General features: G+C 72.6%; 53 protein-coding genes and 1 pseudogene (1 of these 54 cut by a window edge). 33 read left to right on the forward strand and 21 right to left on the reverse strand.

Features of this window, described 5'->3' with window-relative positions; translation table 11 throughout:
• Positions 1 to 47: 47 nt before the first annotated feature.
• Together A4R25_RS00010 and A4R25_RS00015 are read right to left on the reverse strand one after the other, a co-directional pair.
• Positions 48 to 266: a sulfurtransferase TusA family protein gene (locus A4R25_RS00010; RefSeq protein ID WP_043329366.1), complete on the reverse strand. Its 219-nt coding sequence runs from the start codon at positions 264 to 266 to the stop codon at positions 48 to 50.
• Positions 263 to 1,414, reverse strand: coding sequence for a cysteine desulfurase family protein (locus A4R25_RS00015; protein ID WP_064445178.1), 1,152 nt, complete (start codon positions 1,412 to 1,414; stop codon positions 263 to 265). The genes A4R25_RS00010 and A4R25_RS00015 overlap by 4 nt, the downstream gene beginning before the upstream one ends.
• Before the next feature lie 171 nt (positions 1,415 to 1,585).
• On the opposite strand from A4R25_RS00015, the gene coxB reads away from it, so the two are divergent.
• Both coxB and A4R25_RS00025 read left to right on the forward strand, forming a co-directional pair.
• On the forward strand, positions 1,586 to 2,557 hold the full coding sequence (gene coxB, locus A4R25_RS00020) for a cytochrome c oxidase subunit II (RefSeq protein WP_064445179.1): 972 nt from the start codon (positions 1,586 to 1,588) through the stop codon (positions 2,555 to 2,557).
• Between the two features lie 10 nt (positions 2,558 to 2,567).
• Positions 2,568 to 2,996 carry a cytochrome c oxidase subunit 4 gene (locus A4R25_RS00025; protein ID WP_064445180.1) on the forward strand — a complete coding sequence of 143 codons (429 nt, stop codon included), beginning with the start codon at positions 2,568 to 2,570 and terminating at the stop codon, positions 2,994 to 2,996.
• Positions 2,997 to 3,550: 554 nt separating this feature from the next.
• Here A4R25_RS00025 and A4R25_RS00030 read toward each other — a convergent pair.
• The 4 genes from A4R25_RS00030 to A4R25_RS00045 form a co-directional block, all read right to left on the reverse strand.
• Positions 3,551 to 3,757, reverse strand: coding sequence for a hypothetical protein (locus A4R25_RS00030; protein WP_043329371.1), 207 nt, complete (start codon positions 3,755 to 3,757; stop codon positions 3,551 to 3,553).
• Positions 3,758 to 3,892: 135 nt separating this feature from the next.
• Positions 3,893 to 4,939, reverse strand: a complete 1,047-nt coding sequence (gene trpD / locus A4R25_RS00035; RefSeq protein WP_064445181.1) for an anthranilate phosphoribosyltransferase — start codon at positions 4,937 to 4,939, stop codon at positions 3,893 to 3,895.
• A gap of 80 nt (positions 4,940 to 5,019) precedes the next feature.
• Entirely contained in the window at positions 5,020 to 5,418 is a 399-nt protein-coding gene (locus tag A4R25_RS00040) for a chemotaxis protein CheY (RefSeq protein WP_030500140.1), read from the reverse strand.
• A gap of 102 nt (positions 5,419 to 5,520) precedes the next feature.
• Positions 5,521 to 6,474: a cytochrome c oxidase assembly protein gene (locus A4R25_RS00045; RefSeq protein WP_030500141.1), complete on the reverse strand. Its 954-nt coding sequence runs from the start codon at positions 6,472 to 6,474 to the stop codon at positions 5,521 to 5,523.
• 108 nt (positions 6,475 to 6,582) lie between these two features.
• Between A4R25_RS00045 and A4R25_RS00050 the strand changes: the two genes are divergently transcribed.
• The 5 genes from A4R25_RS00050 to A4R25_RS00070 all read left to right on the forward strand — a co-directional run bounded on the left by A4R25_RS00050 (position 6,583) and on the right by A4R25_RS00070 (position 11,751).
• On the forward strand, positions 6,583 to 7,182 hold the full coding sequence (locus tag A4R25_RS00050; RefSeq protein WP_043329376.1) for a heme-copper oxidase subunit III: 600 nt from the start codon (positions 6,583 to 6,585) through the stop codon (positions 7,180 to 7,182).
• 72 nt (positions 7,183 to 7,254) lie between these two features.
• Positions 7,255 to 8,088, forward strand: a complete 834-nt coding sequence (locus A4R25_RS00055; protein WP_030500143.1) for a cytochrome c — start codon at positions 7,255 to 7,257, stop codon at positions 8,086 to 8,088.
• 67 nt (positions 8,089 to 8,155) lie between these two features.
• The gene (locus A4R25_RS00060) at positions 8,156 to 9,244 is read left to right on the forward strand and encodes a ubiquinol-cytochrome c reductase iron-sulfur subunit (protein ID WP_030500144.1); all 1,089 of its coding nucleotides are present in this window, start codon (positions 8,156 to 8,158) and stop codon (positions 9,242 to 9,244) included.
• Positions 9,241 to 10,872: a cytochrome b N-terminal domain-containing protein gene (locus tag A4R25_RS00065; protein WP_030500145.1), complete on the forward strand. Its 1,632-nt coding sequence runs from the start codon at positions 9,241 to 9,243 to the stop codon at positions 10,870 to 10,872. The genes A4R25_RS00060 and A4R25_RS00065 overlap by 4 nt, the downstream gene beginning before the upstream one ends.
• Positions 10,873 to 11,082: 210 nt before the next feature.
• A complete protein-coding gene (locus tag A4R25_RS00070; protein ID WP_030500146.1) occupies positions 11,083 to 11,751 on the forward strand; it encodes a DUF4142 domain-containing protein in 669 nt (222 codons plus the stop codon).
• Positions 11,752 to 11,811: 60 nt separating this feature from the next.
• Here A4R25_RS00070 and A4R25_RS00075 read toward each other — a convergent pair whose 3' ends face one another.
• From A4R25_RS00075 to A4R25_RS00095, 5 genes are all read right to left on the reverse strand, one after another.
• Positions 11,812 to 12,099: an Lrp/AsnC family transcriptional regulator gene (locus A4R25_RS00075; protein ID WP_043329379.1), complete on the reverse strand. Its 288-nt coding sequence runs from the start codon at positions 12,097 to 12,099 to the stop codon at positions 11,812 to 11,814.
• Between the two features lie 52 nt (positions 12,100 to 12,151).
• Positions 12,152 to 13,027, reverse strand: coding sequence for a sugar phosphate nucleotidyltransferase (locus tag A4R25_RS00080; RefSeq protein ID WP_064445182.1), 876 nt, complete (start codon positions 13,025 to 13,027; stop codon positions 12,152 to 12,154).
• Positions 13,024 to 13,551, reverse strand: a complete 528-nt coding sequence (locus tag A4R25_RS00085) for an NUDIX hydrolase (RefSeq protein WP_064445183.1) — start codon at positions 13,549 to 13,551, stop codon at positions 13,024 to 13,026. Before A4R25_RS00085 ends, A4R25_RS00080 begins: the two co-directional genes overlap by 4 nt.
• 39 nt (positions 13,552 to 13,590) lie before the next feature.
• Positions 13,591 to 15,378 (reverse strand): bifunctional (p)ppGpp synthetase/guanosine-3',5'-bis(diphosphate) 3'-pyrophosphohydrolase, encoded by a 1,788-nt coding sequence (locus tag A4R25_RS00090; RefSeq protein WP_030500149.1) that lies wholly within the window; start codon positions 15,376 to 15,378, stop codon positions 13,591 to 13,593.
• Positions 15,379 to 15,507: 129 nt separating this feature from the next.
• Positions 15,508 to 17,265 carry a DEDD exonuclease domain-containing protein gene (locus A4R25_RS00095; protein WP_043329382.1) on the reverse strand — a complete coding sequence of 586 codons (1,758 nt, stop codon included), beginning with the start codon at positions 17,263 to 17,265 and terminating at the stop codon, positions 15,508 to 15,510.
• 127 nt (positions 17,266 to 17,392) lie between these two features.
• Between A4R25_RS00095 and A4R25_RS00100 the strand changes: the two genes are divergently transcribed.
• The 4 genes from A4R25_RS00100 to A4R25_RS00115 all read left to right on the forward strand — a co-directional run bounded on the left by A4R25_RS00100 (position 17,393) and on the right by A4R25_RS00115 (position 22,165).
• Entirely contained in the window at positions 17,393 to 18,793 is a 1,401-nt protein-coding gene (locus A4R25_RS00100; RefSeq protein WP_064445184.1) for an NYN domain-containing protein, read from the forward strand.
• A gap of 208 nt (positions 18,794 to 19,001) precedes the next feature.
• Positions 19,002 to 19,229, forward strand: a complete 228-nt coding sequence (locus A4R25_RS00105) for a hypothetical protein (RefSeq protein WP_043329386.1) — start codon at positions 19,002 to 19,004, stop codon at positions 19,227 to 19,229.
• Positions 19,230 to 19,784: 555 nt separating this feature from the next.
• Positions 19,785 to 21,044, forward strand: coding sequence for a M48 family metallopeptidase (locus A4R25_RS00110; RefSeq protein ID WP_064445185.1), 1,260 nt, complete (start codon positions 19,785 to 19,787; stop codon positions 21,042 to 21,044).
• Positions 21,041 to 22,165: a glycosyltransferase family 4 protein gene (locus A4R25_RS00115; RefSeq protein ID WP_064445186.1), complete on the forward strand. Its 1,125-nt coding sequence runs from the start codon at positions 21,041 to 21,043 to the stop codon at positions 22,163 to 22,165. The genes A4R25_RS00110 and A4R25_RS00115 overlap by 4 nt, the downstream gene beginning before the upstream one ends.
• Positions 22,166 to 22,215: 50 nt before the next feature.
• On the opposite strand, the gene A4R25_RS00120 is transcribed toward A4R25_RS00115, so the two are convergent.
• The 5 genes from A4R25_RS00120 to A4R25_RS00140 all read right to left on the reverse strand — a co-directional run bounded on the left by A4R25_RS00120 (position 22,216) and on the right by A4R25_RS00140 (position 29,153).
• A complete protein-coding gene (locus A4R25_RS00120) occupies positions 22,216 to 23,883 on the reverse strand; it encodes a bifunctional diguanylate cyclase/phosphodiesterase (protein ID WP_205797365.1) in 1,668 nt (555 codons plus the stop codon).
• Between the two features lie 76 nt (positions 23,884 to 23,959).
• Positions 23,960 to 24,772 (reverse strand): SAM-dependent methyltransferase, encoded by an 813-nt coding sequence (locus A4R25_RS00125; protein ID WP_043329389.1) that lies wholly within the window; start codon positions 24,770 to 24,772, stop codon positions 23,960 to 23,962.
• A 196-nt stretch (positions 24,773 to 24,968) separates the two neighbouring features.
• The gene (locus A4R25_RS00130) at positions 24,969 to 25,637 is read right to left on the reverse strand and encodes a response regulator transcription factor (RefSeq protein ID WP_013287678.1); all 669 of its coding nucleotides are present in this window, start codon (positions 25,635 to 25,637) and stop codon (positions 24,969 to 24,971) included.
• A 7-nt stretch (positions 25,638 to 25,644) separates the two neighbouring features.
• Positions 25,645 to 27,339, reverse strand: a complete 1,695-nt coding sequence (locus tag A4R25_RS00135; RefSeq protein WP_043329391.1) for a GAF domain-containing sensor histidine kinase — start codon at positions 27,337 to 27,339, stop codon at positions 25,645 to 25,647.
• A gap of 14 nt (positions 27,340 to 27,353) precedes the next feature.
• A complete protein-coding gene (locus tag A4R25_RS00140) occupies positions 27,354 to 29,153 on the reverse strand; it encodes a long-chain fatty acid--CoA ligase (RefSeq protein ID WP_064446408.1) in 1,800 nt (599 codons plus the stop codon).
• A gap of 166 nt (positions 29,154 to 29,319) precedes the next feature.
• Between A4R25_RS00140 and A4R25_RS00145 the strand changes: the two genes are divergently transcribed.
• From A4R25_RS00145 to A4R25_RS00170, 6 genes are all read left to right on the forward strand, one after another.
• Positions 29,320 to 29,775 carry an SRPBCC family protein gene (locus A4R25_RS00145; protein WP_043329393.1) on the forward strand — a complete coding sequence of 152 codons (456 nt, stop codon included), beginning with the start codon at positions 29,320 to 29,322 and terminating at the stop codon, positions 29,773 to 29,775.
• 38 nt (positions 29,776 to 29,813) lie between these two features.
• Positions 29,814 to 30,449 carry a hypothetical protein gene (locus A4R25_RS00150; RefSeq protein ID WP_043329396.1) on the forward strand — a complete coding sequence of 212 codons (636 nt, stop codon included), beginning with the start codon at positions 29,814 to 29,816 and terminating at the stop codon, positions 30,447 to 30,449.
• Positions 30,450 to 30,522: 73 nt separating this feature from the next.
• Entirely contained in the window at positions 30,523 to 31,470 is a 948-nt protein-coding gene (locus A4R25_RS00155) for an ROK family glucokinase (RefSeq protein WP_030500161.1), read from the forward strand.
• A 1-nt stretch (position 31,471) separates the two neighbouring features.
• The gene (locus tag A4R25_RS00160; RefSeq protein ID WP_064445187.1) at positions 31,472 to 32,170 is read left to right on the forward strand and encodes an endonuclease/exonuclease/phosphatase family protein; all 699 of its coding nucleotides are present in this window, start codon (positions 31,472 to 31,474) and stop codon (positions 32,168 to 32,170) included.
• 339 nt (positions 32,171 to 32,509) lie between these two features.
• Complete coding sequence (locus A4R25_RS00165) at positions 32,510 to 33,916, forward strand: NAD(P)/FAD-dependent oxidoreductase (RefSeq protein WP_064445188.1); 1,407 nt, start codon at positions 32,510 to 32,512, stop codon at positions 33,914 to 33,916.
• A complete protein-coding gene (locus tag A4R25_RS00170) occupies positions 33,913 to 34,737 on the forward strand; it encodes an alpha/beta hydrolase (protein ID WP_064445189.1) in 825 nt (274 codons plus the stop codon). Before A4R25_RS00165 ends, A4R25_RS00170 begins: the two co-directional genes overlap by 4 nt.
• 16 nt (positions 34,738 to 34,753) lie before the next feature.
• Here the strand turns inward: A4R25_RS00170 and A4R25_RS00175 are convergent, their stop codons facing one another.
• Together A4R25_RS00175 and A4R25_RS00180 are read right to left on the reverse strand one after the other, a co-directional pair.
• Positions 34,754 to 36,172 (reverse strand): trehalose-6-phosphate synthase, encoded by a 1,419-nt coding sequence (locus A4R25_RS00175; RefSeq protein WP_043329406.1) that lies wholly within the window; start codon positions 36,170 to 36,172, stop codon positions 34,754 to 34,756.
• A 172-nt stretch (positions 36,173 to 36,344) separates the two neighbouring features.
• Entirely contained in the window at positions 36,345 to 37,184 is an 840-nt protein-coding gene (locus A4R25_RS00180; protein WP_064445190.1) for a DUF308 domain-containing protein, read from the reverse strand.
• Positions 37,185 to 37,370: 186 nt separating this feature from the next.
• On the opposite strand from A4R25_RS00180, the gene A4R25_RS00185 reads away from it, so the two are divergent.
• A complete protein-coding gene (locus A4R25_RS00185) occupies positions 37,371 to 38,066 on the forward strand; it encodes a 1-acyl-sn-glycerol-3-phosphate acyltransferase (RefSeq protein ID WP_043329411.1) in 696 nt (231 codons plus the stop codon).
• Positions 38,067 to 38,069: 3 nt separating this feature from the next.
• On the opposite strand, the gene A4R25_RS00190 is transcribed toward A4R25_RS00185, so the two are convergent.
• The gene (locus tag A4R25_RS00190; protein WP_231915389.1) at positions 38,070 to 41,618 is read right to left on the reverse strand and encodes an AAA family ATPase; all 3,549 of its coding nucleotides are present in this window, start codon (positions 41,616 to 41,618) and stop codon (positions 38,070 to 38,072) included.
• A 59-nt stretch (positions 41,619 to 41,677) separates the two neighbouring features.
• On the opposite strand from A4R25_RS00190, the gene A4R25_RS00195 reads away from it, so the two are divergent.
• A complete protein-coding gene (locus A4R25_RS00195) occupies positions 41,678 to 41,920 on the forward strand; it encodes a hypothetical protein (protein ID WP_043329413.1) in 243 nt (80 codons plus the stop codon).
• 62 nt (positions 41,921 to 41,982) lie between these two features.
• Here A4R25_RS00195 and A4R25_RS00200 read toward each other — a convergent pair whose 3' ends face one another.
• Positions 41,983 to 42,675: a Crp/Fnr family transcriptional regulator gene (locus A4R25_RS00200; RefSeq protein ID WP_013287664.1), complete on the reverse strand. Its 693-nt coding sequence runs from the start codon at positions 42,673 to 42,675 to the stop codon at positions 41,983 to 41,985.
• Between the two features lie 248 nt (positions 42,676 to 42,923).
• Here A4R25_RS00200 and A4R25_RS00205 point away from each other — a divergent pair, with 248 nt between their 5' ends.
• The 4 genes from A4R25_RS00205 to proC all read left to right on the forward strand — a co-directional run bounded on the left by A4R25_RS00205 (position 42,924) and on the right by proC (position 46,092).
• Positions 42,924 to 43,427 (forward strand): polyadenylate-specific 3'-exoribonuclease AS, encoded by a 504-nt coding sequence (locus A4R25_RS00205; RefSeq protein WP_043329415.1) that lies wholly within the window; start codon positions 42,924 to 42,926, stop codon positions 43,425 to 43,427.
• A 56-nt stretch (positions 43,428 to 43,483) separates the two neighbouring features.
• A complete protein-coding gene (locus A4R25_RS00210) occupies positions 43,484 to 43,987 on the forward strand; it encodes a pyridoxamine 5'-phosphate oxidase family protein (protein ID WP_064445191.1) in 504 nt (167 codons plus the stop codon).
• Positions 43,988 to 44,166: 179 nt separating this feature from the next.
• Positions 44,167 to 45,195: a 6-phosphofructokinase gene (locus A4R25_RS00215; RefSeq protein ID WP_043331080.1), complete on the forward strand. Its 1,029-nt coding sequence runs from the start codon at positions 44,167 to 44,169 to the stop codon at positions 45,193 to 45,195.
• A 78-nt stretch (positions 45,196 to 45,273) separates the two neighbouring features.
• Positions 45,274 to 46,092: a pyrroline-5-carboxylate reductase gene (gene proC, locus A4R25_RS00220; RefSeq protein WP_043331082.1), complete on the forward strand. Its 819-nt coding sequence runs from the start codon at positions 45,274 to 45,276 to the stop codon at positions 46,090 to 46,092.
• A 3-nt stretch (positions 46,093 to 46,095) separates the two neighbouring features.
• Here the strand turns inward: proC and A4R25_RS00225 are convergent, their stop codons facing one another.
• Positions 46,096 to 46,818, reverse strand: coding sequence for a YoaK family protein (locus A4R25_RS00225; protein ID WP_231915390.1), 723 nt, complete (start codon positions 46,816 to 46,818; stop codon positions 46,096 to 46,098).
• A 350-nt stretch (positions 46,819 to 47,168) separates the two neighbouring features.
• On the opposite strand from A4R25_RS00225, the gene A4R25_RS00230 reads away from it, so the two are divergent.
• The 10 genes and pseudogenes from A4R25_RS00230 to A4R25_RS00275 form a co-directional block, all read left to right on the forward strand.
• Complete coding sequence (locus tag A4R25_RS00230; protein WP_064445193.1) at positions 47,169 to 47,471, forward strand: urease subunit gamma; 303 nt, start codon at positions 47,169 to 47,171, stop codon at positions 47,469 to 47,471.
• Between the two features lie 43 nt (positions 47,472 to 47,514).
• A pseudogene (locus A4R25_RS00235) lies at positions 47,515 to 47,850 on the forward strand (urease subunit beta); the annotation flags it as partial.
• Positions 47,851 to 48,034: 184 nt separating this feature from the next.
• Positions 48,035 to 49,753 (forward strand): urease subunit alpha, encoded by a 1,719-nt coding sequence (locus A4R25_RS00240; protein ID WP_043329421.1) that lies wholly within the window; start codon positions 48,035 to 48,037, stop codon positions 49,751 to 49,753.
• Between the two features lie 59 nt (positions 49,754 to 49,812).
• Entirely contained in the window at positions 49,813 to 50,376 is a 564-nt protein-coding gene (gene ureE, locus A4R25_RS00245; RefSeq protein ID WP_013475749.1) for an urease accessory protein UreE, read from the forward strand.
• 18 nt (positions 50,377 to 50,394) lie between these two features.
• A complete protein-coding gene (locus A4R25_RS00250; protein WP_223201363.1) occupies positions 50,395 to 51,072 on the forward strand; it encodes an urease accessory protein UreF in 678 nt (225 codons plus the stop codon).
• A 29-nt stretch (positions 51,073 to 51,101) separates the two neighbouring features.
• Positions 51,102 to 51,731 (forward strand): urease accessory protein UreG, encoded by a 630-nt coding sequence (gene ureG, locus A4R25_RS00255; protein ID WP_013287653.1) that lies wholly within the window; start codon positions 51,102 to 51,104, stop codon positions 51,729 to 51,731.
• Positions 51,728 to 52,651, forward strand: coding sequence for an urease accessory protein UreD (locus A4R25_RS00260; RefSeq protein WP_064445194.1), 924 nt, complete (start codon positions 51,728 to 51,730; stop codon positions 52,649 to 52,651). The genes ureG and A4R25_RS00260 overlap by 4 nt, the downstream gene beginning before the upstream one ends.
• Positions 52,652 to 52,669: 18 nt before the next feature.
• Positions 52,670 to 53,740 (forward strand): urea transporter, encoded by a 1,071-nt coding sequence (yut, locus tag A4R25_RS00265; RefSeq protein WP_064445195.1) that lies wholly within the window; start codon positions 52,670 to 52,672, stop codon positions 53,738 to 53,740.
• A complete protein-coding gene (locus A4R25_RS00270) occupies positions 53,718 to 55,358 on the forward strand; it encodes an ammonium transporter (RefSeq protein ID WP_064445196.1) in 1,641 nt (546 codons plus the stop codon). Before yut ends, A4R25_RS00270 begins: the two co-directional genes overlap by 23 nt.
• A gap of 1,109 nt (positions 55,359 to 56,467) precedes the next feature.
• Positions 56,468 to 56,653, forward strand: partial view of an NAD-dependent epimerase/dehydratase family protein gene (locus A4R25_RS00275; protein ID WP_231915391.1) — the 5' portion only. It continues 843 nt past the right edge of the window; only the first 186 of its 1,029 coding nucleotides appear in the window; the start codon lies at positions 56,468 to 56,470; its stop codon lies off the right edge, out of view.

Below are 56,653 nucleotides of genomic sequence, written 5' to 3' on the forward strand. Positions count from 1 at the left end.
AAGAAGGGTCCCTTCCTCTACCCGAGGCGTTAACAAGGGGCCCTTCCTTACACCCGGACGTCGTAGGCGGGACCGTCGTGCGCGGCGAGGAACTCGTGGCCGCGCATCCGGCACCACGCCGGGATGTCCACCGCCGCCGCCGGGTCGTCGGCCAGCACCCGCACCACCGCGCCGGCCGGCAGCCCGGGCACCAGCCGGGCGAGATTGATCACCGGCAGGGGGCAGCGCTGCCCCCGGCAGTCCAGCACCTGATCCGGCTCGCTCACAGGTCGGTCACCCCCGCCTGCGCCCGCAGGTCCGCCACGATTCCGGGCAGCTCGGCCAGGAACCGCTCCACGTCCGCCTCGGTGGTCTCCCGGTGCAGCGACACCCGCACGTTGCCGTGCGACAGCACCCCCATCGCCTCCAGCACGTGCGACGGGCGCACCGTCGACGACGTGCACGACGAGCCGGAGGACACCGCGAACCCGCGCCGGTCCAGCGCGTGCAGCAGCGCCTCGCCGTCCACGTACAGGCAGGAGAACGTCACCAGGTGCGGCAGCCGGTCGACCGGGTCGCCGACCACCTCCACGTCCGGCACCTCGGCCGCCACCCGCGCCCGGATCCGGTCCACCAGCGGGCCCAGCCGCGCCGCCTCGGCCGCCGCGTCGGCCGCCGCCGCGCGCAGGCTCGCCGCCGCCGCGACCACCGCCGGCAGGTTCACCACCCCCGGGGTACGCCCCGACTCCCGCTCGTCGGCCGGGTACGGCGACTCCCACCGGGCGCCCTTGCGCACCACGAGCAGCCCGACGCCGGGCGGCCCGCCCCACTTGTGCGCGCTGGCGCTCAGCACCGACCAGCCCGCCGGCAGTGGCGCCCGGCCGGCGAGCTGCGCCGCGTCCACGTACAGCGGCACGCCCGCCTCGGCGCACAGCTCCGCCGCGGCGGGCACCGGCTGCACCGTGCCCACCTCGTGACTGGCAGCGATCAGCGCCGCGAGGGCCACGCCGGGCGCGGCCACCGCCGACGCCCAGGCGTCCAGGTCCACCCGGCCCAGCCGGTTCACCGGTACGGACACCGCCGCGCCGCCACCGGCCGTGTGCCGCTGCGCGGCGTGCAGCACCGCCGAGTGCTCGACCGCCGAGTGCACAAGCGTCGCCCCGGCCCGCCGCCGCCCGGCCAGGCCACCGAGTACGGCGGCGTGCGCTGCCGCCGTACCGCTGGGGGTGAAGGACAGCTCGTCGGCGCGGACGCCGAGCGTCTGCGCGGCGGCCTCGCGCGCGGCGTCGAGGAGCTGGCGGGCCCGGCGGGCCGCCGAGTAGAGCCGGGCCGGGTCGGCCCAGCCGTCGTCCAGGGCGGCCAGCATCGCCTGCCGCGCGACCGGATGCAGCGGGGCCGCGGTGGCGGCGTCCAGGTAGACCGGGGAGGCGCTCATGACGTTCCACGCTATCGCCCGGTTACGCCCAAGATCCCCCCGATGGGGGTGGACAGCGACCCCAAGACGGCCTGGCCGGTCATGGTCGAGTAATCTGCGACCGTCGGTGACGCCTTTGCCGTCGGTGTCAAGGAGAACAACCGCCGCGGCGCGCTAGGGAGGCAGGACCAGGTGGTCGCAAGGAGTTCGGAGGTACGGCGCTCGGCCGTACGGGACAGCGCTTCCCCGGGGGCCGGTGGACGCCGGCGGCGTGGTGCTGGTCGAATCGCCGGGCTCGGTCTCGGCGCGGCGGCGCTGCTGGTCTCGCTCACCGGCTGTGACGTCGGCAAGGCGTTCGGCGGGTTCGGCTGGCCGCAGGGCGGCATCACGCCCGAGTCGCAGCGCATGTACGACCTGTGGATCGCGTCCTGCATCGCGGCGCTGGCCGTCGGTGTGTTCGTCTGGGGCCTGATCTTCTGGTGCGTGGTCCGCTACCGCAAGCGCGGTAACGAGCTGCCGGTGCAGACCCGCTACAACCTGCCGATGGAGTTCCTCTACACCATCGCGCCGATCCTCGTGGTCTCCGTGCTCTTCTACTACACCGCGGTCGTGCAGACCGACGTGATCAAGGAGTCGAAGAACCCGGACGTCACCGTCGAGGTCGTGGCGTTCAAGTGGAACTGGCAGTTCAACTACCGCGACGGCCAGGGCCGCGACGCCAACACCGTCGCCTCGGTGCTGGGCACCAGCGAGGTCATCCCGGTGCTGGTGCTGCCCAGCGGCCGCTCGATCCGGTTCGAGGAGACCAGCCGCGACGTCATCCACTCGTTCTGGGTGCCGGAGCTGCTGTTCAAGCGCGACGTCATGCCGGGCAACGTGCGCAACACGTTCGAGGTCTCCCGCATCGACCAGGAGGGCGCGTTCGTCGGCCGCTGCGCCGAGCTGTGCGGCAGCTACCACGCCTTCATGAACTTCGAGCTGCGGGTCGTCTCGCCGGAGAAGTACGACCAGTTCCTCGCGGCCAAGAAGGCCGGCAAGTCGACCCAGGAGGCGCTCGGCGCGATCGGTGAGCCCGAGTACGCCACCGAGACGAAGCCGTTCGACACCCGGCGCGACGTGAACAACTTCAACCCGTCCGACGCCCAGGCCGGCGCGGGAAGCTGAGAGGTCCGGCATGAAGACCGAGTGGAAGATCTTCCTCACCATCGCCACGTTCCTCCTCGGCGCGACCATCCTCTACGGCGCCTGGACGTACGCGGACAGCGACGGCCGCATCGAGTGGATCGGCACCGTGGCGCTGCTGCTCTCCTTCCTGCTCTGCGCCATGTGCGGCGGCTTCTTCTGGTTCGTCTCCCGCCGGATCGACCTGCGCCCCGAGGATCGGCCGGACGGCGAGATCGCCGACGGCGCCGGTGAGGTCGGCTTCTTCAGCCCGGGCAGCTACTGGCCGTTCGCGTTGGCGCTGGCCGCCGCGATCGCCGGCCTGGGCCTGGTGTTCTGGCAGTTCTGGCTGCTGGGACTGGGCCTGGTGACGGTCGTCTTCGCCACCTGCGGGCTGCTCTTCGAGTACTACTCCGGCACCCGCCGCACCGCCGAGCACTGACCCAAAGCGCCACGGCAGGCCCGCACCCCCTCCGGGGGAGCGGGCCTGCCGCGTTCCGCGTTCCCCCTCCGCCGTCCCCGTTGATCATGAAGTTGACGGCACCGGCGGTCCTTTTTGTCCCCGCCAACCTCATGATCACCGCCCGTGCGGCCGACCCGGCGCTCTGGGCTCTCCCGTTCCGCCGCCGGTGCGCACCACCGGCTCACGCCGGACTGTTCCATCAGCCGAGAGCGCCGTTCCAGTTGGCAGGACCACGAGAGATCTTGGAAGGAAACGGTCTCCATGACGGCCGTTTCCTTCCAAGATCTCGCCGCGCGGCTCGGCCAGGTGGGGCGAACCGCAGTCCGCTCCCCATGACGCGGTGCCGCCACCGGGTCATCGTTGGCACTCACGCCCGAGCCCACCGCGCTCCCGGCGCCGCCCCGCCCCGTTGATCAAGGAGTTTGTGTCCGCCTGCACAACCGTGGGGGACACAAACTCCTTGATCACGCGAGGCAGGCGGTTGGGCTGTCGGGCGTGGCGGGGAGGGAAAGGGCGCCGAAAGGGAGTGGGGGTCAGGCGGCCTGGGGGTGGGAGGGGCGGCGGGTGCGGCGGCCGGACAGGCGGGCCGCGCGGAAGGTGAACGTGGCGATCACCACTGCCGCGCCGCAGCGGGTGCAGATCAGCTCCGGGCAGTCGGCGCCGTGCCCGTCGCCGCAGGGCGGCGCCTCGAACAGCACGACGTCCTCGCAGGTGTCGCAGTGCAGCTCGCGGTCAGACACGGGTGGCTCCTCTCGCTCCGGGCCCGGGGCGAGGCGGTGTGGCGCCGGCCGGTGGACCGAAGACCGAAAACGGATAGACCGAAAACGGAAAATAACTCCCGTGTAGTTTGGCACGCGGGTACGACACCCTCGCCGTCAGGCGGCGCGTGCCACCTCCAGCCAGCGCTCCAGCGCGGCCGCCGCGGCGCCCGAGTCGACGGCCTCGGCGGCCCGGTCCAGGTTGGTCCGCAGCGCCTCGTGCAGATCGCCGTCGAGCGGGCCCTGGGTGGACAGCGCCACAGCGGCGTTGACCAGCACCGCGTCCCGTACCGGGCCGGTCTCGCCGGCGAGCAGGCGGCGTACCACGTCGGCGTTGTAGGCCGCGTCTCCGCCGCGCAGGTCGGCCAGGGTGGCCCGGGGTACCCCGAGCTCCGCCGCGTCCAGCAGCGCCTCCGTGACGGTGCCCTGCTGCGCCACCCAGACCCGGGTGGGCGCGCCGGTGCTGAACTCGTCCAGGCCGTCCTCGCCGCGTACCACGATCGCGGAGTCGCCCCGGGCCGCGAACACGGCCGCCATCACCGGGGCCATCCGCTTGTCGAAGCAGCCCACCGCGCCCGCGCGGGGCCGCGCCGGGTTGGTCAGCGGGCCGAGGAAGTTGAACGCGGTGGGTACGCCGATCTCGCGCCGGACCGGGCCGGTGTGCCGCATCCCGGGGTGGAAGCGGGCGGCGAAGCAGAAGCCGATGCCGGCCTCGGTGACGCAGCGGGCCACCTGCTCGGGCTCCAGGTCCAGCGGTACGCCGAGCTCCTCCAGCACGTCCGCGGTGCCGCACGAGGAGGAGGCGGCCCGGTTGCCGTGCTTGACCACGCGGACGCCGGCCCCGGCGACCACGAGCGCCGCCATGGTGGAGATGTTCACCGTGTGCGCGAGGTCACCGCCGGTGCCGACCACGTCCAGCGCGGTGTCGCGTACCTCGTCGGGCAGGAGCACCGGCACCGCGCGGGTCAGCATGGTCTCGACCAGGCCGCCCAGCTCGTCGGGGGTCTCGCCCTTGGTGCGCAGCGCCACGGCGAACCCGGCGATCTGCGCCGGTGTCGCCGAGCCGGCCATGATCTCGCCCATCGCCCACGCCGTGTCGGCGGTGGAGAGCTCCTCGCCGCGCAGCAGCGCGTTGAGCAGAAGCGGCCAGGTCCGTTCGCCCATGACGGGCCTCCCGAGCGGCGTGAGGAAAGCGGTTGGGGCTTGCCACGGCCGCGTCGCCGTGGCGCGCGAGGGCCGGGGGATCAGGCCGCGGCGTGGGTGCGGCGCAGCAGCTCCGCGACGGTGCTGCCGGCGACCACCGGGTCCAGCGGGTGGGTCAGCGTGGCGTCGACCTCGGCGTACGCGGCCAGCCAGCGGTCGGCGGCGCGGGCCAGCACCACGCAGGTCGGCGGCGCGTCGTCCCGGTCGTCCTTGATCTGGCGGGCGATGCCGATGCCGCCGCCCGGGCTCGCCTCGCCGTCGAGCAGCAGCAGGTCGATCTCGTAGTCGTCGACCAGCCGGACGCAGGCGGCGTACTCGTCGGCCTCGACGAACTCGATCTCGATGCCGGGCGCCGGGCGGGTGCCCACGGCCAGCCGCATCCGGTCGCGGACCTTCGGGTCGTCGCTGTAGAGCAGGACGGTGCAAAGACGATCGCTCATCGTGACGTGGCTCCCACCTCGTAGCTGCCCGCTGATCGTAGCGGGCGTCACGTTCGGCCTGTCCTCCGCCCGGGCGGGGGAGGGCGTACCCCGTCAGGGGCCTCAGGCGCTCGCTTCCGCGGCGCGCTCGCGGGCCTCCTGGCGGTCCAGCTCGCGGTCGAGCCGGCGGGCCTCGCGCTCGGACTGTCTGACCCACTGGACGACCAGGACGGCGAGCATGGTGACGCTGACGAACTCGCCGCCGGCCCAGAGGACGCCTCCGGCCACCACCTGGTCGTTCCAGGGGTCGGACCAGGACAGGTTGAGCGACGGGTACCAGTCGCCGCCGAACAGCGTGGTGCTCTGCATGATGGTGAGCCCGAGCACGGTGTGGAACGGCACCGAGAGCAGCATGAGCAGCGCGCGCGCCGGGTACGGCCAGCGTCCGGGCAGCGGGTCGAGGCCGAGCAGCGGCCAGAAGAAGACGCAGCCGGTGGCGATGAAGTGCGCGTGGACGAGTTCGTGCGCCCACTCGTGGCGCAGGGTGAACTCGTAGAGGTCGGTGAAGTAGAGCGCGAACGGGTTCACCACGAAGATGGTGAACGCCACGAGCGGGAAGCTGTAGATCCGCGCGATCCGGCTGTGCACGATCGCGAGCAGGCGCTTGCGCGGGCGTACCGGCAGCGTGCGCAGCGCCAGCGTGACCGGCGCGCCGAGCGCCAGGAAGATCGGCGCGATCATCGACAGCACCATGTGCTGGACCATGTGCACCGAGAGCAGGGCGGTGTCGTACGCGCCGAGCCCGGTGAGCGTGACCAGCGCGATGCCGCCGAGGCCGGGGCCGAGGAACGACACGGTACGGATGACCGGCCAGCGGTCGCCGCGCAGCCGCAGCCGGTGCACCCCGTAGAGGTACAGGCCGGCGGCGAGCACGATGCCCAGCGTGAGCCAGCTGTCCAGCCGGGTCTCGGTGAACACCCGGGCCACGGTGAACGGCGGCGGGGCGCTCTCGCCTCCCGCCGCCAGCGTCGCCGGAACGGCCGAGGTGACGGCGAGGATCTGATCGACGTGCAGCACGCTTTTCAGGGTAGGTCAGGCGAAGCGGACCACCACGATCGGGCCACGGAAGGGCCGGGTTTGGCACCCCGCTGATCGTCGGTCCCGGTCAGGGGCAATAATGACCGCGTGACTGCGGCCCCAGCCATTGACAAGAGCCGGATCCACTCCCTGACGCGACCCAACATGGTCAGCGTCGGGACGATCGTGTGGCTCTCCAGCGAACTCATGTTCTTCGCGGCGCTGTTCGCGATGTACTTCTCCATCCGCGCGGCTGCGCCGGAGCAGTGGGAGAAGCACACCGAGGTACTGAACATCCCGTACGCGACCACGTTCACGGTGATCCTGGTGCTCTCCTCGATCACCTGTCAGATCGGCGTGTTCGCGGCCGAGCGCGGCGACGTCCACGCCCTGCGCCGGTGGTTCACGATCACGTTCATCATGGGTCTGATCTTCGTACTCGGTCAGCTGAACGAGTACCGGACCCTGGTGCACGAGGGCGTGAAGATCAACGAAGACGGCTACGGGTCGATGTTCTACCTCACCACCGGATTCCACGGTCTGCACGTGACCGGCGGTCTGGTCGCCTTCATCATCTTCATGATCCGCACCACCATGGGTCGGTTCACCCCAGCCCAGGCGACCTCGGCGATCGTCGTGTCCTACTACTGGCACTTCGTGGACGTCGTGTGGATCGCGCTCTACGCCATGATCTACTGGCTCCAGTGATCTTGGCGCGTCACGAACCGCGCCGCTGCTCCGTCCCCTGAGACAAGGTCCAACCGGTTAAGGACACAGGTCATGACTTCTGACAACGACCGCCGACGCGGTCTGCTCGCGCGGCTGCGCGGGCGGCCCGTAGCGCGCAGCAGGGGCCGCCGCCGGCTGGGCGCCGCGGTCCGGCTGTTCGCCGCGCTGATGCTGGCCGGCGGTGCCTACACCGTCTTCGCCCCCGGCGTGCAGGCGCAGGACAACCCGCCGTTGACCGCCGCAGGCAACGAGGGTAAGGCGCTGTTCGACGTGAGCTGTGTGACCTGTCACGGTCGCAATGCCCAGGGCGTCGAGGGCCGTGGTCCGAGCCTGATCGGCGTCGGGTCCGCCTCGGTGGAGTTCCAGGTGAGCAGCGGTCGCATGCCGATGGCCCGGCAGGAGGCCCAGGCCATGCGCAAGCCGCCGCAGTTCACCGACGAGCAGGTGCGCCAGCTCGGGCAGTACATCCAGGAGCTCGGTGGCGGTCCGGAGGTGCCCAACGGCGACCTGCGTGAGGGCGCCAACCTGGCCACCGGTGGCGAGCTGTTCCGGATCAACTGCTCGCAGTGCCACGCCTTCGGCGGTGGCGGCGGTGCGCTGTCCTCCGGCAAGTACGCGCCGAGCCTCGCGCCGGCCAGCGACCGGCAGATCTACGCCGCGATGCTGAGCGGTCCGCAGAACATGCCGGTGTTCGGTGACAACCAGATCACGCCGCAGGAGAAGGCGGACATCATCGCCTACATCCAGGACACGCTGAAGAACGACGGCGACCCGGGCGGGTTCAACCTGGGCCGGTACGGCCCGTCGACTGAGGGCATCGCGATCTTCCTGGTCGGCATCGTCGCGCTGGTCTTCGCGAGCCTGTGGATTGCGGGCAAGTCGTGACCGGACGGATCAATGGTTCCAGTGCTGTGGCGCCGACCCCCGGCGTCACCCGTAGCGAGGTGACGGCATGAGCACCCACACCGAGCACCAGGCCCAGCGGGGCCCGGAGCCGCTCGACGTGAACGACCCCCGGCTCTCCCGGTTCGAGGTCGTTCAGGAGGGCGCCCGGCGGGACGACATCGAGATCGTCCACTACGAGCCGCAGGTGGTCCCGGGCAGCAAGGCCGAGCGCCGGCTGACCCGTACCGTCGCCCTGATGTTCCTGCTGACCGGCGTCTTCGCGACCGCCTTCCTGGTGGTCTACATCTGGTGGCCGTGGCAGTGGGAGCCGGGTCGCGGCGGCGACAAGCTCTACACGCCGCTGCTCGGCGTGACGCTGGGCCTGGCGCTGCTGGGCATCGGTTTCGGCATCCTGACCTGGGGCAAGAAGCTGCTGCCCAAGGAGGTGTCGATCCAGGACCGGCACGACCAGGTCGACGACCCGGAGGGTCGCAAGATCACCGGTGAGACGATGCTCTACCTCGCCGACGAGATGGGCGTACGCCGCCGGCCGCTGCTGGGCATCTCGCTGCTCGCCGGCCTGGCGCCGGTGGGCGCGGTGGCCGCCGCGCCGCTGATCGGTGGCCTGATCGAGCAGCCGCACAAGAACAACCAGATGTTCACCACCGGCTTCCAGCCGGGCGAGGGCGGCAAGAAGATCCGGCTGATCCGTGAGGACGGCCGTCCGATCCGCCCGGCCGACGTCAGCGTCGGCGGCCAGCTCACCGTGTTCCCGGGCATCGACGGCGGCGTCAGCAACAAGCACGCCGACTCGCCCACCCTGCTCATCCACCTGCGGGAGGACGACGCGCAGAAGTCGCGCGCCGCGAACGAGCGCAAGGGCCACGGCGACTACATGTGGGGCAACTACGTCGCGTACTCCAAGATCTGTACGCACGCCGGCTGCCCGGCCAGCCTCTACGAGCAGCAGACCAACCGCCTGCTCTGCCCCTGCCACCAGTCCCAGTTCCTCATCACCGACAACGCCAAGCCGATCTTCGGCCCGGCGAACCGGCCGCTGCCGCAGCTGCCGATCGAGGTGGACGAGGAGGGCTTCTTCGTGGCGAAGTCCGACTACACCGAGACCATCGGTCCCGACTTCTGGGAGCGGCCATGAAGCGCCGAAAGTTTGATGCCGCCGCGCTGCCGGCCAAGAGCGCGCGGGCGGTGGACGACCGCTTCCAGGTGGCCACGCCCCTGCGCAAGCTGCTGAACAAGGTCTTCCCCGACCACTGGTCGTTCCTGCTGGGCGAGATCGCGCTCTTCTCGTTCATCGTCCTGCTGCTGACCGGCGTCTTCCTGACGTTCTTCTTCGAGCCGACGATGACCGAGGTCATCTACAACGGCAGCTACGCGCCGCTGCGGGGCACCCCGATGTCGGCCGCGTACGCCTCCAGCCTGGACATCTCGTTCGATGTCCGGGGTGGCCTGATCATGCGGCAGATGCACCACTGGGCGGCCCTGCTGTTCATGGCCGCGATCGTGGTGCACATGCTGCGGGTGTTCTTCACCGGCGCGTTCCGCAAGCCGCGTGAGACCAACTGGATCATCGGTTCGCTGCTGTTCTGGGTCGGCTTCCTGGCCGGCTTCACCGGCTACTCGCTGCCGGACGACGGCCTGTCCGGCACCGGTCTGCGCATCGCCTCCGCGATCATCCTGTCGATCCCGGTGATCGGGTCCTGGGTCAGCTCGTCGATCTTCGGCGGGGAGTTCCCCGGCACCATCATCATCAGCCGCTTCTTCATCGCCCACGTGCTGCTCGTCCCGGGTCTGCTGGTGGCGCTGATCAGCGTGCACCTCGGCCTGGTGTTCAAGCAGAAGCACACCCAGTGGCCCGGCCCCGGCCGGACCAACTCCAACGTGGTCGGCGAGCGGATGTTCCCGCGCTACGCGCTCAAGCAGGGCGGCTTCTTCATGGTCGTCTTCGGCGTGATCGCGCTGATGGGCGGCCTGTTCCAGATCAACCCGATCTGGCTGTTCGGCCCGTACGAGGCGTGGGTGGTCTCGGCGGCCAGCCAGCCCGACTGGTACGTCATGTTCCTCGACGGCTCGACCCGGCTCATGCCGGGCTGGGAGATCCACATCCCGATCGGCAACGGGTACGTCATCCCACCGCTGTTCTGGCCGACGGTGGTCCTACCCGGAATCCTGGTGGGCCTGTCGACGATGTACCCGTTCCTGGAGGCGCGCCGCCTCAAGGACTACAAGCACCACAACCTGCTCCAGCGGCCCCGGGACGTTCCGGCCCGGACCGCCGTGGGCGCCATGGCGCTGGCCTTCTACATCGTGCTGACGCTCTCCGGCGCCAACGACGTCATCGCCGACAAGTTCCACATCAGCCTGAACGCGATGACCTGGGCCGGCCGGATCGGCCTGCTGATCCTGCCGCCGATCGCGTACTACATCACGTACCGGATCTGCCTGGGTCTGCAGCAGCACGACCGGGAGGTGCTGGCCCACGGCGTGGAGACCGGCATCATCAAGCGGCTGCCCGACGGCCGGTTCGTCGAGGTCCACCAGCCGCTCACCTCGGCCGAGGGGCACGACGGTCACCCGCCGGCGCTGGACTACGTCGGCTGGGTGGTGCCGAAGAAGATGAACCGGCTCGGCGCCCTCGGCCCGGCGATCCGGGGCTTCTTCTACCCGATCGAGAAGCCGGCCGAGGCGCCGGTCTCGCCGGGGCACCCGCCGGTCGAGGACCGGCCGGAGCGGGAGGAGATCGGCAGCGGCGAGAGCCGTCGCTGACCTTCCCGGTACGACTGACAGTGGCGCCCGCCGGATCATCCGGCGGGCGCCACTGCCGCTTTACGTACCTGTCGTCCGGTTGTGCCCGCCCGGCGCCCGACGTGCGGTGCACCGGTCCCCGCCGCCCCCCGACACGGACGGGTGGAATCGCAGGAATAACCCCGGTCAGCCGGGTATCCGTGCGGTCCGACGTCTCATGGGGGAGGAAAGATGCTGGGAATCAAACGCCTGGGCCTAATGGCCGCGCTGGTGGTCGTGGGGCTGGCGCCCGCCGCCGCGGCACAGGCCGCGGCGCAGCCGTCGACGCAGGACACGCAGTACCTGCAGGCGGTGCACCAGGTCAACCTGTTCGAGATCACCGCCGGTAACCTGGCCCAGCAGAAGGGTCAGAACCAGCAGGTCAAGGACCTGGGCAAGATGTTCGTCACGGACCACACCCAGCTGGACCAGACGGTGCAGTCGACCGCCCAGCAGCTCAACGTGCAGCTGCCGGCCGACCCGACCGCCGACCAGCAGAAGGTCCTCGACAAGCTGAACAACCTCAACGGGGCCGAGTTCGACAAGGCCTGGGTGACCGCGCAGCTCGCCGGCCACGTCCAGGCCATCCAGGCCACCCAGACCGAGATCTCGCAGGGCTCGGAGCAGTCGGTGGTGCAGATCGCGCAGGACGCGCTGCCGGTCCTGCAGGCGCACTACGACGCGCTGGTGGCCCTGGCCCAGACGCTGGGTGTCCCGGTTCCGCAGACCAGTGCCAGCGGCACGCCCAGCCCGGGCGGCACCACCTCGCCGGGTGGCACCGAGTCGCCGGCTCCGGGCGGCACCGAGACCGAGGAGCCCGCTCCGGGCACCACGGAGACCCCGGTGCCCAGCCAGAGCTGACGTACCGCACGGTCGACGGTGGCCGGTCCGCCCACGGGGCGGGCCGGCCACCGGCTCGTGTCAGTCGGCGCTCGCGAGCCCGATCGCGAACGCCTCCTCCAGGTCGTGCTGCGAGTACGCGCGGAACGCGATGTGCGACTCGGTGTTCAGCACGCCTGGCACCTTCGAGATGCTGCCGGCGATGACCTGCGCGATCTGCTCGAACTCCCGGACGCGGACCATGGCGATCAGGTCGACGTGCCCGGCCACCGAGTAGACCTCGCTGACGCCGGGCAGGTTGGCCAGGGTCTCGGCCACCTCGGGGATGGAGTCGGTGGCGCAGTCGATCAGCACGATCGCGGTGATCACGGGACGGTTCTCCGTTCGTCGGCGACGAGGCCCATGCTAGATCCCGCGGCCCTCACCGCGCCGCCGGGACGGTCAGGTCGTCCCCGGCCCGGATCACCCGGTGGAGGCTCTCCCCGGCCGCGACGGTCGCGCCCGGCCACACCACGGACCGGTCCAAGTCGCCGTCCACCCGCGCGCCCGCGCCCACCACCGAGCCGGTGAGCCGGCCGGTCACCGTCGCCGCCGGGTCCACCAGCCCGTCCGGTCCGGCGGCGTGCAGGTTGGCGTCCAGGTAGTCGGCCGGGGTGCCGGTGTCGTAGAACGTGCCCCGGTAGGGCACCACGGTGAGCGCGCCGGCCGCCTCCGCGGGCCGCCACACCGCCCGGACCAGGTCGCCGAACGTGGCCGGCAGGTCGCGGACCAGCCGCCAGGGCAGCAGCGAGAAACCCACGAACTCGTGGCCGTCGAACGTCCCGGGGGCGTCCGGGTCGTCGGCGGGCCGGCCGAGCAGGCGTACGCCGTGCCCGTCCCAGCCGTCCAGCAGCGCGGCGATGTCCGGCCCGGGCGGGGCCGCCGGATCGGCCAGGTACGCGTCGGCGTTGCCCACCAGCACGCCCCGGCCGGCGATCCAGTCCCGCAGCCGGCCGACGCCTCCGGCGGTGCCCAGCGGGGCGTCCGGCTCGACCGACAGGTGGGCCCGGTCGCCGACCCGCGCGACCACCTGGTCACCCAGGTAGCAGGCGTTCACCGCGACCCGTTCCGGACCGGCCAGGCCGAGCCCGGCCAGCCGGGCCAGCGCCCGGTCCAGCAGCGGGACGTTGCCGACCGGGCAGAGCGCCTTCGGCACCCGCTCGGTGAGCGGGCGCAGCCGGGTGCCCTCACCGGCGGCCAGCACCACCGCGCACACCTCGCCCCCCGGCGCCGGAGCGCCCGCGTACGGGGTGCTCACGCGGCCGGTGGGCGCTCGCCGGCGCGCGGGCCGATGCCGTAGAAGCCCAGCAGGTTCGCGGTGGCGCGGCTGAGCCGGGGCAGGTCGTCCAGCGGATGGAAGGCGGCCTCGAAGACCTCGGCCCCGTCCACCTTCAGCTCCGTGGTCGACGCCGGCACCTCCGCCTCGAAGACCACGTCCACCCAGCCCTTGGCGTGCACCACCGCGTTCGGCACCGCCGGGCGCAGCGCGTCGGGGGACAGGCGGACACCTGATTCCTCGTACAGCTCCCGGGCGGCGCCGACCACCGGGGCCTCGCCGCGTTGCAGCAGCCCGGCGGGCAGCGTCCAGCTGTAGCCGGGCGGCTGGCGCAGCAGCAGGATGCGGCCCGCGCCGGTGGCCTCCGCGTCCTTGACCAGCGTGACCGCGCCGACGACGTACTTCGGCACGGCCAGCCGCACCAGCCGCCGCCGCAGCGGGACCGGAAGCCGGTAGAAGATCTGGTAGCCGAGGGCCCGTCCGGTGGCACGCGCGCGGGGGATCATGCCGTCCAGGCTAGTGGTCCCGGCGCGGACCGGCTTCGTCTACTGCCTGTGGTCGACCAGATCGATCAACTGCTGGACCACGGTGTCCGGCTCGACGGTGCGGTCGAAGACCGCCACCAGCATCGTCTCCAGGTCGGGGTAGCCCAGTTCCTCGGACAGCCGCAGCAGCGGCAGGTCGCTGGCCAGACCCCGGTTGTGCTTGCGCAGCGCCAGCCCGATGGAGGCCCGGCCGAGGCGTACCTTGTCGGCGATCGAGATGCCCGGCTCGGTGTGCTCGGCGAACCAGCGGTTGATCTGCATCTGGGCGTGCGGCGACTTGACGAAGCCCAGCCACTCCCGGCGCGGGCCGCGCGGGGCCACGTCGGCCTCGAAGCCGCTCTCCGCGTCGCGCTCGGTGTAGATCTCCACCACGTCGCCCTCCTCCAGTTCGGAGGAGAGCGGGGCGAGCCGGCCGTTGATCCGGGCCGCCAGGCAGTGGTCGCCGCGCTCGGTGCCCAGCTCGTACGCGAGGTCGACCGGCGTGGCCCCGGCCGGCAGCACCACCTGCCGCCCGTCGGCGACGACCTGGATCTGCGCCTCCGACAGGTCGCAGCGCAGCGACTCCATGAACTGGGTCGGGTCGACGGTCTCCTGCTCCCAGTCGAGCACCCGGCGCAGCCAGGCCAGCTCGTCCGCCCGGTCGACGGCCCGGCCCGCGGCGCGGGGGAAGCGGTAGTGGGCGGCTACGCCGTACTCCGCGGAGCGGTGCATCTCGGTGGTGCGGATCAGCACCTCGACGGTGCGGTCCTGCGGGCCGCAGACGCTCGTGTGCAGGGAGCGGTAGAGGTTGTTCTTCGGGGAGGCGATGAAGTCCTTGAAGCGGCCCGGCACCGGCCGCCAGAGCCCGTGCACGGCGCCCAGCGCGGCGTAACAGTCGGTCGCCGGACCGTCCACCACGATCGCGATACGCGGCAGGTCGTACGGGGCCGTGTGACCGCCGGCGACGGTGTCCTTCCAGATCGAGTAGAGGTGGCGGGGGCGGGGGGAGACGTCGGCGTCGACCCGGTTGCGGCGCAGCGCCACCCGGGTGCGGGCCACCACGTCGGCGAGGTAGGCGTCCCAGCCGGGCCGGTCGTGCACGAAGCGGGCGAGCCGGGCGTGCTCCTCCGGCCGCAGGTGCAGCAGGACCACGTCGTCCAACTCGCGTTTGAGCGTCTGGATGCCGAGCCGGTCGCAGAGCGGGACCAGCACCTCCTGGGTCTTGCGGGCGATCCGCTCCCGGGACGCGGCCGAGCGGACGCCGAGCGTACGCATGTTGTGCAGCCGGTCGGCCAGCTTGATCACCAGCACCCGGACGTCCTTGCCGGCCGCCACGATCATCTTGCGGACGGTCTCCGCCTCGGCGGCCTTGCCGTAGAACGCCTTGTCGAACTTCGTCACGCCGTCGACCAGGTGGGCGACCTCGCGGCCGAAGTCCTCCTGGAGCGCCTGGAGCGTGTAGCGGGTGTCCTCCACCGTGTCGTGCAGCAGCGCGGCGACCAGCGTGATGGTGTCCATGCCGAGGTCGGCGCAGATCTGCGCCACCGCCAGCGGATGGGTGATGTACGGCTCGCCGCTCTTGCGGAACTGGCCGCGGTGCATGTTCTCGGCGATCGTGTAGGCGCGGCGCAACACCGAGGCGTCGGCGCTCGCGTGGATGCCGCGATGGGCCCGGACCAGCGCGGTGACCGGGTCGCCGTCGGAGGTCGGCCAGGTGAGCAGGGAACGCAGGCGGCGGGTGAGTGGCAGTTCGCCCTGGGCTGGAAGCGCGCCACCCAGGGCGGCGCCGTGTCCGGCGTCGACGTCCACCTGGGACACCTCCTCACCCCGGCCCTCGGCCGCCGGGAACCGGCGACCGGGAGCAGAGCCCGCGAATCGGGCAGGTCTGCACTCCTTTAACAGACTAAGGGAGTCGAGGTAGTCCGATCGGTCAGTTGGTCATGAGCGTTCGGTCGAGACTTTGTGGGTTCCGCCGCTCTCCGCCTTCGTCAGGAGGTCGCGGAAACGCCCCGCGCCGGCCACCGGCGAGGCCCATCCGGCGCTCGCCTCGACCAGGCGGGTCTCCGGTCGCTCCAACCAGGACAGGATCCGTTCGGTCTCCTCGGCGGTCGCGGCCGGCACCGGCCCGTGCCCGGGCAGCACCGTCTCGGCGGTGGCCCGGATCGCGTCGATCGTCGGTCGCGGATGGACACCCGGCGGGGACACCCCGGCCCCCGCCAGCCGCCCGTGCCGCACCAGCGCCAGCTCCCAGCCGCCCCGGGCCGCCGGCCGGGCGGCGGCCAGCTCGGCGATGCCGGTCAACGCGGCCAGCCGCTGCATCCGGACCGCCGCGCGCAGCACCGCGACCAGCCGCCCGCGCACCACAGCCGCCTCCTCGTAGCGCTGGGCGGCCGACAGCACCTCGATGCGGGCGAGCAGCGCGTCCACCACCACACCGGGATCGTCGCTGGTGGCGGTGCGGAACGGCGTCGCCGCCCGGTCGTCGTACTCCTCGGGGGTGATCCGGTGCTCGCAGGGCGCCGGGCAGCGACCCAGCTCGGCCAGCGCGCAGGCCGGCATGGTGGTGCGCCGGGACAGCCGGTGCGTGCACTGCCGCAGCGGCACCGCGTCGTGGAAGCCGGCGGCGGCCAGCTCCGCCGCCTGCCGGGACCGGAACGGCCCCAGGTAGGCCGTGTCGGTGGGCGCGATGTCGCGCACGATCGACAACCGGGGGTACGCCTCGTCGGTGAGCTTCAGCCACACCTGGCGCTCCGGATACTTCGACCTGCGGTTGTACGGCGGCGCGTGCGCCGCGATCAGCCGCAGCTCGCGGACCTCCGCCTCCAGCGAGTGGGCGCACTCGACCGCCTCCACCCGCTCGGCGGCGGCGAGCATCTCGGAGATCCGGGCCCGCTTCTCCGCGGCGGTGAAGTAGCTGCGCACCCGGGTGGCGATGTCGCCGGACGTGCCGACGTAGAGCGGCCGGTCGTCGGCGGCCCGGAAGATGTAGACGCCCGGCACCTTCGGCAGCCCGTCGGCGAGGTGCCGCTTGCGGCGCTGGGTGGGTGTGACCGCGCGGGCGAACTCGATCGCCTCGCCGACCGTGTCGACGCGGTGCCCGCCGAGCCGGCCGATCAGCCCGTGCAGCACGTCGACGGTGGCCTTGGCGTCGTCCAGCGCCCGGTGGGTGGGCTGGGTCGCGGTGCGGAAGTAGGCGGCGAGCGTGCCCAGCTTGCGGTTGGGCACCTCGTCGCGGGTCAGCACCCGCCGGGCCAGCGCGGCCGTGTCCAGCACCCGGGGGTTGGGCCAGCGGTAGCCGTGCTTCGCGCAGGCCGCCTTGAGGAACCCCACGTCGTACGGCGCGTTGTGGGCGACCAGCACGGCGTCGCCGACGAACTCCAGGAAGCTCGGCAGCACCTGCTCGATCGGCGGGGCGGGCAGCAGCATGGCCTGCGTGATGCCGGTGAGCACGGTGATGAACGGCGGGATCGGCACGCCCGGGTTGACCAGCGTGGCGAGCACGCCCAGCTCCTCGCCGCCGCGCACCTTCACCGCGCCGATCTCGGTGATCCCGCCGCCGTCGGGCGCGCCGCCCGTGGTCTCCAGGTCGACCACCACGAAGGTGGTCGCGTAGAGCGGCAGCGCCGGGTCCACGCCGCTGCCCGCCGCAGTGTCCAGGCCGGCCAGCGACTCCTGGACGTACTCCGCTCGTGTCACCCGCGGGACGCTAGCGGCACGGTCCGACACTTGCGTCACTGCGGCCCCAGGAGATACCACGGGGGTACGATGAGAGATCGGCTCACTCACCGGGCGGTGGGCCCGTTCGGGGTGGGAGACTTGCCTCATGCCCCTCACCGAGCCGCACGACGACCACTCCTCCGCGGAGGAGCCGGTCCTCGGCGTGCCCGGCACCGGTGAGGACGCGCCGACCCCGGTCGAGCCCGAGCCCACCCTGCCCGAACCGGTCCGGCAGCGGATCGTGACGCTCACCGCGGCCGTGCTGCCCGGCCTGCCCGCCGACGAGGTGCCGGTGCCGCTGCGGCGGGTCGCCAAGTTCGCCCCGAACCGCCGCGCCCGGCTCGGCGCGCCCGCGATCGCCGCCCAGCTCACCGCCGACCCGCTGTTCCGGCAGCGGGTCACCGCCCGGGTGCTCGCCGACGCCGGCGACCTCGGCGCGGCGGTGGTGGAGGGCACCGCCCCGGCCGCGGCCGACCCGGTCGAGGTGGCCGCGCTGGCCTACCTGGCCCGGCCCCGGGGCTGGCGGGAACTGATCGAGGCCAGCGGCGAGGCGGTACGCGCCGAGGCCGACAGCGCTGTGGTGGCCGAACTGGTCCGCGAGGCCGAGCAGCGGGCCGCCCGCGCCGAGCACGACCGGGCGGTGGCCCGGGTGGAGGCGGAGAAGCTGCGCGACGAGCTGGCCCGGGTCCGCGAGGAGCTGGGTCAGCTCCGCGAGGAGGCGCGCCAGCTCGCCCGTACCCTGCGGGAGACCCAGGCCCGCGAGCGCAAGGCCACCGAACTGCTCGCCACCGAGCGGGGCCGGGCGGCCCGCGCGGCGGCCGACGCGGACGCCGAGCTGCGCCGCGCCCGAGCCCGGCTGGCCGAGGCGGAGGCCGCCGCCGGCGTGGCCCGGGCCAGCGCCAAGGAGGCCCGGTCGGTCGACGACGCCCGGCTGTGGCTGCTGCTGGAGACGATCGGCCAGGCCGCGGTCGGGCTGCGCCGCGAGCTGGCGCTCGACCCGGTGGACAAGCTTCCGGCCGACTTCGTCGCCGACGCGTTCGCCGAGCAGCCGGGCGCCGCGCAGGCCGGCCCGTCGACGCGGGCCCGCGACACCGACGACCCGGCCCGCCTCGACCAGTTGCTCGCGCTGCCCCGGGCACACCTGGTGGTGGACGGTTACAACGTGACGAAGCGGGGCTTCGGCGAGATGTCGCTGGAGCAGCAGCGCAAACGGCTGATCACCGGGCTGGGCGGGATCGCCGCGCAGACCGGGGACGAGGTCACAGTGGTCTTCGACGGCGCCGAGCGGATCCACGGCCTGCCCCCGGCGCCGCGCGGCGTGCGGGTGCTGTTCTCCCGCAAGGGCGAGACCGCGGACGAGCTGATCCGCCGGCTGGTCCGCGCCGAGCCGGCCGGGCGGCCGGTGGTCGTGGTCTCCTCCGACCGCGAGGTCGCCGACGGGGTACGCCGGCACGGCGCGTACCCGCTGGGCGCCGACTCGCTGCTGCGGCGCCTGGCCCGCTCCTGAGCCTTCTCTCTCCCCCTTGATCGACTCCAGATCGGGGGAGTGGTGGGGTGGGGCGCGTGCTGATCGCGCCACTTCGGCGTACTGGTTCTGGTTCGCGGCGGGTGCTGCCTCGTTGTCCGGTTCTGTCGTACCGGGGCGTTAGCGTTCTGGTGACCGACGGTGGTGGTCCCTTCCCCGAGCGCCACCGGCGACCCGTCAGGAGGCGTTGATGCTGATCGACTGCGACACCTGCGGCAACCGTGGCGCCGGCTGCTCCGGCTGCCTGGTGACCGCACTGCTCGACTCCGACCCGGCCGACCTGGGCCCGGCCGAGCACCGGGCGATCGAGGTGTTCGCGCGGGCCGGGTTCGAGGTCGAGGTGCTACCACCACCCGCGCCCGCCGAGGCGCTGGCGCCGATGCCCCGCCGCCCCGGCCGTCGCCGCCGGGTCGCCTGACGCCGCCCGCCGCCCGCCGCCCGCTGCCCGCCGCTCGCTGCCCGCTGCCCGCCGCCCGCTGCCCGCCGCCCGCTGCCCGCCGCCCGCTGCCCGCCGCCCGCTGCCCGCCGCCCGCTGCCCGCCGCCCGCTGGCTTCCGCCTGCCGCTGAAGGAACGCTGCCCCGGGGTGCTCAGGCCGGCCGCCGGGATCACCCCGTCCACCGCATGTCGATCGGGCCCGGGCCGCCGTCTGCCGCGCCGGCCCACCCTGGCATGCGCTGCTCCTCGATCCCCCGAGTCTGGATCCCAGCCACATCTGACGCTCCTTCTCGTCCCCGCCCCGGCAACGGCCGCCGATCTTGGAGTTGTGGTGCCCAGGATGTCCGAGTAGCCACGTTTGTCAGCCGCCACAACTCCAAGATCGGCGCGCGGGGCGGGCTGGGGCCGCGCGGGGGCGGGGCGGGGCGGGGCCGCGGGGCGGGCACGGTCTCGCTTGCGCGGCCGGGCAATAGGATGAGCGGTCACGGCGGGAGGGGGCGGGATGACGCGGACCGGGCACGACGGCGGGGTGGAGCGGTGACCCCGCGCGCGTGGGCCCTGCTGACCCTGGCCGGCCTGGCGGTGGCGCTGCTCGTGGCGGTGGCGCTTCTGGTGCCGTGGAGCCGGCCGCCCGCGCCCCGAGCCGACCAGCTCGCGGCGCTGCGTGACCTTCCGGCCGAACAGGTGACCCGGGGCCGCGCGTTCCACGGCGCGCTGCGCCCGGCGGCCTGGTCGGCGCTGGTGGTCGGGCTGGTGGTGGCGTTGCTGCTCGGCCTGACCCCGCTGGGCGGACGCCTGGTCGAACTGGCCGGCCGGCCCTTCGGCGGGCACTGGATCGCGCAGGCGGTGCTCGGCGGGCTGGCCGTCATGTTCCTCGCCGACCTGCTCACCCTGCCGTTCGCGGCCTGGCGGCGCACCGTGCTGGTCCGCTACGGGCTGAGCACCCAGAGCTGGGGCGGCTGGGCGGTCGACCTGCTCAAGTCGTACGCGGTCAGCGCCGTGATCGGCGCGCTGGTGCTGCTCGGCTTCTACACCGTGGTCCGGCTGGCCCCGCGCTGGTGGTGGGCGTTCGGCGCGGCCGGCGCGGCGGCGCTGGTGGTGGTGCTGTCGTTCGTGCTGCCGGTGCTCGTCGAGCCGGTGTTCAACCGGTTCACCCCGATGGAGCCGGGCCCGCTGCGCAGCGAGCTGACCGCGATGGCGGCCCGGGACGGCGTACCGGTGCGCGACGTGCTCGTCGCCGACGCGTCGCGGCGCACCCGGGCGGTGAACGCGTACGTCTCCGGGCTCGGGCCGACGCGGCGGGTGGTGGTCTACGACACGCTGCTGCGCGAGGCGGAGCCGGCCGAGGTGACGAGCGTGGTCGCCCACGAGCTGGGGCACGCCAAGGACCGGGACGTGTGGACCGGCACGCTGCTCGGCGCGCTCGGCGCCGCCGCCGCGGTGGTGGCGCTCTACCTGATCGGCTCCTGGACGCCGCTGCTGCGGCTCGCCGGCGTCGACTCGATCGCCCAGCCGCGGGCGTTCCCGCTGCTGATCGCGCTGGTCACGGTCGCCGGGCTGCTCACCACGCCGGTGCAGGCGCTGGTCTCCCGCCGGATCGAGGCCCGCGCCGACGCCCACGCGCTGGCGCTCACCGGCGACCCGGCGACGTTCGAGGCGATGCAGCGCCGGCTGGCCGGGGTGAACCTGGCCGACCCCGACCCGCCGCGCTGGGAGCACCTCTGGTCGGCGACCCACCCGTCCACCGTGGAGCGGATGGCAGCCGCCCGCGCCTATGCCAGGGAGTCCGGCCGATGAGCCGCACCTTGCTGATCACCAACGACTTCCCGCCGCGCCCCGGTGGCATCCAGTCCTTCGTGCACAACCTCGCGGTGCGACAGCAGCCCGGCTCGGTGGTGGTCTACGCGTCGAGCTGGCGCGGGGCGGAGAAGTTCGACGCCGACCAGCCGTTCGAGGTGGTGCGGGAACGTACCCGGGTGCTGCTGCCCACGCCGCTGATCGCGCGGCGGGCGGCGCGGCTGGCCCGCTCGTACGACTGCGACACGGTCTGGTTCGGCGCGGCGGCCCCGCTGGGGCTGCTCGCGGCGGGCCTGCGGCGGCGGTCCGGGATCCGCCGGGTGGTGGCGTTGACCCACGGGCACGAGGTGGGATGGGCGGCGCTGCCCGGCGCCCGCTCGGCCCTGCGCCGCATCGGCCGGGGCGTGGACGTGACCACCTACCTCGGCGAGTACACCCGGACGCGGCTGGCGCGCGTGCTGGACGGGCTGACCGAGCTGCGGCGGCTCGCGCCCGGCGTGGACGTGGACACCTACCACCCGGACGTCGACGGCACGAAGGTCCGCGAACGGCTCGGGCTGGCCGACCGGCCGGTGGTGGTGTGCGTGTCGCGGCTGGTGCCCCGCAAGGGCCAGGACATGCTGATCCGCGCGCTGCCGGAGATCCGCCGCCGGGTGCCCGGCGCCGCGCTGCTGGTGGTCGGCGGCGGACCGTACCGCTCGACGCTGGAGAAGCTGGCCCGGCAGAGCGGGCTGGAACAGGACGTGGTGTTCACCGGTTCGGTGCCGTCGGCCGACCTGCCCGCCCACTACGCGGCCGGTGACGTGTACGCGATGCCCTGCCGCACCCGTAACCGGGGCCTGGACGTGGAGGGCCTCGGGATCGTCTACCTGGAGGCGGGCGCCACCGGGCTGCCGGTGGTGGCCGGCGACTCCGGGGGCGCGCCGGACGCGGTCCGCGACGGCGAGACCGGGTACGTGGTCGGCGGCCGGGACGTGGCCCAGCTCGCCGACCGGGTGGCCACGCTGCTCGCCGACCGGGACCTGGCCCGGCAGTTCGGCGCCGCCGGCCGGGCCTGGGTGGAACGGGAGTGGCGCTGGGAGACGCAGGCGCAGCGGATGGCCGCGCTGCTGGCCGGCTGACCGCCGCCCCCGCGACCCGCAAGCGGCTCCGGCACGACCGCCGAGCCGCCTCAGGAGACGGCTTCGACGTGCACGGGCACCCGGCCCAGGTGCGGCGCCGCCGGGCCGGGGCGGCCGAAGTGCCAGCCCTGCCCGGCGTCGCAGCCGATCGCGCGCAGCCGGTCCGCCTGGTCGGCCGTCTCCACGCCCTCGGCGGTGACGGTCAGGTCCAGCGCGTGCGCCAGCGACACGAGCGAGGCGAGGATCCGCTCGTCGGTGCCGCTGTCCGGCGCGCGCAGGCCGGTGACGAACTCACCGGCCACCTTCAGCTCGTCGACCGGCAGGTCCCGCAGGTACGCGAGGTTGCAGTAGCCGGTGCCGAAGTCATCGATGGCGACCCGGACCCCCAGGTCACCGAGCACCCGCAGCGCCCGCACCGGCTCGACCACGGTGCTCATCATGGTGCTCTCGGTGATCTCCAGTTGCAGCCGGCGCGGCGGCAGGCCGGTGCGGCCGAGCACGCCGCGTACCTCGGGCACCAGGTCGGCCCGGTGCAACTGGCGTACGGCGAGGTTGACGCTGACGAACGGCGCGTCGCCGTCGACCGCCGACCAGGTGCCCGCCTCGCGGCACGCCTCGGCCAGCACCCAGCTGCCGAGCGGGACGATCAGCCCGGTCTCCTCGGCCAGCGGGATGAAGCTGTCCGGCCGCAGCACGCCCAGTTCGGGGTGGCGCCAGCGGACCAGCGCCTCCATGCCGAGGACCCGCCCGTCGCGCAGGGACGTCAGCGGCTGGTAGTCGAGGTAGAACTCGCCCCGGTCCAGGGCGGCGGGGATGGCCGCGGACAGCGCGTACCGGGCCAGGTCGCGGCGGTTGCGGTCGGCGTCGAACAGCGACCAGCGGGCCCCGCCCGCGGCCTTGGCCCAGTGCAGCGTGCTGTCGGCCGCGCGCATCAGCTCCATCGGGGAGGTGCCCGCGACCGGGCGCTCCACGATGCCGATGCTCGCCGAGACGGTCAGCTCGTGGCCGTCGACCAGCGCCGGCTCGCGTACCGCGGCCAGCGCCGCCTCGGCGACCTGCACCGCGTCGTCGGTGCCGGTCGTGCGCTCGATCAGGATCACGAACTCGTCGCCGCCGAGCCGGGCCACCAGATGCTCGCCGAGCGCCTCGTGCAGCCGCTGCGCCACCGCGACCAGCAACGAGTCGCCGACCTGGTGGCCGAGGGAGTCGTTGACGACCTTGAACCGGTCCAGGTCCAGGAAGCAGACGCCGACCCGGTCGGCGCCCCGGTTGATCGCGGCGGCCAGCCGCTCGGTGAACAGCGTGCGGTTGGGCAGGCCGGTGAGCGGGTCGTGGGTGGCCTGGTGCCGGAACCGGGCCTCGCTGTCGCGCAGCGCCCGTTCCGCCTGCGCACGGGCCATCATGGCGGCCCGGCGGATGGACTCCTGCTCGTCGAGCGTGCGGTCGCGCAGCGCGCGGGCGTACCCGGTGGCGACGGTGGCGAGCAGCCGGGCCATCCGGTCCTCGACGTCGTCGACGACCAGGTCGAGGTCGCGGACCAGGCGCAGCTGGATCACCTCGACGGTGCGGCCCAGCCCTTCGGCGGAGGCGATGTGCGCCTGCACCAGCTCCGCGCCGACCTGCTGGCCGATCCGCAGGTCGAACGGCTCGGCACGCAGCGCCTGGGCCAGCCGTTCGGTGAGCCGTTGCAGCATCTCCTCCAGCTGCGACTGGGTCATCGGCAGGTAGCTGGTGCCGGACACCGCCTTGGCCCAGGCCCGGGCGAACACGCCGGGCCTGCTGCGGGCCGCGTCGTCACCCACCGAGCCGCCCGACCCCGCCCATGAACACGGCCCGCTCGGCGTTCTCGGCCTGGTCGGGGGAGTCCGGCCGCCACTGCGGCACCCACACCACACCCGGGTCGACCAGTTCGAAGCCGTCGAACAGCGCGGTCAGCTCGGCCCGGCTGCGGATCCAGAGCTGGCTGTCGGTGCGCCGGTAGACCCGCTCCGCCTCGGCCCGCTCGCCGGTGCCGTCGCGGCCCTCCTCGCTGGCCTGGGAGAGCACCAGGTGGCTGCCGGGCGCCAGTGCTCCGCGCAGCGTCCGCAGGATCTCCTCGGGGCGGTCGCTGTCCGGGATGAAGTGCAGCACCGCCACGATCATCACCGCGACCGGACGGCTGAAGTCCAGCAGCCGGGTGACCTCCGGATGGGTCAGGATCGCCTCCGGGCGGCGCAGGTCCTCCTGGAGCACGGTGGCGTGCTCGTTGCCGGCCAGGATCTCCTGGCTGTGCGCCACCGCCACCGGGTCCACGTCGACGTAGACGACGCGCGACTGCCCGTCGATCCGCTGGGCGATCTCGTGCACGTTGCCGACGGTGGGGATGCCGGAGCCGATGTCGAGGAACTGGCGGACGCCGGCCTGGGCGAGGTACTGCACGGCCCGGCGCAGGAACGCGCGGTTGGCCTGGGCCATCAGTGGCGCCTCCGGCACCGCCTCCACCATCGCGCGGGCGGCCGCCCGGTCGGCGGCGAAGTTGTGCGAGCCGCCGAGGTAGTAGTCGTACATGCGGGCGACGCTGGGGCGTTCGATGTCGATCGTCTCGGGTGCCCAGTCCGGCCGCTGCATGTCCTGCCCCTCGGGTGTCGACGGCGCGCGGTGGTCACCGCCGCGCGGATCACCCGGGTATTCTGCCCCTCCGCCGTCGTGGTGCAAAGACCGTCGTCGCTATGCGTCCGGCCGTTCACCGTACGCGGTCAGCCGCACCCACGACGCCGGAGAGGCCCGCGTCCGCGGTGGACGGGGCCTCTTCCGGCGGTATGCCTCAGAACTTGGGCGCGTCCGGTGCCTCGAGCAGGCCCAGCCGCAGCGCGGTCATCAGCGCCTGGGCCCGGTTGGCGGCGCCCAGCTTCTCGTAGAGCTTGGAGATGTGGGTCTTGGCGGTCGACTCGCTGACGAACAGCTGCTTGGCGATGCCCGCCACGCTCATGCCGTCGGCGAGCAGCCGCAGCACCTGGCCCTCACGGGGGGACAGCTGCGGGCCGGACGGGGCCAGCCGGCGCTTCATCGCCTCGGCCAGGTCGGCGGCGGTGAACGCGCTGGGGGAGGAGGCGGCGTGCCGGGCGGCGGCGACCACCTCGTCGGCCGGCGCGGTCTTCGGCACGAACGCGCTCGCGCCGGCTTCCAGGGCGCCGAAGAGCTGGTCGTCGCCGGCGTACATGGTCAGCACGACGATGCCCATCGACGCGCTGGACTTGCGCAGGGCGCGGGTGGCCTCCAGGCCGCTGCCGTCGGGCAGGCGAAGGTCCATGATCACCACGTCGGGCTGGAGCGCGCCGGCCTGGCGCACGCCCTCCGCGGCGGTGGCGGCCTCGCCCACGACCTCGAACTGACGGTCACGCTCGAACGCGTGACGAAGACCCTTACGGATGAGGTCGTGGTCGTCGACTAGGAGAACCTTGGTACGGGTGGCCGGTGTCGGACTGCTGGTCATCCTCGGGTTACTCCCCTTCTGCTGCTGCGGCGCTGCCGCGCACCTTATCGCGCCGGGGCGACGAGCCGAGCACCACGGCCACTGTCGTCCCACTGGGTCGACGTGGCCTGATCTCCAACCGGCCTCGGATACGTTCCGCCCTCTCGGCCATGATCGCAAGGCCATAGTGCCCGTCCGGGCGCTGGTCACCGATGCCGTGACCGTCATCCGACACTTCGATTCGGGTGTACGGGGGATCCACCTCGCACGTGACCCACAGATTCGACGCGCCGGCGTGCTTACGGGCGTTCGTCACCGCCTCCTGCGCGATGCGCAGCAACTCGGCCTCGGTCGCGGCCGGCAGCCGGGCGGTGGACTCGTCCAGCGACAGGTGCACCCGCAGGCCGCCGGAGGCGCCGACGGTGCGGGCGTACTCGGCGATGGCGGCGGCCAGGCCACCGTGCCGGTCCACCTCGCTGCGCAGCTCGAACAGGCTCAGCCGCAGCTCGGTGATCACCCGGGTCACCTCCTGGCGCAGCGTGCGCAGCGAGTCGGCGGTCTCGTCGGCGTCCTCGTGCACGGTGGCCAGGGCGTTGTCGATGCCGTACCCGACCATGACCAGTTCCTGGGCGACCCCGTCGTGGATCTCCCGGGCCAGCCGCTGCCGCTCCTCGTTGGTCGCCAGCGAGCGCACCTCGTCGAAGAGCAGCGCCGCCTCCAGCCGCAGCGCCGCCGGGCCGGTCAGCGCCGTCACCCGGGACACCACCGGCGGCGGGTACGCGGCGGCGGTGTCCGCCTCGATCACCACCAGGCCGACCGTGCGTACGCCCGCCACCAGCGGCACGATCAGCGCGGAGACCTCGCCGGAGTGCCGGGACCGGGCCTGCGACCGGGACGAGACGGTCGGCTGCTGGCTGGCCCAGGCGTCGGCGATGGCCGAGTCGGCGTCGAGCGTGGTCTCCCAGTCGACCCGGTCCGCGCCGATCTGGGCCAGCACCACCAGCCGGCCGCCGCCGCTGGCGGAGAGCACCGCGCCCCGGTCGGTCTTCGCCACCACCCGCAGCTCCTCCAGCAGGTGCTCGGAGATGCCGCCCGGGTCGAGCGTGGCGCCGGGCAGCTGGCGGGCGACCGTACGCAACTGGGTGAGCAGCCGGGTCGCCTCGGCGTACGGCTGGGGTTTGCCCTCGCCGCGGACCCGCATCACGCGCTGGAGCGTGCCGGCGGTGTAGAGGCCGAGACCGGCCAGGATCAGCCACTGGGCGCAGACCGCCAGGTAGCCGACCTGACCGAGCTGCGCGCCGCCGTCGACCCGGGTGAACGCGGCGCTCGCCACGAGCGTCGCCGCCGCCACCGCGAGCAGCGCGGCGCCCTCGCGGAACCGGCGGCTCAGCGCGGTCACGGTGACCGGCACCGCGAGGTACGGCAGCACCGCCGAGGCGCCCACCCCGCCGGTGACACCGGTGAGGTGGGTGTCGGCGGCGACCTGGCTGGCGGCCAGCCCGAGCACCACCACCTCGGCGAACCTGCTGATCGGGGTGAGCAGCCGGTGCTGTGGGGCGAGCACGGCGGGCAGCCCCGCGACGCCCAGCAGGGCGATCCACCAGAGCTGGGCGGCGTCGCGGGTGGCGAACAGGGTCAGGGCGGCGACCAGCGCGAGGAGGACCGCGCGGGCCGCGACCGCGAGGGGCTGCGTCTGCGGCTGGCCGGATGTGGAGGCGGGCACGTGACGGATCGTAGTCAGCGTTGGTAGATCTCCGCGATCTCCGAGGCGTACGTCTTGTGCACGACCTGCCGCTTGACCTTCAGCGACGGGGTCAGCTCACCGGTGGTCTCGGTGAAGTCCTGCGGCAGGATCCGGAACACCTTGATCGCCTCGGCCTTGGAGACCGCCTGGTTGGCCTGGTCGATCGCGCCCTGCACCTCGGCGCGCAGCGTCGCGTCCTCGCGCAGCTCGGCGATGCTCGTGGTCTCCGGGCGGCCCTGCGCGGCGAGCCACTTCGGCAGCGCCTCCTCGTCGATGGTGACGAGCGCGGCGATGAACGGCTGCCGGTCGCCGACCACCACGCACTGGCTGATCAGCGGGTGCGCCCGGACCTGGTCCTCCAGCACCGCCGGGGCGACGTTCTTGCCGCCGGCGGTCACGATGATCTCCTTCTTGCGGCCGGTGATGCTCAGGTAGCCGTCCTCGTCGAGGTGCCCGAGGTCGCCGGTGCGGAACCAGCCGTCGGCGCTGATCGCCTCGGCGGTGGCCGCCTCGTTGTGCCAGTAGCCCTGGAAGACGATGTCGCCGGCGATGAGGACCTCGCCGTCGTCCTCGATCCGGATGGTGACGCCGGGCAGCGGGCGGCCGACGGTGCCGATCCGGGTGCCGGTGGGCAGGTTCGCGGCGGCGGCCGGGGAGGTCTCGGTCAGGCCGTACCCCTCGCAGATGGTCACCCCGATGCCGCGGAAGAAGTGCCCGAGGCGCGCGCCCAGCGGCGCGCCGCCGGAGATGGCGTCGCGGCACCGGCCGCCCATCGCCGCCCGCAGCTTGCGGTAGACCAGCTTGTCGAAGAGGGCGTGCTGCGCGCGCAGGCCCAGGCCGGGACCGCCGGGCAGCTCCTGCGCCTCGCTCCAGGCGATGGCGACCTTCTCCGCCCGGTCGAAGATCTTGCCCTTCCCCTCGGACTCGGCCTTCTGCCGCGCGCCGTTGTAGACCTTCTCGAAGACCCGGGGTACGGAGAGCACGAACGTCGGCTTGACGTCCTGCAGCTCGGCGACCAGGTTCTTGGTGTCCGCGCAGTGCGCCATGGTGGCCCGGGCGTGCACCACGCCGACCTGGATGAGCCGGGCGAAGGCGTGCGCGAGCGGCAGGAACAGCAGCGTCGAGGCGCCCGGGCGGAACAGGTTCGGCAGCACCGGCACCGCGTTGGCGATGTCGGTGTAGATGTTGCGGTGGGTCAGCACGCAGCCCTTCGGCCGGCCGGTGGTGCCGCTGGTGTAGATGATCGTGGCGACGTCGCCGGCCTTGAGCATGGAACGGCGCGTCTCGACCTCGGCCGGGTCCACCGCCTCGCCGGCGGTGACCAGGTCGTCCACCGCGCCCAGCTCGATCTGCCAGACCTCGCGCAGCTCGGGCAGCCGGTCCCGGACGCCGGCGACCAGGGTGGCGTGCGCGGTGCTCTCCACCACCACGGCGACGGCGCCGGAGTCGCCGAGGATCCAGGCGGCCTGCTCGGCGCTGGAGGTCTCGTAGATCGGCACGGTGACCGCGCCGGCGGCCCAGATCGCGTAGTCGAACAGGGTCCACTCGTAGCGGGTGCGGCTCATCAGGCCGACCCGGTCGCCGGGGGAGACGCCCGCCGCGATCAGGCCCCGGGCCACCGCGACCACCTCGTCGCGGAACTGCCGGCAGGTCACCTCCTCGCGCGCCGTCCCCGCGCCGGGACGGACGAACTGCACGGTGTCCGGGGCGACCTCGGCGTTTTCCCAGACCGGGTCGGTCAGGTTGGCCGCGTCGCCGACGGTGACGATCGGCGGGACGGAGAACTCGCGCACCTGCACTCCCTCGTGCTCTACCGGCGGGGGCCGGCCTGGTCGGCTCTGTCGAAACCTACCCGCACACCCCGGGGGGTCGGCCAGGGAGGTTGGCCGACCGGCTGGTGGGAGGCCCGTCGGCGGGTGGAGCGGCGCCGGGCGGGACGCGGCCGGGTAGCCTCCCCCCATGGCGGACTCCTCCACCCAGTCGATCATCATCGGCGCGTCACCGGATCGGGTGGCGGCCGTCATCTGCGACTTCCCCAGTTACCCCGAGTGGACCGAGGCGGTACGCGAGGCCGAGGTGATCGAGGAGTACGAGGACGGCTATGCCAGCCAGGTCCGGTTCACCCTCGACGCGGGCGTGCTGGCCGACGAGTACGTGCTGGCCTACGAGTACGCCGAGGACATCTCCCGGATCGAGTGGCGCCTGGTCGCCCCGTCGAAGATGCAGCGGTCCCAGCGCGGGTCGTACGACCTGGTGGGCAACCCGGACGGGACGACCACGGTGACCTACACGCTGGAGGTGGAGCTGTCCGTGGCGATGCTCGGCATGTTCCGCCGCAAGGCCGAGAAAATGATCATGGATACGGCGTTGAAGCAGCTCAAGCGCCGGGTAGAAGCACCCGGTGCGGCGCACTGACCCGACCGTCCCGGTAGTCACGCTGGAGGAGCCGAACCATGGGCACCACTGATCCGGGTTCGGCCCGGGAAGAGGCCGAGCGCCTCGTCGCCACCCTGCTCGCCGGCGCGAAGATGGCCGCCGCCGCGCCCGGCTCCGGCGCCTGGGGTCCGCTCGGTGGGATCCTCTCCGGTGTCCTCGGTCACACCCCGCCCGGCGCCGGGCCCGCTCCGGAGACGCCCGCGCCCGCCGGTTTCGCCACCGGCTCGCCGGAATGCTGTGTCTGCCCCGTCTGTCGCGGTATCGCCGCGTTGCGCGACCCGAGTCCGGAATTCGCCGAGCGGCTCGCCACCGGCGCCGGGGACCTGGCGGCCGGCGTGGCGAGCCTGCTGCGCGCGTTCACCCCCGCCGAGCCGGAGCGAACCGCCGACGACGGCACCGCCGCGGCGGACGGATCCGGGGACCACGTGTGGCGCGAGGCGACCCGTACCGGGCATGATTCTCAGCCGGCACCCGAGCAGGACGTGTGGTCCGCCGCCACCCGGGGGGAGGGCGCGGCCGATTCGGGTGCCGCCGCCGACGCCGCCGGGCCGCCGGAGCCGGCGACGAGCCGGCCACCGGCCGGCCGTCCCGTGGTGCCCGCCTCGCGGGCGTCCGGAGAGGTGGGCGCGGACGCACCAGGCGACGGGGCCTGACCACCGGACATCCCGGGACCGTACGGCTGGTTCGGCCGGTCCCCGGGCAGCACAGCAGAGGGGAGTGGCAGCGGTGACGCTGACCATCGGAGTCGACGTCGGTGGCACGAAGGTGGCCGGCGGTGTCGTGGACGACGCCGGCACGGTACTCGTGCAGACGCGACGGGACACCCCCGCCGACGACGTGGCCAAGACCCGCGACGTCATCATCGAGGTGGTCACCGAACTGGCCGCCGGGCACGCCGTCGAGGCGGTCGGCATCGGCGCCGCCGGCTGGATCGACGCCTCCCGCTCCACCGTGCTGTTCGCCCCGAACCTGGCCTGGCGGGACGAGCCGCTGCGCACGTACGTCGGGGACGCCACCGGCCTGCCGGTGATCGTGGAGAACGACGGGAACGTGGCCGCCTGGGCGGAGTTCCGCTACGGCGCGGCCCGCGACGCCGACGACTCGATGGTCATGTTCACCATCGGCACCGGCGTCGGCGGCGGCATCGTGCTCGGCGGCGGCCTGGTCCGCGGCGCCAACGGCATCGCCGCCGAGCTGGGGCACATGCTCACCGTGCCGGACGGCCACCAGTGCGGCTGCGGCCGGCTGGGCTGCATCGAGCAGTACGCCAGCGGCAGCGCCCTGGTCCGCTTCGCCCGCGCCGCCGCCCGGCAGGAGCCGCACCGGGCCACCGCGCTGCTGGAGCTGGCCGACGGCGAGGCCGAGTCGATCACCGGCCCGATGGTGACCGCCGCGGCCAAGGGCGGCGACCCGGTCTCCACCGAGGCGTTCGCCCAGGTCGGCCGCTGGCTCGGCACCAGCCTCGCCGACATGGCGCAGATCCTCGACCCGCAGGTGCTGGTGGTGGGCGGCGGCGTGATCGACGCCGGCGACCTGCTGCTCGGCCCGACCCGCCGGTCGTTCGCCGAGGCGCTGGCCCAGCGCAGCCGCCTGCCCGTCGCCGAGGTACGCCCGGCCGAGCTGGGCAACACCGCAGGTGTGATCGGCGCCGCCGACCTGGCCCGGCGGATCTGACATGACGGACTCGGGTGTGCCGCTGCGGGTGCTGTCGTACAACGTCCACGGCCAGCGGGACGACACCGCCGCGCTGGCCGAGGTGGTCCGGGGCGCGGACCCGGACGTGGTGATCGTCCAGGAGGGACCGCGCCGGTTCCGGTGGCGGCAGAAGTGCGCCGCGCTCGCCGAGTCGTTCGGCATGGTGGTGGCGGCCGGTGGCCTGCCGTCGCTGGGCAACGTGCTGCTGACCAGCCTGCGGGTGCGGGTCACCGACACCAGCTGCCAGCGCTATCCGCTGACGCCGGGGCGGCACATGCGCGGCGCCGCGTACGCGCGCTGCCGGGTCGGCGGCGTCGACGTGCTGCTGGCCGGCTCGCACCTGTCCACCGACCCGGCCGAGCGGCCCGCGCAGGCGGCCGCGTTCAAGCGGGAGCTGGCCGCGTCCACGCTGCCCGTGGTGGCCGGCGCGGACCTCAACGAGGGCCCGGACGGGCCGGCCTGGCGGACGGTCGCCGAGGGGCTCACCGACGCGGCGCTGGCCGCCGACCGGGCCGACCGGCACACGTTCTCCTGCGCCGACCCGCGCCGCCGCATCGACGCGCTGTTCGTCGACCCCCGGATCACAGTGGTCGACTACGACGTGGTGGACACGCCGCTGACCCGTCGCGCCAGCGACCACTTCCCGGTCCTGGTGGACCTGCTGCTGCCCACCGCCTGACGGCCGCGGACCGCCGGCCGTGACGCACGGTCACGGACCCGGCGGCCGGCAGGACAACCGCTTCGCCGCCTTTGCTCTGCCGCCACATGCGCATCAGTTACCTGTCGTGATCGGCGGCCGCCTCCCGGCCGGCCGGCCGAGAGGCGTCAGGCCAGCTCCCGCCGGTGCCGCGTCCGTGGCGGCAGAGCAAAGGGCGCACGAGGTACGCCTCCGGCGCGGCCGGTCCATTCACGCTCGGTGACCGGGTCGGCGGTGACGCTGTGTCAAGCGAGTCGAGCGGGTGGGCGGCGGCGAAATCGGTGGCTGGACAACCGCTGGCATTCTCGGCAGGATTTCGCGGTGTCCTCCTCCACCGACCCCGGCCACCCCGATCCGGACTCCACGGTCGCATCGAGCCGTGCCGAACGCCCGGTCTCCGACCGGGGTGACACGGTCTGCGTCATCGGCGCCGGCGCCAGCGGCCTGACCGCCGTCAAGAACCTCCGCGAGGCCGGCTTCGGCGTGGACTGCTACGAGCGGGAGACAGGCGTCGGCGGCGCCTGGAACTGGCGGCACGACCGCAGCCCGGTGTACGCCAGCACGCACCTGATCTCGTCCCGGCCGTTCACCCAGTTCCCCGACTTCCCGATGCCGGACGACTGGCCGGACTACCCGCACCACAGCCAGCTGCTGTCCTACTTCGAGCGGTACGCCGACCACTTCGACCTGCGCCAGCACGTCTGGTTCGGCACCGAGGTGGTCCGGGTCGAGCCGGTCGAGGGGGACCGGTGGGACGTGACCACGCGCAGCACCGGCGGCTACGGCCCCGAACGCACCTCCCGGTACGCCGCCGTGGTGCTCGCCAACGGGCACAACTGGTCGCCGAAGCTGCCCCGCTACGAAGGGCTGGAGCAGTTCCGGGGCGAGGTCATGCACGCCTCGTCCTACAAGGACCCGGCGCAGCTGCGCGGCAAGCGGGTGCTGGTGGTGGGCGCCGGCAACACCGGCTGCGACATCGCGGTCGAGGCGGCCCAGCAGGCGTCGCACTGCTGGCACTCCACCCGGCGCGGCTACTGGTACGCCCCGAAGTACGTCCTCGGCCGCCCCGCCGACCAGGTCAACGACACGCTGCTGGCGCTGCGGGTGCCACTGCGGGTACGGCAGTGGCTCTACCACTGGACGCTGCGGCTGACCGTCGGCGACCTGACCCGGTTCGGCATGCCCGAGCCCGACCACCGCGTCTACGAGACGCACCCGATCGCCAACAGCCAGCTCGTCTACTACGTCGGGCACGGCGAGGTCACGCCGGTGCCCGACGTGGCCCGGTTCGACGACCGTGCGGTCGAGCTGACCGACGGCCGGCGCATCGACCCCGAGCTGGTCGTCTTCGCCACCGGCTACCTGCCGCGCTTCGAGTTCCTCAAGGGACAGGTGCTCGGCGACGAGGACGGGTCCGGGCGGCCCCGGCTGTGGCTCAACGCGTTCACCGCCGGGCATCCCACGCTCGCCGTGGTCGGCCTGGTGCAGCCGGACTCCGGCATCTTCCCCATCTCGCACTGGCAGAGCGTGCTGTTCGCCCGGCTGCTCACGCTGCGCGCCACCCGGCCGGAGCGGGCCGCCGCGTTCGAACGCAAGGTCCGCGCGGGCCTCGGCGAGCGGTACTCGGCCAAGGTCAAGGACAGCACCCGGCACTGGTTCGAGGTCGGGCACGCCGACTACCTGCGTGCGCTCCAGCGGGCGCTGCACGAGCTGGAGGGTGTCAAATGACGGTTGAGCGTGTGCGGGTGGTCCGGTCCTGGGAGTGGGCCCGGCCGGAGCGGGCCGTCCGCCGCGAGGTTCTCGCCGCCGTACCCGAGCGGGAGGAGGCGAAGCCGCCGCTGCTGTTCGTACCCGGCTTCGGTCACGGCGCGTGGGCGTTCGCCGAGCACTGGCTGGGGCACGCCGCCGGTCGCGGCTTCCCGGCGTACGCGCTGAGCCTGCGCGGGCACGGCGGCAGCGAGCCGGCGCCGGAGGCGACGCTGCGCTCGTACACCCATGACGTGACGCAGGTGGCGGCGAGCCTGCCGCGGCAGGCGGTGCTGGTGGGGCACGGCGCCGGCGCCCGGGTCGTGGCGCACGCGCTGGCCCGCTACCCGGCGCGGGCCGCGGTGCTGGTGGCGCCGGTGCTCGGCGGCTGGGCGACGTTCGGCACGGCGTTGCGGCGCAATCCGGCCGGGACCCTGCCGGCGGTCTTCGGCGCCGGGCTGCGGCTGCACCGGCGGCAGCTGTTCAGCCGGGAGCTGCCCGACGCCGACGCCCGGCGGCACCTGGCCCGGCTGGGCCGGGCCGGGCGGCGGGCGCAGTGGCAGCTGCTGACCGGCCGGGGGCCGGAGCCGGCGGTGGGCCGGCCACCGGTGCTGGTGCTGGGCAGCCCGGACGACCGGGTCGTGCCGGCGTCCGCGCTGATCCGGGCTGCCCAGCGGTACGCCTCCGCGCCGCTGCTCTTCCCCGGCATGGGGCACGACCTGATGCTCGACGCCCGCTGGCGGGAGCCGATCGACGCGATCCTGGACTGGCTGGACAAGGACCCGGCGTCCGCGGCGGGGTGAGCGCCGGGGCGCCGGCTCAGCGGGTTGCGGCGCGGCGGCCGGCGAGCGACCCGCTCTCCTCCAGCGCGCTCAGGTAGGACGCCGCCCAGGCGTGGATGTCGTTGCGCGCCAGATGGTCGCGCATCGCGCGCATCCGCGCCGACACGTCCTCCGGGCCGGCCCGCAGCGCGGCCAGCAGCCCCTGCTTGAGGCCGTCGAGGTCGTGCGGGTTGACCAGGTACGCCTGCTCCAGCTCGGAGGCGGCGCCGGCGAACTCGCTGAGCAGCAGCGCGCCGGTGCCGTCGACCCGGGCCGCCACGTACTCCTTCGCGACCAGGTTCATCCCGTCGCGCAGCGGCGTCACCGCCATCACGTCCGCGACGCGGTAGAGCGCGACCAGCTCGGCCCGGTCGAACGGCTGGGAGAGGTAGTGGATCGCCGGCTCGCCGACCCGGCCGAACTCGCCGTTGATCCGCCCGACCTGGTGCTCCACCCGGTCCCGCAGGATCTGGTACTGCGCCACCCGGTCGCGGCTGGGCACCGCCACCTGCACCAGCACGGTGTCGCGGACCTTGATGTCGCCGCTGGCGAGCAGCTCGCGGTACGCCTTGAGCCGCTGCTCGATGCCCTTCGTGTAGTCCATCCGGTCGACGCTGAGGATCACCTGCTCCGGCTGGCCCAGGTCCTGCCGCAGCCGGCGGGCCCGCTCGGCGACCTCCGGGCGGGCCGCGAGCGCGGACATCTCGGCGGTGTCGATGGCGACCGGGAAGGCGCCGATGCGCACCACCCGGCCGTCGACACCGATCCGCCGGTCGGTGGCGGGCAGGCCGAGCACCTTGGTGGCGAGCTGGGCGAAGTTGTGCGCGGCCTGGGCCCGCTGGAAGCCGATCAGGTCGGCGCCGAGCATGCCGCGCAGCAGCTCGGCGCGGCGCGGCAACTGCATGAACAGCTCCGGCGGCGGGAACGGCACGTGCAGGAAGAAGCCGATCCGCAGGTCCGGCCGCAGGTCGCGGAGCAGGCCGGGCACCAGCTGGAGGTGGTAGTCCTGCACCCAGACCAGGCCGCCGGGCTCGGCCGTCTCGGCCGCGGCCTCGGCGAAGCGCTGATTGACCCGCTGGTACGCCTCCCACCACCGGCGGTGGTACTCCGGCTGCTCGACGGCGTCGTGGTAGAGCGGCCAGAGGGTGGCGTTGGCGAAGCCCTCGTAGTGGTCGCGGAAGTCCTCGGCGCTCAACGGGACGGTGTGCATCCGGACGCCGTCCACGTCCGGCAGCGCGGGGGCGGGACCGGTGCCGCCGGCCCAGCCGACCCAGGTGGCGGGCGTCTGCCGCAGCAGCGGGTGCAGGGCGCTCACCAGGCCGCCGGGGCTGCGGCGCCACTCGAAGGCGCCGTCGGGCGCCACACTGTCGTCGATGGGGAGGCGGTTGGCCACCACCACCAGGGGGCTCTGTCGCATCGGGCATTCCGCTCAGCAGGGGACCGGCGACCCGGAAGAGACGCAAGCCGGACAGCCGGTGCGGGACGTGACGTTCAGCCTATTCCTACTGACTGTAAGTTACACGCTTGTTACGTCCCGGCCCAGGGGCGAGCGGCGTCCCGCCATCCGGGCAGAGCCGGACGGCGCGACCTCAGACGACCGCGCCGTCGTCCGGGTCGTGGTCGTCCCGGTCGCCGGGACGCAGCCGCCAGATCAGCATCACGAAACCGGCCAGGATGCCGGAGAAGCCGAGCAGCGTCACCACCGACGGGTCGACCAGCGACACCACGGTGGGGGACAGGAGCAGCAGGAAGCCGAGCACGATGCAGGCCACGCCGAGCACCGCGTACTTGGAGAAGCGGGGCAGCGGCGGCGGCGGGGGCGGGGTGTAGTGCTCCTCGTCCGACGCCTCGTCGGGCAGGTTGGCGCCGAACGTGTCCAGGCCGTCCAGCAGCGAGGGCTCGTCGTGCCGGTCCCGGCTCAGCGAGACGCCGGAGATGTCGGCCGCGTACGGCAGCCGGCGCACGTCGGTGGCGGTCGGCCCGGCCGGTTCCTCGGGGCGGCTGCCGGCGGCGGCGCCCGGCGGGGGTGGGTCGTCCACGTCCTCGGCCGCGGGCCAGGGGTGGCTGCCGGCGCTCGGCGCGGTGTGGAACCCGGCGACGATCTTCGCCCACTCGGCCTCGATGTCCGGCTCGTCGGCGCGCGGCTGCTCGCCGCCGCCCTCGTCGGCGAGCTGGGTGAGGTAGTCCCGGGCGGTGGTCAGGTGCGACCTGTCGACGTAGAGCCGGTCGACCGGGCGGGCCGGGACGGTGGTGGTGCGGGTCACCGGGTTCAGGTCGGCCGAGGGCTGGAGGTAGGCCGCGATGCCACCGGCGGCGAGCACGTCGAGCAGGTGCTCGCCGACGCGTGGATCGACGTCGCCCGCGACCGCGTACTCGGCCGCGTCGAGCCCGTTGTCCCGCCGTCCCCGACGGGGCCCGCCCCCTGACACCGGACACCCCCTTCGCCGATCCCTGCCCGTGCCCTGAATCGTGACACGTCGGCACCCGGTTCCGGGAGTGCGTTGTGGCGTGCCGCTCGTCGTTCGTACCCTCTTCCCGGACTCCTCCGGGCGCCGACGGCGCCTCCGGGGCCACGCGGCGACCCGCCCGCCGCCACCGACACGGGAAGGACGCCGGTGCTGTACTGGCTGCTGAAGTACATCATCCTCGGCCCGCTGCTGAGGCTGATCTTCCGCCCGCAGGTCGAGGGACTGGAGCACGTGCCGGACACCGGGCCGGTGATCCTCGCCAGCAACCACCTCTCCTTCTCGGATTCGATCTTCACTCCGTTGATCGTCAAGCGAAAAGTCACATTCATCGCCAAAGCCGAATACTTCACGGGTAGGGGCCTCAAGGGCTGGCTCACCAAGATGTTCTTCGTCGGCTCCGGCACCATCCCGGTCGACCGCTCCGGCGGCCGGGCCGCCCGTGCCGCCCTCGACACCCAGCTGTCGGTGCTGCGGGCCGGCGGCATCGCCGGCATCTACCCGGAGGGCACCCGGTCGCCGGACGGCCGGCTCTACCGGGGCAAGACCGGGGTGGCGCGGCTGGCGCTGGAGAGCGGCGCCCCGGTGGTCCCGATGGCCATGCTCAACTCCGACGCCATCCAGCCGACCGGCCAGATCATCCCCAACCTGGGCCGGGTGCGGATCCGGTTCGGGCCGCCGCTGGACTTCTCCCGCTACGCCGGGATGGCCGGTGACCGGTTCGTCGAACGGGCCGTCACCGACGAGATCATGTACGAGCTGATGGAGCTGTCCGGCCGCGAGTACGTCGACACGTACGCGCAGAAGGCCAAGGGCGCCGGGGCGCGCCAGCCGGTACCGGCCTGACCCTCAGCCCGCCCCGGCGATCCGCAGCAGCCCGCCCGCGGCGTGCCGGTCGGCGAACGCGCGTACCCGGGCCAGCGTCGCCGCCGCGGCCGGCGGGTCCGCCTCGGTCAACGGCCCGACCGCCAGCGCGGACGCGATCATCTGGTCGGTCACGTCGGTCATCTCCGCGTACCCCTCGGCGGCGGTGGTGAGCAGCCGGCCCGCCCGCGCGGCGTCCCCGGCCCGCCGGGCCAGCGCCGCCTCGGCCGACCCCCCGGCCGCCCGCGCCCAGCGGGTCACCCGTGGCGCGTGGGCCAGCAGGTCGCGCACCAGCTCCGCGGCGTCGCCGCCGAGCAGCGCGGCGACGTGACCGACCGCCGGCACCCACTCGGCGAACGGGATCATCTTGGTCTGCCGCCAGTCCTCGTCCAGCTCGGTGAGCAGCGCCATCGCCTCGTCCCGGCGGCCCTGCACGGCGCGGCAGAGCGCGGCGTGCGCCAGCGTGGAGCGCAGCACGCGCTGGAAGCCGCTGCGCCGGGCCGCGACGAGCGCCTGGTCCACCAGGTCCTCGCCGGCGCCCGGGCCGGCCGGGTCGTCGCCGAGCGCCCGGATCCAGCCGGACACGGCCACGATGTGCAGGTCCCACTCGTCGGTCGGGCGTCGCGTCGACCCCTCGGCCATCCGCAGCGCCGCCGTCCAGTCCCCGCTGTAGTACGACTGGGCCCACTGGTCGCTGAAGCTCACCGTCAGCGCGTGCTCGCCGGCCAGGTCCAGGGACCGCTGCTCGTCGACCAGCCGGGCCGAGCCGGTCAGGTCGCCCTCCTCCTGCAACACCCAGGCCAGGTTGTGCACCGCGCGGCGGCGGCTGGTCAGCCGCTCCACCCGGCACTCCTCGGTCACCTCGGCCAGCTCCGCGTACGCCTCCTCGGCGCCGGCCTGGTAGCGGACCACGGCGAGCGTGATGCGCGCGTTCGCCCGCGCCTCGGGCAGCCCCAGCCGCTCGGCCAGCTCGGCGGCGCTGCGCGCGGCCACGCACGCCGGCTCGGTCTCCGCGTCCAGCATGTGCGCCCGGGCCAGCTCCAGCAGCACGCCCACCTTGTCCTCGCTGTCCGGCAGCGTGGCGTGCAGCCCGATCGCCTGATCCAGGCAGCGCATCAGCTCCGAGCGGTCGGCCCGGGCGAAGGCCGCCGTGGCCAGCAGCCGCCACGCCTTCGCCGCGCCGGGCCGGTCACCGGCGTCGGCCAGCCGGCCGGCCAGCGTGGTGAGCAGCGCGGTCCCGCCGCCGTCGAGGAACCCGTCGCGGTCCCGGTAGAACGCCAGCTCGGCCTGGAACAGCTCCAGCGCCGGGTCCGGTCCGCACTCCACGCTCAGCGCGCGCTCCACGAGCGTGGCAGCGGTCTCCAGCGCGTGCAGCTCGTACGCCCGGCGGGCGGCCCGGTGCAGCGCGGACCGGGTCGCGGCGGCGTGCGGGGCCTGGTCCAGCCCGACGGTACGGGCGATCTCGTGCGCCGCCCACCTGTGGTTGGCCAGCACCTCGGCCCGGTCGTGCTGCCGGCCGTCGGCGAGCTGCTCCAGCCAGTCGGCGGTGCGCTGGTGCCGGGCGACCCGCTCGGCGCGGGGCAGCCGCTGGTAGCAGACGTCCCGGACCAGCACGTGCCGGAACCGGTACTCGGCCTGGCCGGGCATGGTCGAGACGGGCAGCTCGTAGACCAGGTCCCGGCGCTGGAGGTGGTGCAGCGCGCGCTCGACCCACTCCGTCGGGCGGCCGAGCGCCAGCGCCACCGGCGCCGCCCAGAACTGCACGCCCACCACCGAGGCGGCCTGGAGCACCGCGCGGTCGGCCGGGTCGAGCAGGTCCAGCCGGTTGGCGATGACCGCCTGCACGGTACGCGGCATCCCGGCGACCCCGGCCGGGTCGACGAGCGCGAGCCCGGCGGTCCGCTCGGCGAGCCCGCCGTCGAGCAGCATCCGCGCGTACTCCTGGGCGTAGAGCGGGTTGCCGTCGGCGAACTCGATCAGCGGCGCCCGCGCGTCCTGCGGCAGCGTGGCCTGGCCGAGCAGCAGCGAGTAGAGCGTGTCGATGTCCCCGTCGTGCATCGGCGGCACCGAGATGGACATCGCCCCGCTGATCGTGCCGGTCCAGGCCGGGTGCCGCTCGCGCAGCTCCGGCCGGGCGGTCGCGACGACGAGCAGCGGCACGTTGCGCGCCGCCGCGCCGAGCTGCTCGACGAAGGACAGCATCGCCTCGTCGGCCCAGTGCATGTCCTCGAAGACGAGCACCGTGGGGCCGGTCGCGGCCAGGGCGAGCAGGAAGCGCCGCCACGCCGCCTCGGTCTCGGCCGAGGTGAGCCGTTCGCCGGAGACGCCGACGAGCGGGCCCAGCGCCTCGGCCAGCCGTACCGCGTGCGGCTCGGCGAGGCGCCCCAGCCGCTCGCGCAGCCGGTCCCGGACGGTGGCCGGGTCGTCGGCGCCGGTCAGCCCGGCCCAGCTGCGGACGATGTCGGCGAGCGCGGCGTAGGTGACGTTCTCGCCGAACGGCGGGCACTGGCCGGTCAGCCAGGTGACCCGGGCGCCGGGCAGGCTGGCGGCGTGCCGGGCCAGCTCGCGCAGCAGCCGGCTCTTGCCCACCCCGGCCGGGCCGAAGACGGTGAGCAACTGCGAGGTGCGCTCGGTCAGCGTGCGGTGCAACGCGCTGACCAGCAGGCCCCGCTCGTGGTCCCGGTCGACCATCGGGGTCAGCTCGGCGGTCTGCCCGTCGCGCCGGGGCCGTGCCCGCACGGCCAGCCAGATCCGGCTCACCGTGGACCGGCCGCGCAACGTCACCGGCGGCTGGTCCGCGTACTCCATCTCGCGCCGGGTGGCCGCCCACGTGCTCTCGTCGACCACCACGCCGCCGACCGGGGCGAGCGCCTGCAACCGGCTGGCGGTGTTCACCACGTCGCCGGTGACGAACGCCTGGCCGCCGTCGCGCGCCGCGGCCAGGTCGACGAGGGCCTCGCCGGTGGCGATGCCGACCCGGAAACCCAGCGGCGGGTGCGGCCCGGCCGGCTGGCGGGCCAGGCTGCGCTGCAGCTCCAGCCCGGCGCGTACGCAGCGCAGCGCGTCGTTGTCGGTGGCCACCGGCGCGCCGAACAGCGCCATGACGGCGTCGCCGATGTACTTCTCCACCACGCCGCCGTACTGGTGCACCAGCCGCCGCGCGGTGGCGAAGTACGCCTGCTGCAGGCCGCGTGCCTGCTCCGGATCGGCCCGCTCGGCGTACGTGGTGAAGTCGACGATGTCGATGAAGAGCACGCTGACCTGCCGGCGGTCCTCCTGTACCGCCACCGCGTGGTCGCGCAGCGGCTGACCGCAGTTGGTGCAGAAGTTCGCGCCGGTGTCGTTGGCGTGCCCGCAGCCCGGGCAGGACGCCGCCAGCGGACGGCCGCACCCGCCGCAGAAACGGTCGTCCGGCCCGGCGGTCCGGGCGCAGTGTCCACAGGTGAGGTCGATGTCCGGCTCCGTACGCGTGAGGTCCCCAGTGTCCCGCGCGGCCGCCGCAGTCGGGTACCCGACGGGTCGGCGGGACGTCACGGCTGTTCGGCCGGGTCTAGTCTCCCCTAGCAGGAAGTCCCGTCGACAGGGAGATTGCCGTGCACGTCCGGCTGTCCGCCTCATGGACCGATCCACGGGGGACGGTGTGGGCCGTCGGCGACACGGTCGACGTGGACGCCGTAACCCTCGCCGAACTGGAGGAAAAAGGAATGGTGGAGCAGCCCGCGGGTAGCGGATCGACCGAGACCACGACCACCACGACGACCCCGCCGAAGAAGACCGACCCCTCGAAGATCGGCCCGGGCCCGAGCGCGCCCCCGGCCGACAGCGACAAGGACTGACGGTCCGACCACGACGACGCGGGGGCCGGCGGGACGACCGCCGGCCCCCGCGTCGTCGTCGCTCAGCGGTCGTTCATGCCGGCCCGGCGGCGCAGCGCGGCCACGTCGGTGACCACGATGCGGCGCCCTTCGGTACGCAGCCAGCCCCGGCTGGCGAACGAGCCGATGGCCTGGTTGACGCTCTGCCGCGAGCCGCCGGCCATCTCGGCGAGCTGGCTCTGGTTCAGCTCGATGGTGATCATCGGGGCCTGGCTCTCGCCGGCCAGCCGGACCAGCGTCTTGGCCACCCGGCCGGGCAGGTCGAGGAAGACGTGGTCGGCGTTCTGCTCGGTGAGCCGGCGGATCAGCTGGCCGAGCGAGCGCATCACCGCGTCCAGGATGCGCGGGTTGGAGTGCACCAGCTCCATGAAGGCGGGCCGGGACAGCGCCAGCGCGGCGCAGTCCTCGATCGCCTCGGCCGAGGCGGACCGGGTGGAGGCGTCCAACAGGGACACCTCGCCGAGCACGTCCGGGGGTCGGATCACCGACAGCACCGCGCGCTCGCCGGTCGGCGCGGTACGGAACACCGCGACCGCGCCGCGGCGCAGGACGATCAGCGACTCGCCGGGGTCGTTCTCGACGAAGAGCAGCTGCCCCTTGCGGTAGGTGCGCGGTACGGCCGCGGCGATGACCCGCTGCCGCACCTCCGGCTCGAGCCCGGCGAACATCTCCACGCCCGTGAGCGCGTCACCCGGCTCCGGCAGGCGAGACTCCACGGCTCAACCCCTCCCCGGTCAGAAGTCACGACTCGCACACCGGGTGAAGCTGTCAGTCCCGGTACGAAGGCAGCTCAACCGGTTCGGCGCCCGACGGCGGTACACATCAGATCATGACGGTCCCGTCGCGTGCTGTACACCCCCGGAGACACTTCCGTGACCATGGCCCGGCCGTGTCCGGCACGCCGCCGACCTCGGCGGACGCCCCGGCGGGCGGTCCCCGGCGGTGATGGGCGAGGATGAGGGCGATGGTCTACCGCTATTTCTACGACTGCGAATTCATCGAGGACGGCCGGATCGTCGACCTGGTGTCGATCGGCGTCGTCGACGAGTACGGCCGCGAGTTCTACGCGGTCTCCACCGAGTTCGACGATTCCCGGGCGGTGCCCTGGGTGCGGCGCAACGTGCTGGACAAGCTCCCCTCGCCGGCCGACCGGGCCTGGCGCTCGCGCGCGCGCATCCGCGACGACCTGCACGACTTCCTGCTGGAGCCGGTGCGGGACCGGCCGGGCGAGCAGCTGGAGCTGTGGGCCTGGTACGCCGCGTACGACCACGTCGTGCTGGCCCAGCTCTGGGGCGCGATGCCGGCGCTGCCCCGGGAGATCCCCCGGTTCACCAAGGAGCTGCGTCAGCTCTGGGACGACCGGGGGCGTCCCCGGCTGCCGGACGCCGAGGCGGACCGGCACGACGCGCTCGTCGACGCCCGGCACAACCTGGCTCGGTGGCGGGCGATGACCGCGCGGGAGGTTTGACCCGTTCCGGCCCGGGCACCGCAGCGGCATCACGCCGATCTGAGACAGGAGTGCCCATGAGCAACGAGCCGACCACCGCAGCGGACGCCCGCCGCCGGGTCACCGAGCTGATCCGGGACGCCCGGATCTGCCTGCTCACCACCACCGGCGTGGACGGGCGGCTGGTCAGCCGGCCGATGGGGCTGCAGGAGGCGGAGTTCGACGGGGACCTGTGGTTCTTCGCGTACGCCGACTCCGCCAAGATCCGGCAGATCCGGGTCAACCCCCAGGTCAACGTCGGTTTCTCCGACCAGCGGCACCACGCCTGGGTGTCGGTGGCCGGCACCGCCACCGAGGAGTGGGACCCCGAGCGGGCGAAGGAGCTGTGGAACCCGCTGCTCAAGGTGTGGTTCCCGGACGGTCTGGACACGCCGGGGGTCACGTTGATCAAGGTGCACGCCGGCTCGGCGGAGTACTGGGACTCGCCCGGCAGCACAGTGGTGAACCTGCTCGGGTTCGCCAGGGCGGCGGTGACCGGCAAGCCGCCGAAGGCGGGGGAGAACCACGAGGTCAGCTACTGACGGGTAGGGCCGTCCGTCGTCCGGAACGGCCCGGGGTGCGGTGTCGGCGTACACCTGTGGCGACTACAGTGCGCACTGACGGCCCGCCCCGGGCCGGCAACGGCGCCGATGGTCTGATCTGACACATATCCTGGGGCTTATCCGGGCTTCACCTGATGCTCCAGGAGGATGAGCAGATCATGCGTATCGGCGTGCTCACCGGCGGCGGCGACTGCCCAGGTCTCAACGCGGTGATTCGGGCGGTGGTCCGCAAGGGCGTCGCCACCTACGGTCACGAGTTCGTGGGCTTCCGGGACGGCTGGAAGGGCCCGCTCGAGGGCCTGACCAAGCCGCTGGGCATCCCCGAGGTGCGCGGCATCCTGCCCCGCGGCGGCACCATCCTCGGCTCGTCCCGCACCAACCCGTTCAAGATCGAGAACGGCGTCGAGCGGATCAAGGAGAACCTGGCCGCCCAGGGCGTGGACGCGCTGATCGCGATCGGCGGCGAGGACACGCTCGGCGTCGCCACCAAGCTGCACGAGCTGGGCGTCCACGTCATCGGCGTGCCGAAGACGATCGACAACGACCTGGGCGCCACCGACTACACGTTCGGCTTCGACACCGCGGTGAACATCGCGATGGAGGCGATCGACCGGCTGCACACCACCGCGGAGAGCCACCACCGCACGCTCGTGGTCGAGGTCATGGGCCGGCACGCCGGCTGGATCGCGCTGCACGCCGGCCTCGCCGGTGGCGCCAACGTGATCCTGCTGCCGGAGCGGCAGTTCGACGTCGAGCAGGTCGCCGGCTACGTCGAGAAGCGCTTCCAGCACCAGTACGCCCCGATCGTCGTGGTCGCCGAGGGCGCCCAGCCGCTGGACGGCCAGATGGTGCTGCACAACCAGGAGCTGGACGCGTTCGGCCACGTCCGCCTGGGCGGCATCGGCCAGTGGCTCGCCGAGCAGCTGGAGGCGAAGACCGGCAAGGAGGCCCGCACCGTGGTGCTCGGCCACATCCAGCGCGGTGGCACGCCGACCGCGTTCGACCGGGTGCTCGCCACCCGGCTCGGCCTCCACGCGATCGACGCCGCGAACGAGGGCGACTGGGGCAAGATGGTCGCGATGCAGAGCACTGACATCGTCCGGGTCCCGCTGGCCGACGCCACCCGCGAGCTGAAGACCGTGCCGCTGGAGCGGTACGCCGAGGCCGAGGTCTTCTTCGGCAGCTGATCGACGGCGCACGGCGTGGCGGGCCGGTGATCCGGCCCGCCACGCCACGCCCACGTGACCCGGGAAGGGGTACGGCTGATGGCACGCGAGGTGCACACGGTCGCGGTGATCGGCGCCGGCAAGATCGGTGAGCTGATGCTGTCCGGGCTGCTGCGCTCCGGCTGGCCGGTGGAGCGGCTGCTCGCCACCGCGCGCCGCCCGGCCCGGGCGAAGGAGCTGGCCGACCGCTACGGCGTACGGGTGGTGGACAACCTCACCGCGGTGACCGAGGCCGAGGTGCTCGCGGTGTCGGTCAAGCCGCAGGACGCCGCCGCGCTGCTGGACGAGATCGGCCCGAAGGTGCCGGCGGACAAGCTGGTCATCTCGCTCTGCGCCGGCCTGCCGACGGCGTTCTTCAACCGCCGGCTGCCAGAGGGCACCCCTGTGGTCCGGGTGATGACCAACACCCCGGCGCTCGTCGACCAGGCGATGAGCGCCATCTCGGCGGGCGCGTACGCCACCGGCGAGCACCTGGCCCTGGCGGAGGAGATGTTCTCCCCGCTCGGCTCGACCGTCCGGGTGCCCGAGTCGCAGCAGGACGCGGTCACCGCGCTCTCCGGCTCCGGCCCCGCCTACTTCTACCTGCTGGTCGAGGCCATGATCGACGCGGGGATCCTGCTCGGCCTGCCGCGCCAGGTGGCGCACGAGCTGATCGTGCAGACCGCGATCGGTTCGGCGGTGATGCTGCGCGACTCCGGCGAGCACCCGGTGAAGCTGCGCGAGGCGGTCACCTCGCCGGCCGGCACCACCATCTCCGCGGTCCGCGAGCTGGAGAACCACGGCGTACGCGCGGCCATGCTGGCGGCGCTGGAGGCGGCCCGGGACCGGGCCCGGGAACTCGCCGCCCAGGCGGACTGACGCTCAGCCGCGACGCGACGCCGGCCGCGGATGCCGCCGGAGCAGCAGGATCAGCACGGCCAGGGCGAGCGTCCCCCACAGTGGCACCCAGCGGGGCCGGTGCTGGGCGAGCGTGCCGACCGCGCCACCGACGCTGTAACTGACCAGGGCGAGCAGCCCGAGCAGGGTGCCCCGCCGGGCCCGGGCCCGGCCGGCGGCGGGGCCGAGCAGCCAGCGGGCGGCCCGCTCACCGGTCTTGGTCGTGGTGCCCGACTGGTAGGTGATCGGCGTGGCGATCCCCGCGGTACGGCTCGCCAGCGTGGTCAGGCTGCCCATGGCGGCCGCGCCGGCGGCGGCGAGCAGAACCCGGGACGCCGTGCCGTCCCGGCCGTACGCGAGCGCCAGGTTGAGCGCCGCCCAGACGATCATGGCGGCCTCGGTGACCGCGATGTCCACCAGCGGCGCCGACGTCGGCCCGGTGCGGCCGCGGAGCAGGCTGACCAGCCCGGCGGCGGTGGCGAACGCGACGATCGAGGCCGCGGAGACCGGCCACGTGGAGTGCCCGCCGGCGGGCCCCATGCCGAGGAAGATGGCGTTTCCGGACTGGTTGGCGACGAACGCGCCGTATCGCAGGAACGCGAAGGAGTCCAGCGCGCCGGCGGTGACGACGGCGAGCACCAGCGCCGCGAGCGGGCGCCGGAACTCGCGGTAGGAGTCCGCGGGGTCGTACGGCGCCGACCGGTTCACCCGTCCCCCGTCCGTGTGCAGGAGCAGCCCGGCAGTTTCGCTGTCGGGCCGCCGCGGCGAACCTACTATATGTCGCATATGTAGGGTTTAGGGCGCTTCGCAACGCGGCGACCGGACGCGCGGCCGGCCGCTGGGGCGCCGGGTACCTGATCACGCAGTTCTTCCTGGGCCTGCTCGACGCGCTCGGTCGCTCGGGCGTGTTCGCGCTGTTCGCCGCCGACTACGACCGGCGGAGGCGGGTCCACACCGGTTCCTGAAATCTCCCTGAACGGCTGCGGCTGCACCAAACCGCTCTTACCGTGACGGGATAGCTGAAACCGTACAAAGCGTGCGGACGAAGGGATCGCGAAGTGCATCTCACGCCGAAGGAATTCGACAAGCTGACGATCCACTCGTTGGCGATGGTCGCAAACGCCCGCAGGGCGCGCGGGGTCAAGCTCAACCACCCCGAGGCCGTGGCGGTGATCTGCGCCGCGGCGCTCGAAGGCGCGCGGGAGGGCAAGACCGTCGAGGAGGTCATGAACGACGCCAGCCACGTGCTCACGGCCGACGACGTGATCCCCGGCGTGGCGGACATGATCCCGATGCTCCAGGTCGAGGCGGTCTTCACCGACGGGTCACGGCTGATCACCGTCCACTCACCCATCCAGTAGAGCAGCGACCGGAGGCCACGGTCTCCGGCAGAGCGGGGGCGACATGGCGAAGCAACACCCGGGACCGAACTCCAAGCACCTTCGGCCCATCGGCGGCTACAAGCTCAGCGACCAACCTCTGGAACTCAACGCCGGGCGGCCGGTGACCGAGGTGGTCGTGCACAACACCGGTGACCGGCCCATCCAGGTCGGCTCCCACTTCCACTTCTTCGAGGCCAACCGTTTCCTGGAGTTCGACCGCCCGGCGGCGTTCGGCAAGCGGCTGAACATCCCGGCCACGACCTCGATCCGGTTCGAGCCCGGCGACCGCAAGACAGTGCAACTGATCCCGTACGGCGGTTCCCAGCGGGTGTACGGCTTCAACGGACTGGTCCAGGGCTGGACCGGCGACGGGCCGATCCCCGGATACCGGCCGGACCGGGCCGAGGCGCTCCACCAGGCCCAGACGCGCGGCTTCAAGACCACGTCGCAGGACCAGGACCAGGGCAAGGGTCAGGACCAAGGCAAGGGCAAGGGCAAGTAGCCCGCCACTCTCAGACGCGCCAGAGCTGGAGCGATAACGCATGAGTCAGATCTCACGGCAGGAATACGCCGGAATGTACGGCCCGACCACGGGCGACCAGATCCGGCTGGGTGACACCGACCTCTACATCGAGATCGAGAAGGACCTGCGGGTCCTCGGTGACGAGGTGATGTACGGCGGTGGCAAGACCCTGCGCGACGGCATGGGCAGTGCCAGCCAGGCCACCAGCGCCGAGGGCGTGGTGGATCTGGTGATCACCAACGTGACAATCGTCGACGCGCTGCTCGGCGTGGTCAAGGCGGACGTGGGGATCAAGGACGGCAGGATCGCCGGGATCGGCAAGGCCGGCAACCCCAACATCATGGACGGGGTGACCCCGGGCCTGGTGACCGGACCGGGCACCGACGCGATCTCCGGTGAGCACCTGATCCTGACCGCCGGCGGCATCGACGCGCACGTCCACCTGGTCACTCCGCAGCAGGTGTACGCCGCGCTCAGCAACGGCGTCACCACCCTCTGGGGCGGCGGCACCGGGCCCAGCGACAGCACCAACGGCGTCACCATCACGCCCGGCCCGTGGAACATCCACAACATGATGCGGGCCTTCGAGAACCTGCCGATCAACATCGGCCTGCTGGGCAAGGGCAACAGCAGCGGCCGGGCGCCACTGGTCGAGCAGATCATGGCCGGGGTGCCCAGCTTCAAGATCCACGAGGACTGGGGCGCGCCGCCCGCGGTGATCCGGTCCTGCCTGGCCGTCGCCGACGAGTACGACGTCCAGATCAGCATCCACACCGACACGCTCAACGAGAGCGGCTACATCGAGGACAGCATCGCCGCCTTCGAGGGCCGGACCATCCACACGTTCCACACCGAGGGCGCGGGCGGCGGGCACGCGCCGGACATCATCAAGGTCGCCGGCCAGATGAACGTCCTGCCCGCGTCGACCACGCCCACAGTGCCGTACGGCATCAACAGCCAGTCCGAGCTGTACGACATGATCATGGTCTGCCACAACTTCAACCCGAAGGTGCCCTCGGACGTCGCCTTCGTGGAGAGCCGGATCCGCACCGAGACCATCGCCGCCGAGGACGTGCTCCTCGACGAGGGCGTCATCTCGATGATGCAGAGCGACTCGCAGGCCATGGGCCGGGTGGGGGAGACCTGGCTGCGCACCGTCCAGCTCGCCGGGCAGATGAAGAACGCCCGCGGCAAGCTGGCCGAGGACTCCGACGCCAACGACAACTTCCGCGTCCTGCGCTACGTCGCCAAGATGACCATCAACCCGGCGATCACCCAGGGCGTCTCGCACGTCATCGGCTCGGTCAGCCCGGGCAAGCTCGCCGACCTGGTGCTCTGGGAGCCCGCGTTCTTCGGCACGAAGCCGAAGATGGTGCTCAAGGGCGGCATGATCGCCTGGTCGATCATGGGCGACCCGAACGCCTCGCTGCCCACCCCGCAGCCGGTCTACTACCGGCCCATGTTCGGCGCCACCGGCTCCCAGCTCGCCAAGAACTGCGTGACGTTCGTGTCCCGGGCCGCCCACGAGTCCGGTGTGGCCGAACAGCTCGGCCTGCAACGGCAGGTCATGCCGGTCTACGGCTGCCGCAATCTGACCAAGCGCGACATGGTGCGCAACGACCGTACGCCGAAGCTCGAGGTCGACCCGGAGACCTTCGCCGTGAAGATGGACGGCGTGCACGCGACCGTGCCGGCGGCCAAGAACCTCCCCCTCAGCCAGCTCTACTTCTTCAGCTGACCCGGCGCGACGCCCGCCCCCGGCCGGGCCGGCGGCGGGGTCGCGTGAAAGGAGAACACATGCTCGTCGAAACGGTACTCGGCAACGTGAACGAGCCGGCCTGGACCGAGCGGCTCCGGGAGGCCAAGGTCGACGACCTGGTCCTCGACCAGTGGGACGCCCAGAAGAGCCGGCTGCGCCGGACCACGAGCCTCGGCACCGAGCTGGCGCTGTCCCTGGCCCGCGGCGTACGGCTGCGCGACGGCGACGTGCTCGCCTGGGACGACGCCACGGCGACCGCTGTGGTGGCCCGGATCGCGCTCGGCGAGGTGATGGTCGTGCACCTCGACACGCTGCACGGCGAGTCGCTGGACATGGTGATCCGTTCCGCCGTCGAACTCGGCCACGCGATCGGCAACCAGCACTGGCCGGCGGTGGTGAAGGGCACCAAGATGTACGTCCCGCTGACGGTGGACCGCAAGGTCATGGACTCGGTGATGCGGACACACGCGTTCACCGGCCTCACCCACGAGTTCATCCCCGGCACCGAGATCATCGCGTACCTGGCCCCGCACGAGTCGCGGCGGCTGTTCGGCGGGGCCGACTCGACCCCGCACACGCACCTGCCCGCCGACCTGAACTGAGGGGCCGGGGTGTCCACGGTGACCGAGGCCCTGAAGCTGCTCCAGTTCGGCGACTCGGTCTTCCCGGTCGGCGCGTTCTCCTTCTCCAACGGGCTGGAGACGGCGGTCGAGCAGGGCGCGGTGCACGACCGGACCACGTTGCAGGAGTTCGTGCGGACGGTCACCCGTGCCGCCGCCACCGGTGACGGGGTGGCGCTGCTCGTGGCGCACCGCGCCGCGCGTGCCGGTGACCTGGACCGGATCCGGGCGGCCGACGAGGCCGTACACCTGCGCAAGATCAACGAGGAGACGCGGACGATGACCGTCCGCATGGGGCGCAAGCTGGCCGAGGCCGCCGAACGGGTGGTGGGGGAGTCCCTGCTGCGCAAGCGCGTCGCGGAGAGCGGCGGCGGCGTCCCGGTCACCTACCCGGTCGCGCTCGGCGTGCTCTTCGCCGAACTCGGCGTGGGCGAGGCGGACGCGTTCGCCGCCCACCAGTACGGCGCGGCCTCCATGGTGCTCGGCGCGGCGGTCCGGCTGATGCGGGTGGACCACCTCGACACCCAGTCGATCCTCTTCGCGGTGAACGAGCGGGTCGGCGAGGACTACGAGGAGGTGCGCACCGCCGGGCTGGACGACATGCAGAGCTTCGCGCCGCACCTCGACGTGCTGGCCGGCGCGCACCAGCACGCACACGTACGCATGTTCATGAGCTGAGCGCTCACCCACCTGAAGGGCTTCATCAGATGAAATCAGCGAGTCGGATCGGCGTCGGCGGCCCGGTGGGCAGCGGCAAGACGGCCATCATCGAGGCCGTCGTGCCCCGCCTGGTCGAGCAGGGCCTGCGCATCCTGGTCATCACCAACGACGTGGTCACCACCGAGGACGCCAAGCACGTCCGCCGCGCCCTGACCGGCGTGCTGGTGGAGGAGCGCATCGTCGGCGTGGAGACCGGCGCCTGCCCGCACACCGCCGTCCGCGAGGACCCCAGCATGAACCTCGCGGCGGTGGAGGACATGGAGGCGCGGTTCCCGGACAGCGACGTCGTGCTCATCGAGAGCGGCGGGGACAACCTCACGCTCACGTTCAGCCCCGCGCTCGTCGACTACTTCATCTACGTGATCGACGTGGCGGCCGGCGACAAGATCCCGCGCAAGAACGGTCCGGGCATCTCCAAGTCCGACATCCTCGTGATCAACAAGACCGACCTGGCCCCGTACGTCGACGCCGACCTGGACGTGATGGCCCGCGACGCCGAGCTGATGCGCGGCGGCAAGCCGTTCGTGTTCACCAACTGCAAGACCGGCGAGGGCATCGACGACCTGGTGGACCTGGTCCGCCGCAACGCGCTGTTCGACGCCGAAGTGCTGGCATGACCACTCTGGACTCCGTCCGGGAACTCGCGCCGTACCAGGACCAGCCGGCGCAGCTGCCGGCCGCCGCGAACGGCAAGGTGGGCATCCTCCGGCTGGGGTTCGAGTGGCGCGAGGACCAGGACCGGACCATCCTGCGCGACGTCTTCCGGCAGTCGCCGCTGCTGGTGCAACGCGCGCTGTACTGGGACGAGGAGATGCCGGGCCTGCCCTGCGTCATGATCCTCACCACCTCCGGCGGCGTGCTCCAGGGCGACCGGCTGCGCATCGACGTCGACCTGGGGCCGGGCGCGCAGGCGCACCTGGTCACCCAGGCCGCCACCAAGATCCAGGAGATGGACGCCAACTACGGCACCCAGACCCAGAGCTTCACCCTGGCGCAGGATGCCTACCTGGAGTTCCTGCCCGAGCCGGTGATCCCGTTCCGGCGCAGCCGGTTCGTCTCCGACACCGTGGTCCGGCTCCCGGAGACCGCGACAATGCTGTACGCCGAGGTGCTCCAGCCCGGCCGCAAGTACTACCGCGACGGCGAGATCTTCGCGTACGACCTGTTCTCCACCACGCTGCGGGCGCACCGGCCCGACGGACGCCCGTTGTTCGTGGAGAAGTTCGTCATCACTCCCGGCCGGTTCCCGGTGACGCGGATCGGCATGATGGACCGCTTCCACGTCTTCGGCAACGTCGTGCTGCTCACCGACCCGGACCGGGCGGCCCGGGTCTTCGAGCGGACCGCGACGCCGGTGTGGGACGAGCAGACGCCGCTGGCCACCGCCGTCAGCCGACTGCCCAACGACGCCGGCCTGGTGTTCAAGGTGCTCGGGCAGGAGACCGAACCGGTCCGCGCCGCGGTACGCGCGTTCTGCACTGCCGCCCGCGAAGAGGTGACCGGCTGCACCTTCCCGCCGGTCTTCAGCTGGCGTTGAGGCGAGGAGAACAGCGGCATGGCCGACATCGGACGTGGCTGGCACCGGCTGGCCGACCGGAACCCGGCGGTCGGATTCGTCGACGCGAGCCTGCGCGGCGCCGCGCAGGTGGTGCTTCAGAACAATCCGCTCAGCGGCCTGCTCATCCTGATCGCGCTGGCCTGGGGCGCGTTCGAGAACGGAACGCCCCGGGTGTTCGGCGGCGGCGTGCTCGGCCTGGTCGTGGGCACCGCGACCGCGCTGGCGCTGCGGGTCGACATGTCCAGCTGGCGCAAGGGCCTGTTCGGCTTCAGCCCGCTGCTGACCGGCCTCGCGGTGCCCACGTTCCTCGACCAGCGCCCGCTGATGTGGCTCTACCTCGTGCTCGGCGCGATCGGCACGGTGGTGGTCACGCTCGCCCTCAACGCCGTGTTCAAACGCTGGAACCTGACCGCCTACACGTTCCCGTTCGTGCTCACGACCTGGTTCCTGCTGATGGCGGCGTACCAGTTCGACAGGTTCACGGTGCTCACCAAGCTGACCCCGAAGTTCCCCGGTGAGGGATCCCTGACCCGCGGCACGTTCGACTGGGGCCTCATCCCGGTCTTCTTCAAGGGCGTGTCCCAGGTCTACCTGATCGAGAGCTGGGTCACCGGCCTGCTCATCCTCGTCGCCCTGCTGATCAACTCCCGGTGGTCGGCGCTGTTCGCGGTGATCGGCGCCGTCGGCGCGACACTGCTGGCGCTCTGGTTCGGCGCCGACGGCGCGTCCCTGGACAAAGGGCTGTTCGCCTTCAACGCGGTGCTGACCGCGATCGTGGTGGGCGCTGTGGCGCACCGCCCCGGCGCACTGGTCACCGTCTACACGCTGTTCGGTATCGCGCTGACGCTGTTCGTGCAGATGGCGCTGACCACCATGCTCACCCCGCTCGGCATCCCGGTGCTCACCGGGCCGTTCAACATCGCCACCTGGCTGTTGCTGCTGCCGGACCGGCACTTCGCGCCGGTGCCCAACCACGAACGGGTCAGGGACACCGTGATGCACACCGTCCGCGACTCCGTCCACCTGCGAGAGAAGGAGGGAAACCGTGTCCGCTCCGAACGCGGGTGACACCGCCTGGGTGCTCGTCTGCGCCGGCCTGGTCCTGTTCATGACACCGGGGCTCGCCGCGTTCTACGGCGGCATGGTCCGCACCCGCAACGTCCTGGCGATGCTGCAACAGAACATGATCGCGCTGGGCGTGGTCAGCCTGACCTGGGTGCTCGTCGGCTACACCATCGCCTTCGGCGACGACGCCGGCAGCGGACTGTTCGGCAACCTGGAACTGTTCGGGCTCGCCGACCTCAAGGTGCCGCCCGCGCCCAACCTGCACGTGGTCGACGGCCGGATCACCATCCCGACGCTGGCGTTCGTACTGTTCCAGATGATGTTCGCGGTGATCACGCCGGCGCTCGTCACCGGCGCCACCGCGGGCAGGCTGCGTTTCGGCGGCTGGGTGCTGTTCCTCGCGGTCTGGTCGGTGGTGGTCTACGCGCCGATCGCGCACTGGCTCTGGCATCCCGGCGGATGGCTGGCGAAGTTCGGCACCCAGGACTGGGCCGGCGGGCTCGTCGTGCACGCCAGCGCCGGCGCCGCCGTCCTCGCCGTCCTGCTCGTCGTCGGCCGGCGCCGGGACTGGCCGCACACCGCCGCGCCACCCAACTCGATCCCGCTGACCATCGTCGGCGCCGGCATCCTCTGGTTCGGCTGGTTCGGCTTCAACGGCGGCGACGGCCTGCAGGCCAACGGCCTGGCCGCCCAGGCCGTCCTCAACACGCACCTGGCCGCCGCCGCGGCCATGCTCGTCTGGCTGGCGCTGGAGCGCGTCACCGACGGACACAGCACCGTCGTGGGCGCGGTCTCCGGCGCGGTCGCGGGCCTGGCCACTGTCACCCCGACCGCCGGGTACGTCAACGCGGCCTCGGCCGTCGCGATCGGCGCGCTGGCCGGCCTGGTCTGCCACTTCGCGCTGAAACTGAAGTACCTGCTGCGCCTCGACGACGCGCTCGACGTGCTCGCCGTGCACTTCGTCGGCGGCATGCTCGGCACGCTCCTGCTCGGCCTGTTCGGCAACCGCGGGGTCAACCCGCTCGGCGCGGACGGGCTGTTCCTCGGCGGCGGAGGCGGCCTGCTGTGGCGTCAGCTCGTCGGCGTGGTCAGCGTCGTGGCGTTCTCCTTCGTCCTGACCTGGCTGATCGCCGCCGGGGTGCAGGCGCTCATCGGCCTGCGCGTGCCGCCGGCCGACCAGGAACGCCTGGACCAGGCGCAGCAGGGCGCCGACGCGTACCACCTGGGCGGGGTCACCAGCCTGACCGCGCCGGGCGCGCCCCGCCGCCGTACCGCGGCGGCACCGGCCGGCGAACCAGCAGTGCCACCAGGCCAGCGGGTACGGCTGGTCACCGCGCTGCTGGAGCCGGACCCGGCGGCGAACAGCGCCGACCTGCGCGACGCGCTGCTGCGCGCGGGCGCGATCTCGGTGATCGTCAGCGACGCCGCCGTGGCGACGACGACACCGCAGGCGAGCCTGCTGCCGCGTGGTTACTGGCAGGACCAGCCGCTGTCGGCCCGGCTGCGCGTCACCGTGCTGGTGGGTGCGGACGGGGTGGGGGCGGTGCTGGACGAACTGGACCGGATGGGCGCGCGGCGAAGCGACACGTTCGTGCAGGAGGCGGAACGAATCTCGTCCTGACAACGCCACATGTCCCGCCATCGACGGGTCGGTGTCCGACCTGACGTCGGGCGGTGGGCCGCTTGCCTCTGGCTCGGACGAGCCTACCTCTCCCCACTTCGGTCACGGTGAAGGTTGCGAGTGCTTCGGGACTGCACGGTTGCAGCGTTGAGATGATTGAATCAGCGCCATGTATGTCCCCTTGACCCGCCTCCCCGACGAGGACGTGCCTCGGGATGAGTCATGAGTGCTGACCAGGCATCCCGTCATCGTGTAGCCGGAGCCGACTACCAAACGATGCGTAGCCTTCCCGAGCACACTGTGGATTGCTGGGTTAGCTCGGCTCTGCTCGCGTGGGACTCAGAGGTGCTGCTATGGGCGCCGACTCAACGCGGGTCGGACAACTGGGATATGGCGTTTCGAGAGTTGGGCGGCGGAAAGTGTCTAATATTCGAAAACAAGGGTACCGTTGGTGGGTATGCAGACCCATTTAGGCACGTTGTTCAGATAGACATACCTCAGCTCATCAGGTACCTTCGAGTGCCGTCTGCCCCGGTGTATTACGTCATGCCGGCCCCGCCGTGGAGAAGTAGCATTTCTTCAGCACAAATCGATCCGAGTGCGCCTGTTCCGATGCCCGCCCTATGTCGCACGGGATCTCACTGCGACAGGTCGGACCACCCGCCCCACGGTCCATTTGAGACTTGGGCCTACGTGATCGAAGCCATGGACTTGCTGCACCTTGTGTGGTCCAGAATCCGCCGTTGGCCGCTGCAGCAAAAGGTAGACGTGCCTTGCCGCGATTTCCGCTCTGCGCCCCGAGTTGTGGATCTTCGAACATTCCTCACGGATCTGCGCGCCTGTCGACGAGGCGGACCTCGCTACGGCGATGCAAAAGAAGCCCGGCGATCCTGGGAACTGCTGCACAGGCAGCGAATTGGTGTGGTAGCGGATTTCGCTGGTGGCTGGGGTGATGAACGGGAAGCGTCCATCAGTGGGCGAGTACTTATGGCGTTCGTGCCAGTTCCAGAACGTGGCTAGGTGCTGAAGTGACTGGTCTCACTGCGAACATCCGAGACGCCCGATCACCAAGAGGGTCGGCGAATGGCAGGCGCGACGGTGCCAGACGCTTGCTGGTGCTCGGGGGAACCTGGTTTGTTGGGCATGCCATCGTCGCCACAGCGCTGCGGGCGGGGTGGGATGTAACGGTCTTCAACCGCGGCATTTCGCCTTCTGAACCGAGTGGTGTGCGACTGGTCCGAGGTGACCGGACGCGCACAGGTGATGTGGCAGCTCTGGTCGCCTCCGGCCCCTGG

The organism is Micromonospora sp. NBRC 110037 (assembly GCF_001652995.1).
Classification (GTDB): Bacteria; Actinomycetota; Actinomycetes; order Mycobacteriales; family Micromonosporaceae; genus Micromonospora; species Micromonospora chalcea.

What these genes read in the sequence shown, in the direction of transcription:
- A4R25_RS00170 (WP_064445189.1), top strand. Translation starts at nt 33,913, where the DNA reads ATGACGGTTGAGCGTGTGCGGGTGGTCCGGTCCTGGGAGTGGGCCCGG.
- A4R25_RS00105 (WP_043329386.1), top strand. Translation starts at nt 19,002, where the DNA reads ATGCTGATCGACTGCGACACCTGCGGCAACCGTGGCGCCGGCTGCTCC.
- A4R25_RS00070 (WP_030500146.1), top strand. Translation starts at nt 11,083, where the DNA reads ATGCTGGGAATCAAACGCCTGGGCCTAATGGCCGCGCTGGTGGTCGTG.
- A4R25_RS00210 (WP_064445191.1), top strand. Translation starts at nt 43,484, where the DNA reads ATGAGCAACGAGCCGACCACCGCAGCGGACGCCCGCCGCCGGGTCACC.
- A4R25_RS00125 (WP_043329389.1), bottom strand. Translation starts at nt 24,772, where the DNA reads ATGCAGCGGCCGGACTGGGCACCCGAGACGATCGACATCGAACGCCCC.
- A4R25_RS00040 (WP_030500140.1), bottom strand. Translation starts at nt 5,418, where the DNA reads ATGAGCGATCGTCTTTGCACCGTCCTGCTCTACAGCGACGACCCGAAG.
- A4R25_RS00160 (WP_064445187.1), top strand. Translation starts at nt 31,472, where the DNA reads ATGACGGACTCGGGTGTGCCGCTGCGGGTGCTGTCGTACAACGTCCAC.
- A4R25_RS00145 (WP_043329393.1), top strand. Translation starts at nt 29,320, where the DNA reads ATGGCGGACTCCTCCACCCAGTCGATCATCATCGGCGCGTCACCGGAT.
- A4R25_RS00215 (WP_043331080.1), top strand. Translation starts at nt 44,167, where the DNA reads ATGCGTATCGGCGTGCTCACCGGCGGCGGCGACTGCCCAGGTCTCAAC.
- A4R25_RS00085 (WP_064445183.1), bottom strand. Translation starts at nt 13,551, where the DNA reads ATGATCCCCCGCGCGCGTGCCACCGGACGGGCCCTCGGCTACCAGATC.
- A4R25_RS00175 (WP_043329406.1), bottom strand. Translation starts at nt 36,172, where the DNA reads ATGCGACAGAGCCCCCTGGTGGTGGTGGCCAACCGCCTCCCCATCGAC.
- A4R25_RS00260 (WP_064445194.1), top strand. Translation starts at nt 51,728, where the DNA reads ATGACCACTCTGGACTCCGTCCGGGAACTCGCGCCGTACCAGGACCAG.
- A4R25_RS00100 (WP_064445184.1), top strand. Translation starts at nt 17,393, where the DNA reads ATGCCCCTCACCGAGCCGCACGACGACCACTCCTCCGCGGAGGAGCCG.
- A4R25_RS00065 (WP_030500145.1), top strand. Translation starts at nt 9,241, where the DNA reads ATGAAGCGCCGAAAGTTTGATGCCGCCGCGCTGCCGGCCAAGAGCGCG.
- A4R25_RS00120 (WP_205797365.1), bottom strand. Translation starts at nt 23,883, where the DNA reads ATGACCCAGTCGCAGCTGGAGGAGATGCTGCAACGGCTCACCGAACGG.
- A4R25_RS00025 (WP_064445180.1), top strand. Translation starts at nt 2,568, where the DNA reads ATGAAGACCGAGTGGAAGATCTTCCTCACCATCGCCACGTTCCTCCTC.
- proC (WP_043331082.1), top strand. Translation starts at nt 45,274, where the DNA reads ATGGCACGCGAGGTGCACACGGTCGCGGTGATCGGCGCCGGCAAGATC.
- A4R25_RS00115 (WP_064445186.1), top strand. Translation starts at nt 21,041, where the DNA reads ATGAGCCGCACCTTGCTGATCACCAACGACTTCCCGCCGCGCCCCGGT.
- A4R25_RS00205 (WP_043329415.1), top strand. Translation starts at nt 42,924, where the DNA reads ATGGTCTACCGCTATTTCTACGACTGCGAATTCATCGAGGACGGCCGG.
- A4R25_RS00055 (WP_030500143.1), top strand. Translation starts at nt 7,255, where the DNA reads ATGACTTCTGACAACGACCGCCGACGCGGTCTGCTCGCGCGGCTGCGC.
- A4R25_RS00015 (WP_064445178.1), bottom strand. Translation starts at nt 1,414, where the DNA reads ATGAGCGCCTCCCCGGTCTACCTGGACGCCGCCACCGCGGCCCCGCTG.
- yut (WP_064445195.1), top strand. Translation starts at nt 52,670, where the DNA reads ATGGCCGACATCGGACGTGGCTGGCACCGGCTGGCCGACCGGAACCCG.
- A4R25_RS00060 (WP_030500144.1), top strand. Translation starts at nt 8,156, where the DNA reads ATGAGCACCCACACCGAGCACCAGGCCCAGCGGGGCCCGGAGCCGCTC.
- ureG (WP_013287653.1), top strand. Translation starts at nt 51,102, where the DNA reads ATGAAATCAGCGAGTCGGATCGGCGTCGGCGGCCCGGTGGGCAGCGGC.
- ureE (WP_013475749.1), top strand. Translation starts at nt 49,813, where the DNA reads ATGCTCGTCGAAACGGTACTCGGCAACGTGAACGAGCCGGCCTGGACC.
- A4R25_RS00150 (WP_043329396.1), top strand. Translation starts at nt 29,814, where the DNA reads ATGGGCACCACTGATCCGGGTTCGGCCCGGGAAGAGGCCGAGCGCCTC.
- A4R25_RS00130 (WP_013287678.1), bottom strand. Translation starts at nt 25,637, where the DNA reads ATGACCAGCAGTCCGACACCGGCCACCCGTACCAAGGTTCTCCTAGTC.
- trpD (WP_064445181.1), bottom strand. Translation starts at nt 4,939, where the DNA reads ATGGGCGAACGGACCTGGCCGCTTCTGCTCAACGCGCTGCTGCGCGGC.
- A4R25_RS00240 (WP_043329421.1), top strand. Translation starts at nt 48,035, where the DNA reads ATGAGTCAGATCTCACGGCAGGAATACGCCGGAATGTACGGCCCGACC.